The organism is Flavobacterium soyae (assembly GCF_021245985.1).
GTDB classification, from domain to species: domain Bacteria; phylum Bacteroidota; class Bacteroidia; order Flavobacteriales; family Flavobacteriaceae; genus Flavobacterium; species Flavobacterium soyae.
Genome location: NZ_JAJQXA010000013.1, coordinates 1 through 57671 on the forward strand (window position 1 = coordinate 1; position 57671 = coordinate 57671).

The window sequence follows — 57671 nt, forward strand, 5'->3', positions numbered from 1 at the left end:
AATCTTTAAAGACTACTTTTGAAGCTATACACACACCGCAATTTAATCAAATTGCAAGAATTAGGAAAGCGAAAGCTTTCCTTTTTTTATGCCACAAAAAAAGCTGCCTCACTTTTGAGACAGCCTCGTAGTTTTTGTTAATCGGGAATTTAGCGGATAGCCCAGCCCGGAGGGACACGCCCAAATTCTAATTATTTAATTTTTTGAGATTTTTTTTTTGAAACACATAGAAACATAGATTTTTTAGCTTTTGAAAAAGGTTGTAAAAAGAAACTAGTTTCTCACACATAGCTCTCAAAGTTTGTCATTCCGAGGAACGAGGAATCGCACTAGAAACTCTATAAAGAATGTCGACAATCTTTGTCGAATACCGAGTGCGATTCCTCGTTCCTCGGAATGACAAGATTGTGTGGCTATGTTTTTTTAAACAAGTGAAACGCCTTTATCGATAAAGAAAAATCTATGTTTCTATGTGTTTAGAATATTATTTTAATTTAGAAATCGCCTGATTAATGAAATCAAGTTCTGAAGCTGATAAATCGAAATCCATTGTTTTGGCGTTTGAAATGGCTTGTTCTGCGTTTCTTGCTCCGGCTAAAACAATTGTAATTCCTTTTTGTAAAGTTGTCCAGCGTAAAACCAATTGTGAAATCGAAATGTGTTTTGCGTTTGCCAGAGAACTTAATTCTTCGACCAATGTTTTTACTTTTTGAAGATCAAATTGACCGAAATAGCCATTTCTATGATCGTTATCTTTTAATTTGCTGTCGGTAAAATATTTTCCGGTTAGTAAACCTCTTTCCATTGGGCTGTAAGCAATGATTCCGATATTTTCCTGAATCGTAAGCGGGACTAAATCAGTTTGAATGGCCTGATTCAGCATACTAAAGGGAACTTGATTTGAAGCCAATTGAATTGTTTTTTGTGCTTCTTTTATTTGTTCTGCATTGTAATTACTAACTCCGGCTGCTCTAATTTTTCCTTGCTGAATAAGAATTTCTAAAGCCTCCATAGTTTCCTGAATTGGAGTAGTGGAGTCAGGCCAGTGAATTTGCAATAAGTCAATATAATCTGTTTGAAGGCGTTTTAAGCTTTCTTCAACTTCTTTGATAATGTTGTTTTTTGAAGTGTATTTATAAATTGGTAACTTTTTTCCGTTGTCATCGGCATCAAAAAAGAAATCACCTTTTCCGTAATTGCTTCCATCCCAGACCAAACCAAATTTGGTTAACAATTGTACTTTTGAACGATCTTGAGATTTTAAAGCTTCGCCAATCATTTCTTCGCTTAAGCCAAATCCATAAAAAGGAGCGGTGTCGATTGTGGTTACGCCGTGAGCTATAGAAGCGTGAATAGAGTCGATAGAATCTTTCTTTTCGTTTCCGCCCCACATGTTTCCGCCAATTGCAAATGCACCGTAAGTTATAGTTGATAATTCAAGTTCTGAGCTGCCTAATTTTCTATATTCCATGATATTAAAATTGATGTCTTAAATTTTTTTTGACAAAATTATACCATTTTTTAAAGTGTTAAATTGTATAATTTTGTCTTTTTTAGGTATATTTGCATCTTCAATTAATTCTTTAGATTATGAAAAAAGAAAATTTGTACGAGCCGTTTACGGTTTCCTTTGAAACATTGAATGAATATCCCGATGTTGGAGATCGTCATAATTTCTTTGAATTGGTTTATATTTTAGGCGGAACAGGAAGGCAGTGTATCAACAAGAATATTTTTGAATATGATGCTGGACATATGTTTTTATTGACGCCTGAAGATTGTCATAATTTTACAATTGAAACCGAAACGAAGTTTTTCTTTTTGAGGTTTAATGATATTTATTTGAAGAATTCCAGTCTGCAAAACGAAAATATTCAACGTTTAGAATATATTCTGCAAAATGCCAATCATCAGCCGGGTTGTATCTTGAAAAATGATGCCGATAAATGTTTGGTGAAAGTGATGATTGAGGCTATTTGCCGTGAACATCAGGATAAGGATGTATACAATCAGGAATTGATTCAGCAATTGGTAAATACGCTGATTATTATTGTGGCAAGAAATATTGCGAAATATTTACCGGAGCAGGTAAATGTAGGTTCTGAAGCCAGAGCGATGGATATTCTGCAATATATTCAGACGAACATTTATTATCCCGAGAAGATTAAAGCAGAATCTATAAGTGATTATTTCGGGATTTCGAATACGTACTTAGGACGTTATTTTAAGAAACATGCCAGTGAAACAATGCAGCAATATATCAGCAATTATAAGACGAAATTGATTGAGCATCGTTTACAATTCAGCGATAAGCGTATTAACGAAATTGCGTACGAATTTGGTTTTACGGATGAAAGCCATTTTAATAAATTCTTCAAAAAACAAAGAGGAAACAGTCCTTCGGAATTTAGAAAAACGATTCGGATTAGTGCATAAACACGAATTGTACGAATTTGCACGAATTTTTTTGCCACAGATTTAGAGGATTAAAATGATTTTTTATCTGTGTTATTTAGTTTTAAATCTTGAATCAAAAGCCATTCTGGCTGTGCTTAAGACTTTAATTTTTGATGCGTCTTTATGCTGTGGGTTTATTAAATAATTAAATTCCTGCGGTACAATACTGCTTGGAACTTTTAGAACTGCGGCTTCGTTGTAATCTATAAAGTCGTCGCCTATTGTCTGGGTTATTAAAATAGGTGGTTTAGAATCCCAGTCTTCGGGTAAATCTTCCAGATGCACTTCTTGAATAGTGATTTCGTCCGGGATTTCAATTTCTACATAAAAACGATCAACAGGTAAATCTTCACTTAAATCTAAATGAACTGAAACTTCAAGTGTTGCCAGGGCTCTGCTTTCTGCTGTATATACCATGCGGGTATTAAGGCTGTTCCATCTATAACCTTCAGACATTGATGCACCAATTCTTTTTAAAGTTGCTGCCAGGTATTTTTCTCTTTCAATTCTAAATACTATCATTATGCCAGGTTTCCGAACTCCAATCGATTTAAACTGAATTTTACTTCGTTAATTCCTGTAATTGTATCCAGCATATTTTCAGGTGTATTTCCTCCTATAGATAGATTTGGTTTTTTTAGCCATCGTTGAAATTTCTCCTCTTCATCGTTGAAAACCTCCAAACCGTAATCTATTAATTCATTAATTAAAATTACCAATTCGCTGTCTCTGCTGTCTAAAAGAAGATGCTCACTTTTCTTTTTGTTATAAGTTGTCTGCGGAATTCCAACAATTGTTAAAACTGATTTTACAGGATTGTTTAATCTTCTGCTGATGACTTCAATTGAATCATAGGGAATACCTGATCTTATGACTTCAACACGCTCAAGTTTATTGCTCCAGCTGTATTCTTTACCTCCGGAGTTTAACGTAGATCTCTTAATTGAGATTACTTTTCCTGATGCGTTTTCAATACTTCTTTTAGTATCAAAAGGTTCTGTTTTTTGTTTTATACTTTTCATAAGACAACTTATTTGCTGTAAAGATACAACAATTTTGTTGTTTAATTGTTTAATTGATGAAAAATATGAGCGAAATAGCCCTTCTGAATTCAGAAAAAGGATTCGTATTAATGCGTGATATTGGAACGCAGATGGTACGGATTTAAACGGGTTTATTTTGTTTTTCTACTATTCCCGATAGCTATCGGGATATTTGATTAAAAAGATTTTTAATTTGTGATAATTCGTGGAATTTGTGTTTTAAATAATCTTTTTTATCACACGCAAATTGTGTGTGTGTTTGTTTAATTCCGGATTGTAAATTCCAAGATGATCTAAGCGGTCAATGCGGACTTTTCCACTTGCGTGAATGATGTAATTGTTTTCCATAATGATGCCGACATGAATGATGTTTCCTTCTTCGTTGTCAAAAAAGGCTAAATCTCCTGCTTCACTTTCTTCAATAAAACTTAAAGGTTCTCCGTCAAGTGCCTGCTGCGATGCGTCGCGATGAATTTTGTAGCCGTTTAGTTTGTAAACCATTTGTGTAAAACCAGAACAATCGATTCCGAATGGTGTTTTTCCACCCCATAAATAAGGTGCGTTCAAATACATAAAAGCAGTGCTTATAAGTGCACTTTTTGGTTTTGCACCGCTGGTTTTTGTTCCTTCAAAATCAAAATTTGAAGTGTTGATTTCGCTATTGTTTAGAAAAGTTAAGGAAGCTCCAAGCGGAATGGGCAATAATAAATTATCCGGTGCAGTGATATAATCAATTAAATCAGCATTTAGAATTATGGCTTCTTTGCTTAACTGATTATACTGTTCCTCAGATATTACCTGATATTGTTTCGAATCTACCCAGCCTTCATAATCATCAAACTGAATTTTTATTCGAGCCCATTGATTTTGGCGTTCTAAAATTTTGATGTGTTCGCCAAACAAAAGCTGTGTAACGATTTCACTTCTGTCGCTAGGCTCAGATCGAACGGGTACTATGGCAAGATTGCAGATTCCGAACATTTAGATAATGTATTAGTTGAAAAATTAGGAGTTATTAGAAATTAATAACTCCTAATGAAATATTATTTAAGCTCTTTCGATAACAATTGCTGATGCTCCGCCGCCGCCATTGCAAATTGCTGCAGCTCCGGTTTTAGCGTTGTTTTGTTCTAAAACATTTAGTAAAGTTACAATAATACGAGCTCCTGAACAACCCAGAGGATGTCCTAATGAAACTGCACCGCCATTTACATTTATTTTATTGTTATCAAGATTTAAGATTTTTGAATTGGCTAGGCCAACAACTGAGAACGCTTCATTGAATTCGAAATAATCAACATCGCCAATTGCAATTCCTGCTTTGTTTAAAGCTTTTGGTAAAGCTTTTGCCGGGCTTGTAGTAAACCATTTTGGTTCCTGTGCAGCATCGGCATAACCTTTTATGTAGGCTAAAGGTTTTAGACCTAAAGCATTTGCTTTTTCTTCAGACATTAAAACTAAAGCTGCAGCACCATCGTTGATTGTTGAAGCGTTTGCAGCGGTTACTGTTCCGTCTTTTGTGAAAACAGCGCTTAATGAAGGGATTTTATCCAATTTTACATTGGTATATTCTTCGTCTTTAGAAACGATAACTGGTTCTCCGCGTCTTTGCGGAACTTCAACAGGAACGATTTCATTGTCAAATTTTCCGGAATCCCAGGCTTTTGCGCTTCTTTCATAAGACTGAATAGCAAAATTATCCTGTTCTTCACGGCTGATGTTGTATTCAGCTGCACATAAATCAGCGCAAACTCCCATTGCGTTGTTATCGTAAGCATCTGTCAAACCATCTTTTTGCATTCCGTCTAGCATTGTTGCCGGGCCAAATTTGTTTCCGGCACGCATTTGTACGTAGTGTGGAATCAAGCTCATGCTTTCCATTCCGCCGGCAACTACAATTTCTGCATCGCCGCAAGCGATTGCCTGTGCGCCAAACATTACAGCTTTCATTCCAGAGGCACAGACTTTGTTTACTGTTGTGGCAGCAACTTCGTTTGATAATCCGGCAAAAAGGGCAGCCTGACGGGCCGGAGCTTGTCCAACGCCTGCCTGGATTACATTTCCCATGAAAACTTCATCAACTAATTTTGGGTCTAGGTTAATTTTTGAAAGGGCTCCTTTTATGGCAGCAGCTCCTAATTTTGGTGCGGGTACGGTAGATAACCCTCCCATGAAACTTCCGATAGGTGTTCTAACGGCAGAAACGATAACAACTCTTTTGTTCATTTTCTGTTTAATATTAGTTAATCAAGCAAATTTACTGTTTATTTGAATAAATTCAAATTTTGTATCAATCCGAATGGATTTTAAATTTAAGATGAAATTTTTGTTAATTCTATTTGTTTGATTGTGAAGTGTTTTAAAAAAAAGATTGAAAAAAGATAAAAAAAAGCGCAAAAATAGTTGTGAGTAATATAATGTTGTGTTACATTTGCAACCGCAAAATAGGACACGTTTCCTTGAGCTTGGAGAGGTGCCAGAGCGGTAATGGAGCAGATTGCTAATCTGTCGACGGGTAACCGTCGCCAGGGTTCGAGTCCCTGTCTCTCCGCTTAATTTTTTGCCTCGGGGTGTAGCGTAGCCCGGTTATCGCGCCTGCTTTGGGAGCAGGAGGCCGCAGGTTCGAATCCTGCCACCCCGACTAAAACTTTAAGGGATAAAGTTTAAAAAAAAATGGACGCATAGCTCAGCTGGATAGAGCACCTGCCTTCTAAGCAGGCGGTCGAAGGTTCGAATCCTTCTGCGTTCACGAAAAGCCACTCAATTTGAGTGGCTTTTTTGTTTTATACAATCATCTATCTAGTCAATCGAACTGTTTTTATAATTTGGATTTTTAGAAACTTATTTCGTTTTTTTGATTTTAGAATTGTATTTTTATGTTGAACTTTTCTAAAATCGGAATAAAATAGAATCTCTTATATTAAAATATAAAAGTTTAGGAATTGCCGATGTATTGCATTATGAGAAATTCAATTTAATTTCCATAAGTCATCACTCTACAAAAATTGAAGGTTCTACTTTAACAGAACTAGAAACTCAAATTTTGCTGGATGATGGTCTGACTCCAAAAGGGAAGCCTGTTAATGATACTTTAATGGTTACAGATCATTTTAAGGCACTACATTTTATTGTTGATAAAGCAAGAAACAAAACAGCAGTTACAATAGAGTTAATAAAAGAAATTAATTCTTATGTAATGAAAAGCACAGGAGGCATCTACAGTACTATTTTGGGAGAAATTGATGCAGGTAAGAGAATGTTTCGAAAAGGAAATGTTACAGCAGGGATTTCTTATTTTCCAAATTATGACAAGGTAGAAAGACTAACTAATGAATTAGTTTTGTCTATCAATTCCCGAATGAATAATGATTTATCAATAGATGAAAAATTGAATTTATCTTTTGATGCGCATTTTAATCTAGTAAGCATTCATCCATTTTATGATGGAAATGGAAGAACTTCTCGATTGATTATGAATTACATTCAGGCTTTTTATGACCTTCCTTTAGCAATTGTAAATAGTGAAGATAAACAAGAATACATTCAGGCTTTGATTGATACAAGAGAAAAAGAGAATATTGAAATTTTTAGAAACTTCATGAAAAATCAATATGAGCAATATCTTTTAAATGAAATAAAAAAAATCGAAGACAGCTTTTCGTCAAAATCAAATAAGGGATTTAGTTTTCTTTTTTAAAATGAATTTATAGAATATAATAATCGGGACAGTCGAAGGTTCGAATCCTTCTGCGTTTACATAAAGCTGCTCAAATCGAGTGGCTTTTTTGTTTTGTATATTTATTTAAAAGTGCTTTTTTGTATAAAAGTTTGTAAATAGTTTTAATAATTAAATAAAAAAGTCCCACCGAAGCAGGACTAAAGATTTTCATCTACGGCATATAGCCTTATTGTGATAAGATTAAAGATTAGAAATTTTAATCAGTCACAAATATATAGAAAAAATATTCTGGTTAGAAAAAGGAAAACCGTAATTGTCTTAATTTTTTTTATAGTAAATTCCATGCAGATTAAATTTTAATAACGATGGCAAAAATTTTAGGATTAGATTTAGGAACAAATAGTATTGGATGGGCAATTGTTGATGATGAAAAAAAAACAATTGTTGATTCGGGAGTTAGGATATTTCCTGAAGGTGTTGTTGCAAAAACAATTGGACAAGGAGATAGAGAAGAAAGTAAGAATGCAAAAAGAAGAAATAGCAGGCAGCTAAGAAAGCAATTTTACAGAAAGAGATTAAGAAAAATAAAGCTACTAAGGACTTTAATATCGTTTGATATGTGTCCGTTGACAAATGAAGCACTTGATGTTTGGAGTAAATGGGACAAACAAGAGAAAAAAGAGGGTAGAATTGCTCCCGAAATTCATTTGCCTCAAAACCACCCCTATCATTTATGGTTAAAACAAAATCCTTATGAATTAAGAGATAAAGCAATACAAAATGATTTAACACTTTTTGAGTTTGGAAGAGTTTTGTACCATTTAATTCAACGAAGAGGTTTTTTAAGTAATCGTAAGGGAAAAGACGATGGAGCAATATATAAAGGAAAAGAAAATATTATAGGAATCTCACAAACTCAAAAAGAACTTGAAAATTCAACACTTGGCAAATATCTATTTGAGATTCTTCCTAAGGAAGGGGAACCTTATAAATTAATTACAGATGAAGAAGGAAACGAGTTAAGGGTAAGAGCACGTTATACCTTAAGAGACATGTATGTTGCAGAATTTGAAGACATTTGGAATAGACAAGAAAACCATTTAGGACTGGATAAGAAAAAAGTAATCAAGAATAAAAATATTTTTCTTAATGGAGACATAGAAAAAAATAATAGAAATAAAAGAAAGCTAGAATATCTAATTAAATCAAAAGGAATTGAAAATGTTGCCATTAGTTTATTAGAGAATAATACAGATAATATTTCAAGTAAAAAATATCTAGTAAAAGTATCTTCTGAAATTTCTCTTAAAGAGCTTTTAGCCGGTAATATTGAAAATGACGAGGATGGAAATTTAAAATTTAGAAGTCAAGATAGTATTTTGTTTTGGCAACGGCCTCTAAAATCACAAAAAAGATTGTTGTCAAAATGTCGCTTTGAATCTGACTTGAAAGACTACAATGGTAAATATTTGCAAAAGGGAAAAACACCATGCCATTTATCACATCCATTAAATGAGGAATTTAGAGCTTACCAATTTATTAATAATATTGAATACGGAAAGAAACAAAGATTGGAAGAAAGTCAACGGCTTCAGGTTTTGGATTTAATAAATTCAAAAGAGAGTAATTTTAATTTCACTGAAATAAAGAAAAAACTGAAGTTAGAATATGAAAAATTTAATTATTCTGATGATCAGAAAGTTCCGGGTAATTACACTATTAAAAGTTTAAATTCAATTTTTTCAGAATCAGTATTAAGAAAGGAGCATGTTAATTCTGTAAATGGTAAAGAAGTTGTTGAATATGGATTTGAAAAAATTTGGCACTGTTTTCATTATTTTGAAGATAATGATTTACTAGTAAAGAAGCTTTCTATTGATTTTGCTTTAGATGAAATAAATATAAATAAAGTTTCTAAAATTAATTTAAAAGAAGGTTATTCCAATGTATCATTAAAAGCTATAAAAAATATTTTACCTTATTTAAAACAGGGTAAAAGGTTTAGTGACGCTGTAATTCTTGGAGGTGTAAGGAATGCCTTTGGTCATAAATGGGAAATTTATAAGAATGATCATCAGCAATTAGAGAAAGATATTATTTCTATATTGAAACTTAAATACAACAAGGAGGGAGATGCAATTGAGAAAATAAAAGAGTACCTGATTGAAAATAAATACGGTTTTGTTGAAAATGATAAAAGATTTAGAAAACTTTATCATCATAGTCAAGAAATTGAAAAGGTTGAGAAAAAGGATAGAATTGGAGAAATTGAAAATTTAAGAAACCCAATAGTTCAGCAAGGCGTTAATGAAGTAAAGAGGTTAGTTAATGAATTATTAAAAATACATCAGACATTTGACCAGATAAGAGTGGAGCTAGGACGAGATTTAAAAAATAATAAAACAAAAAGACAGGAATTAGGCTATAAAATTGCTGATAATACCAAAAAAAATGATGAAGCTAAGCAACTTCTAACAGAATTTGGATTAAAACACAGTAGGGAAAATATTCAAAAAGTTTTATTGTATAAAGAAATGCAGGAACGTGGTACAATTGCAGTTTGTCCTTATACTAATAAAACAATCAATATTTCCGATGTTTTAGGAAGAGAAAATAAAATTCAGATTGAGCATATTATCCCGAGAAGTGTTTCCCTCGATGACAGTTTTGCGAACAAAACACTTTGCGATGCAAAATTTAATGGATTGAAAGGAGAAAGGACGCCGTATGATTTTTATCAATTAAACAAGGATTCTAATTTGTGGGGCGGTGCTAAAACTTGGGAAGAAATTGAGTACCGTGTGTTTAAATTACTGCCTTACACGAAAGCAAAGAAATTTACCTCTAAAACAAAATTTGAGAAGAGTGATTTTATTGAAAGACAATTAAATGACACAAGGTACATCAGTAAAAAAACAAATGAAATACTTTCACAAGTTTGTGATGATGTTCGTGTAATGCCAGGTGGGTTAACAGCTGAGCTCAGAAAACTTTGGGGATTGAACAATATTTTACAACCTACATTTACAGTTGATATTCCAGATTTGTACATTACTGAAAATAAACATATACCACATTATGTTGTTCTGAATGCAGATAGTAAGCCAGTAGTTTTCCAGAGAATTTACAACTCAAAACCAGAATTAGAAAATGATGAAACTGCATTATTCGGAAATGTGGATAAAGGAATTTTCAAACCTAGTGTCAAATATGTCAATTTTCAGATGGAAACTCCAGAACTCAAAAATGGCGAATATTGGGCAAAGTTAAAAATATCAGAACCAAAAGATGTTGTTAGAGTTTTTAGAGATAAACCAGAAGCATCAGAAGAAGAAATTGTATTAAAAGGCAAAGTTGAAAAAGAAAAGTTTAAAAATGAAGGCTTGGGCTTAATAAACGCTTCGGGAAAAGATAATGGTACTTATTGGGCTAAACTCTCCATCTTGAAAAAGAAATTTGAAGCACCTAATAAAGAAGACCAGCCTAAAAAGAATGGAAAACAATTATTGCTTTTTGGAGAAGTAAAAGAAGGTATTTTCTCATCTTATATTTATCAGTGTGAAACCACGGAATTAGATGGTAAATATTGGCTGTTAATTGATGTTGATTTTGAAAAAGTTAATTTTGAAAGAGCAGTCAACGAAAGACCTATTCTCAATGATTATCAAATATTAATTGAAGGGACTACAAACGATGATGGTATTTTTGTCTCGGAAATGGACAACCAGCATCAGTTTGAAATGAAGGAGGGAAAAGGAAGGTATTGGGTATTGTTTGATATACTTTCTGAAGTCAAAGATTTTTATGATGTTAAGAACGAGGCTCCAAAACTTGAAGATGGGCAAACTTTGGTAGAAGGAACAGTATGGGTTGATAAGTATACAGGCGAAATTAAGTTTGATCCAAAAAAAAATAGAGAAGATCATAGGCATCATGCACTTGACGCTTTAGTTATTGCTTTAACGAAGGAAAGATATTTTCAGGAATTAAGTAAATACAATGCTTCTGTTGAAAATAAAAAAAGAGGTAATGAATACGAAAAAGAACAATTGGATTTTCCAGAACCTTGGAATGGATTTCATACTGATGCAATGAATGCAATTAATAAAATATTGATTTCTCATAAACAGAACAGAAACATACTTGTAGAAGTTAGAAAAAAGGTTATTAAGGACGGAAAGAGTTATTTGAGTGTTGGTCAAGCTGTACGGGGACAATTACATATGGAAAACTTTTATGGAAAGATAACCCCACCAAGTGGGAAGGAAGGGTATCATATTCGCAAATCTATAGAGAGTCTTGTGACAGATAAACAACTTAATAAAATTGTAGATCTAAAAATCCGTGAGATTATTATTAAAGCTAGAAAAGCAGAAGTTCAACTCTATAAGGAAATTGAGAAATTGACTAAACAAATAAAAACAGCAAAAACTGATTTTGAAGAAGAGCAATTAAAAAAGGAGATTGATGTTTTAAAAAATAAGATAAATAATTTATATACTTTACCTAATAAAAATGGAGAAAGAGTTCCAATTAAGAAAGTACGGGTTTCAGAGGAAATGGGAAATGCACAACAATTAAAGCCCTCCATCAAACAATTTGTAAATCCAAGGAATAATCATCATGTTATTATATATAAGAATGAAAACAATGAAGTAAAGGATGGAATAACTAATTTTTGGAATGTAGTTGAAAGAAAAAAGCAAAATGATGAAATATATAAGTTGCCTGAATCAACATTTGCAGAGCCATATCCAAAGGAAATGTTATTAACTTTTCAAGAAAATGATATGTTTATATTAGGGCTTACCAATGATGAATACAGAGATAATATTGGAAATGAATCATTTTTGAGTAAACATTTATATAGAGTTCAAAAAATATCTGAAGGAGATTTTTCATTTAGGCACCATTTAGCTTCTACTGTATTACATAAAGAACAAGAAGTTAGAATTGCAAGTATGAAAAAATTTCAAGAAGTAAATCCAATCAAAGTTACAGTTTCTATTTTTGGAAAAATTGAGGATAAATAAAAAATTAATTAAGTTCTTTGACACTTTTAATCTTAAACCTCTCAAACCACAACGGAAAATCGTTCCGATTTTCTACAATGGATTTTCCGTTGTGGTTTGATTAAAGATTAGAAAACACGATATTAAAAATTCTAAGTATAAATGCATAAGGTTAGTTGTGGTTTGATTAAAGATTAGAAAACACGATATTGATAACCCTTATCTCCATCCAAGTTACCTAGTTGTGGTTTGATTAAAGATTAGAAAACACGATATTGTGCGTCGTGTAAACGGCTCTCGTCTACTTGTTGTGGTTTGATTAAAGATTAGAAAACACGATATTTTTAATTCATTTTCAAGCCTTACAGTTCCTGTTGTGGTTTGATTAAAGATTAGAAAACACGATATTCGCGTGCGAGAGTAGAGAATTATTATTACTGTTGTGGTTTGATTAAAGATTAGAAAACACGATATTATGAACAATTGAAAGAAATGCCTATTAACGGTTGTGGTTTGATTAAAGATTAGAAAACACGATATTCTTATAAATTTTATTATAGTAAGGTTTCTGGTTGTGGTTTGATTAAAGATTAGAAAACACGATATTTCTAAACGTTGTTTTTGTAATTGAAATTCAGTTGTGGTTTGATTAAAGATTAGAAAACACGATATTTAAAGGGCAGATGTTAACAGATTGGTTCGAGTTGTGGTTTGATTAAAGATTAGAAAACACGATATTCTGTATGTAAAGACAATGCATGACAAAGCTGTTGTGGTTTGATTAAAGATTAGAAAACACGATATTGTAGTAAACTCAACATCTTTGAGATATGGTGTTGTGGTTTGATTAAAGATTAGAAAACACGATATTATTTTAAATGTTCAAATAAATAATGTTGCTGTTGTGGTTTGATTAAAGATTAGAAAACACGATATTTGGGTTGTTGTTGCTAGATATTGCATTGATGTTGTGGTTTGATTAAAGATTAGAAAACACGATATTAGTTCTAGTTGATTATTCGAGATATTACCAGTTGTGGTTTGATTAAAGATTAGAAAACACGATATTATTCGAAGACGCGTTTCTTGAATGTAAACGGTTGTGGTTTGATTAAAGATTAGAAAACACGATATTCGTAGAAAGCTTGGTATTTAGACTCGTCTGTTGTGGTTTGATTAAAGATTAGAAAACACGATATTTCTGAGTTGCGCAAAAATGATTTTACAAATGTTGTGGTTTGATTAAAGATTAGAAAACACGATATTTTTTGATACATTTCCTGTTGGTGTATCATTGTTGTGGTTTGATTAAAGATTAGAAAACACGATATTTTTGGAAACCAATCACCGTAAATTAAATTTGTTGTGGTTTGATTAAAGATTAGAAAACACGATATTGAATGATGCAAGAAATGCAAACATAGCATTGTTGTGGTTTGATTAAAGATTAGAAAACACGATATTAGTCGGCTTGTTTCCTTCTGATATATAATGGTTTAGATTCGAATATCGCTTAAAAAAATGTCTCTTTTATGGTTTGATAACCCATAATTGAGGCATTTTTTCTATTGCAGGGTTTAGTGAATAAGGTTTTAGTCTATGAGACTTATTGAAGATTATAAAGGAATATTAAAATAATTCTAATTGCGTAGGTTGAGGTGCAGAAGGTAAGGCTGCTTTTCCCCAAAAATTCAAAATATTACCAAATTGTTTATCAGTTATTCGAAGTACACTTACTTTTCCTAAAGGTGGTAATAGTTTGTGGATTCTCTTTTCATGAACATCAGCGCTTTCGCTGCTTGCGCAGTGGCGTACATAAACAGAATATTGCATCATTGAAAATCCATCTTTTAATAAATTGTTTCTAAATCCAGATGCATTTCGTCTGTCTTTTTTTGTTTCTGTGGGTAGATCAAAAAAAACAAACAGCCACATTATTCGATATCCGTTAAGCTCCATAATGCAGGATATTTAATTTTTTTTCGATTTCCTGTAAAACATTGTTGAAGGGAACTGGCAGTCTTTTGTAAAGCGACCATTAAAGGACTTTTCTCATCTTTAAAATAAACTGTTCTGGTTAATATTTGTAACAACTCTGCCTTAATAACAGTGTTTAATTCTTGTTCATCAAAACGCTGCATGATATCAAAGACTTTTTCATCAACGATAGGACGAAAAGGTTCCATAATATCGTCGGCAAGGGCAAAAGCATTGTATTTACTTTTGTGATGGATTCCTAATGTATTCAGTAGCCCGCTTCCAGAAAGAGCTCTTGCAGTTGCGGCTCTTAAAATGGCATAACCATAATTCAAGAAATTATTAGGATAGTCACCATATCGTTCTCGTTTTATTCCATCAAATTCTAAATTTGGCTGAGGGAAATATTTCCAGTATTGCTGTGCAGCAACTCCTTCCATATTAGATGAATCTCCGCTTAATACTTTGCTGGCCAGAAATACAAAACTATTTTTTGAATTAGTTATTTTTTCGAGTAATTGGCCTTGGTTTTTAATTTTTTCAATTATAGTTTGCTGCCATAACTGCTTTTTTAACGGTATAGAAGCATCAATTTGATTTTTGAATATTTCCTGTTGAATATGATGACTATTAAGATTTAAAAGCATTCCGTTAGGGAGGTGATTCTTTCCGCAGATAATAATAGAAGTATTGTTATCAACAAGTAAATTCATAGCAGGAATACTGAGGTAGATTTCGTTATGATCAAGTATAAGAAAGCCAATATCCTCAATTGGGATAGCACTCTCTTTCATTTCTGATTTTAGTACTAATTGATTATTTTTTGCAGTTATCGAAAACTTGTTTTCAATTAAAATAGATTTTTTTAGCATAAAAATTTAATTTGAAATTATAAATAATCGTTTCCTCTGCCTAAACATGCATTGTTTAAATTATTTGTATAAAGTTCGACTTTAAAGAAATGTTGTTTTTACGGTTTTCCATAATTTACAATTTTAGTTTCAATATTAATAGAACAAAACCTGGCGATAAAGAAGAAAAATTCGCCTTAGTAACTTTAGCAGTAATTGAAAAAAAGGAACGAAAGTTAAGTGATATGAAAGAAAACTTACTGTAATTAAACAAAATTGAATAGGCAAATAAAATAAAAAACACAGTTTTAAATTACATATTGATTGATTTCTTAGATTTGTATAACAGATCCAAAAACTTTTTTATCATGCCGGTAATTGAACAATCAGAATATAATTTTCCTTCTATTATTCATCGCAACAGGCATATATCTACTATTTATGCTGCTTTGTTTAAAAGGTTTGAAGTTCCAGGATACACAAGAGAAAAACTTGAGTTGAGTGACGGAGATTTTATCAATATTGATTTTATTATAAACGATACTAAAAAAGCAGTAATTCTATGCCATGGTTTAGAAGGTGATTCCCGAAGAACGTACAATAATAGCTGTGCGGCTTATTTTCAGCAGAAAGGTTTTTCAGTTTTCGCATGGAATAACCGTACCTGTGGTGGAGAAATGAACCGACTGCCGAGACTTTATCATCACGGAGCGGTTGATGATCTGGATGAGGTGGTTCAGTTTGTTTTACAAAAAGGATTCGAAGATGTTTATTTGATTGGATATTCAATGGGAGGTGTTCAGCTCCTGAATTATTTTGGCTGGACAAAAATTGATAAACGTATAAAGGCGGGAGTCTCTATCTCTGCGCCAACGCATATTGCAACAAGTGCAGCTATACTCAAACAAGGGTTTAACAGAGTCTATTTAAAGAACTTTACTATTGATATTAAGAAAAAGCTGAAATACAAAGCGGCACAGTTTCCTGATTTTATAAACCGTGATCAGATTGATAAAATTTCTTCATTTGATGAAGTCGATCAGTATTTTACAGCACCGCTGCATGGTTTTGCGAGTAGAGATGATTATTATCAACGTGTTTCTCCGGAATTTTCCCTTAAAAATATTACCACTCCGGTTTTAATTATTAATTCTCTTGATGACCCTTTTTTAGGTGAAAGATGTTATCCCAGAGCTATTGCCCAAGAGAGTGAATATGTATATCTGGAAACCCCAAAGTATGGAGGACACTGTGCTTTTCCGCTGCGTAATTCAACGTATTCCTATGCAGAGAAAAGGGCATATAAGTTTTTTAAATCCTGTACATCTGCAGAGATTACTAAAGCTGAATATTAAATGGGTTAAGAAAAAAACTTTTCTTAGCAGGTTAATAATTTTTTCTTTGGGTCATCTCCAGTAAAATTTCCATACTATCGGGAATAATATACAATACCTGATTGCCAGAAGTTGATGGAAGTCCTTCAAAAGCTACTGCGGCCAAATAATGTTCAGCAAAATCGAAACTATATACCTGCCAGTTTTGAGTGTTTTTTACCAGCTTAAAATCTAAATTATGCTGTCCTTCTATACAAGGAATATATTTAAAATCTTCATCAATTCCTTTTCCTAATGCTTTTACAAAGGCTTCTTTGCGTGTCCATAAAGTATAAAAAGCGTTTTTTTTATCATCAGCATTCTGAATTACTAACCTCTCGTGATCGTCAAAGATATCCGGGAAAAGGTCAGTAAATTTAAAATCGTTAGATAAATATTCAATATCCAGTCCTACCTTTTTACGTGAAAACGCAATAGCTGCATAGTCTTCAGAATGTGAGATATTGAAATGGAGCCACGGGTGTGAAGCCAAATATGGTTTTTTATTAAAATCATAATCAAGATAAATATTTTTTATATCTGATTTAGTGTAAGCCCCTAAAAGAAGTTTTAAAATCGACCTGTATATAATGAATCGGTTTCGGTCTATTTCCTTATAATAGCGTTTTGCTTTTTTTAGTTCAGGAGAATTTAGAAACTGTGATAAATTAGCTTTAAAGTCAATGAAATTAGGCAGATAAATAGAGTAAATGATTATATCGCCAGTATCTAAAGAATATTCTTTACCAGAAACTAATGTAACGCCCTTTATGTCCGAAAAAGAAATAAAGAGCCTAGATGTTTTCATTTTTTTCATCTAAGATGTCTTGAAGTAGCCTCGCTAAAACTATATCATTTGGCGGCGCTACAATGTCTAAGTGATTACCGGAGATATTATGAATTGTTACGCCTCCCAACGCAGCCTTTTTCCAGCCAAGGTGCGTAGGGTCAAGTCTGTAATTAATGTCATCTTTTGATCGAAATAAATCTACTTTAAAGTTTTGCGGTTTAAGGTGATAACGATCAACAATTTTTTTAACCATACGATCAGCTTCTATAAATTCTTTGAGTGCTAGTGCTTCTTGTTCAGTCATTGTGTCTTTCTTACCAAAATGTCTTTTCAGTATATATTCTTTTTTTCTATTAATACGCATTTTAAAAGCCTTCCAGCTCAATAGCATTTCTTTTAAAAAATCTAGTCTTCTATGTGTAACATCAAAGTATCTAACGAGTTGTTTTCGTCTGTAATTTCCATAATAATAAGAAGAGTCAACATAAGAGTCGAGTAATGCTGTTAAGCTTACTTTTTTTCCTTGTTCCTTTAATTGACGGGTCATTTCGAAGGCCACAATACCGCCGAAAGAAAAACCTGCTAAAGCGTAAGGCCCTTTTGGGTTTACTTTTATAATTGCATCTATATAATGAGCGGCCATAGCTTCAATTGACTCATACCATCTGTCAAAACCTTTAGGTTTAATACCCTGAATTGCATAAATAGGCTGATCTTCATCAAAGTGTTTACTCAGATTAATAAAATTTAAAACATTGAGTCCTGCTCCGTGAATGATAAAAAGCGGTACTTTGTTTCCGTTAGGGCTTATTGGAACTAAACAATCTGAATAAATTTCGGTACCTGTATTTAACAGTTTTGCAAATTTCTCGACAGTTGAATATTTAAATAATGCTGATAGGGGTATTCGTTTACCAGTGTATTTCTCTATTTCAACCATTACCTTTACTCCCTTTATCGAATGCCCGCCCATTTCAAAGAAATCACTAAAAATATCGATATTCTCTATATCCAGGCTTTCTTTCCAAATAGCGGCCACAATATTTTCTTCTTCTGTTCGGGGAGCAGTGTATTGAAGTATTTTGTTTGCTTTATATTGTGATAATGCTTTACGATCGATCTTGCCGTTAAGTGTTGTTGGTATTTTCTCCAATAAATTAAAATCATGTGGGATTAACTGTACCGGTAAGCGTGCAGCCAAAGTTTCGCGCCATAAAGGGATTTGATTTTTGGCACTTTCTATACTGGAATCAGGTACAATATGGGCTACAAGAAAGTTTTCATTAGCTAATACAACAGCATATTTTATGCCGTCAAGCTGCAGCAGCGCTTGTTCTACCTCGCCAGGTTCAATACGGTGTCCTCTAATTTTAACCTGTTGGTCCAGACGTCCTAAACATTCTATTTCATTGCTTGGAAGTAATTTTCCTAAATCGCCGGTACGATAAATTATGTCATCTTTACGAGCAGAAAAACTATTTTTAATAAATTTTTCAGATGTAAGCTCAGGTCTGTTCCAATACCCTTTTGCAAGACCATCACCGCCAATGGCAATTTCACCTATTTTTCCTGGTGCCATAAGCTGTCCTTGTTCATCAATGATATAAAGTTGTGTATTTGCAATAGGTTTACCAATAGTTATTAATGTATCGTCAGCTTTTACCTGTTTTACAGCTGAATAAATGGTGGTTTCCGTTGGTCCGTAGACATTCCACACCGTATTACACTTACTAGTAAGCGCTTTTGCAAGATCTGCAGGCATTGCCTCGCCGCCGCATAGTGCCTTAAGCGGTAATGGTTCATCCCAGCCAGAATCCAGAAGCATTGACCAGGTTGTGGGAGTGGCTTGCAGAAAACTGATGTTTCCCTTTTTTACCAGCTCAAGCAAGAGTCGTCCGTCTCTGGCAGTTTCATGATCAGCAAGTATTAATGCAGCACCTTTAATGAGTGGTAAATATAGCTCCAGACCGGCAATGTCAAAAGAAATAGTAGTGATCGACAGCAATCTGTCATTTTCGTTAATACCGGGTTCTAAAGTCATACTGCAAAGTAAGTTAACCAGATTTTTATGAGTAATGGGAACACCTTTTGGATTACCTGTTGATCCAGATGTATAGAGTATATACGCTGCATTATCCGGCTTCACAGTAACAGGAAGAGGCGATGCATCATATTGGTTTAATGATTCCATGGCATCTTCTATAAAAAGGATATGCGGCCATGATGGTAAGGAGGTAAATAATGTTTTACTGGTCAATAAAACTTTCGATCCGGAATTGGTAAGCATAAATTCTAAGCGACCTTTAGGATATTCAGGATCCAGCGGAAGGTAAGCCGCACCACACTGCATTATGGCTAACAAAGTATAAAGCAGTTCCGGGCTGCGGGAAACAGAAACAGCAATAAAATCTCCGGACTGAATGCCTTGCGCTTTTAAATAATGGGCTAATTGATTTACTTTTTGGTGTAACTCGAGATAAGTAGTTTTAGATTCATGAAATTCCAGGGCTATGTTGTTTGGTGTAAGTTCTGCTTGTTTTTTAAGTAATTCTGTTAAGGCCACATCTGGATAGGGCATTTCAGTATTATTTAGAGCATCATAATCAGCTAAATAATGACTTCCGATTATGTCTGACAGCGGATTATCTGCACCATTTATTAGTTTATTCATAATATCTTCAAATGTATGCATCATTTTGTTTATGGTCTCTTGTTTGAACAGGGTAGTATTATATGACCATTGAAATATGGGACCATTTTTAGTTCTAAAAATATGAAGCTGAATTTCAAAGGTTGCGTATTCTCTGGGGTTAATTTTAAATTCATGAGAAAGGCCTGCAAATGAAAACTCACTTTCTATATCCCGATTCATATCAACAGTTAATACAACTGGCACCAAAGGAATTCTGGAAGGATCCCTGGTAATGGCCAAGCTTTTAAGAAGATGGCCAAAACTTACCTGCTGATATTCGTATGCATCAAATAGCTGTGAATTTCTTTGTTTCAGGTATTCTAAAAAAGTGATATCAGAACTAATTTTACTGCGTAAAGGAAGCAGGTTAGCACAATCTCCAACCAATTGTCTCATATCATATAATGTATTTCCCGAAGAAGGAAATCCTACTACTAAATCGTTTTGACCTGTAATTTTGCATAAAAAGACTTCAAATGCAGCGAGCAAAGTGGTAACTAAGCTGCAGCCGGCACTTAATCCTATATTTTTTAATGCGTTTGTGATGGTATTATCCAATGGAAAATCCAGACGATTACTATTATAGGTTCGTAAAGAAGGCCTTACCTGATCTAGAGGTAATTCAATTGTGGGAGATGATTCTTTATAAACACTAAGCCAAAAATTTTCCAGCTGTTTATATTCATTACTTTCCATAAACGAATTAACTTTTTCGGCATATTCGCTAAAACGTTCCGGATCTGGAAGGGTTGGTTTTTTATTTTCAACGAAGGCAGAATAAAGCATGCCAAGTTCTTCTAATATAACATCAATACTAAGTCCGTCTCCAACAATATGATGAATTGTCAGGGTCATTAAATATTCAAATTCATCAATTTTAATCAAATTAACTTTGAATAATGGGCCGTTAACAAGGTTAAAAAGAGCATTTACTTCTTCTTTAACTAATGTTTTTACAGCAAGTTCTTTTTCAGCTGTTTTTAGGCCAGAAAAGTTATTATGCGAAACTTCAAAATTAACATCGCTGTAAATACACATATAGCGTCCGTCCGGACTAAACGCAGCTCTCAAGCATTCATGACGATGTACTAAGGTCTTTACTGCCTGTTCAAAAGTGTCTATTATCAAGTTGCCTTTAAATTTAATAGAAACAGACAGGTTGTATGCTTTATTAGCATCACTGCCTCCAAAAATGCAATCTGACCATATTTCCTGCTGTGAATTTGTGGTATGAATTACTCTTTCAATTTCAGGTAAAAATGGATTAAATTGAATTTCAGTTTCAGTTTTTATTTCAGATTTATTTTTCATTGTTATCATAATTCTATTTTTAAATGTAATTGCACAGTTCTTAAATTGACAATTTGAATTATTAATTATGTTTATCTGGTTCTAATAACCTCGTTTTAGTAAATTTTCCTTTTTGACCAGAATCTTCAATAAACCATGCCGGATTTCCGTTTTCATCCCGTCCTAGTTTACTGCCCGGAACAGGAGGTTCATCTGCCATTATGGTATATTTTTTTTCTGCAGCATTGGTTTCAAATAACTGGCTGCCATTGATTTTTGAAATATCAAAAGCTTTTTCTTTTTTGTGAGCACCATTAACTCCGTTTGTCTCGACCCGATTTTCAGGATTAAATTTAAGGGCATCGAAATGTTTTACTTTTAAATTGACGTATGAAGTATTTCCGTTTACAGAAGAATTTTGAAAATTTTGTAATTGGTCAACTTTTTGGCTCAAAAGCTGAATTTGCTGAACAATTTGTTCTAATGAGGCTTGATTTTGAGTTGATGATAATGGTATCTCATTTGTTAAAACAGGGGGATCAATAGTTTGGTTAGAAACAATTTCATTCTCTTTAGTCTCAATAGAATTCTCTTCAGGAAGATTTAAATCTATATAATCTGCTAAAAGTGATGGAGTAGGAAAGCCTTCATTGAGTTGTCTGAAAGTAATAGGTAAATCAAATTCTTTTTTTAGCCTTCCTGATAATTGGGTCAGCGATAAGGAATCTAAACCTAGTTCCAGGAAAGTATTTGAAGCCGAATCAGGATCATAAGTTATGCCCGATGCTTCTTTTATAATTTCTGAAATCCTAACAAGTACAGAATCCTTTCTTGATTCTTTAGTTTTAATACTATTTTCCGTTTCTATTGAAGCTGCGGATGTATTTGAAACGACAGGTATATCAGAAATTATATTTTTTTGAACTACCGTTGTTTGAACAGTATTTAATGGCTCAATCCAGCAGGGTTTTCGATCAAAAACATAACCCGGTAACTCGATTTTTTGTCTTTGCTGTTCTTTGTAGAAAGAACTCCAATTTGGGGTTATGCCTTTAGCCCATAATTCACCTACGGTATTTAATAAAGTCGAATATTCATTGTCCTGCTCTTCTTTAGGAAAATTTATGCTGGAAAAAGCGGGTATGACTTTACCGGCAGCCTGCTGGCGAGCCAGAGTAATCAGGGTTTGACCGGGACCTACTTCTAACAATATATAATCTTCTAATTCAAATGCAGTATCCATAGCATCTGCAAATCGTACTGTGTTTTTTAAATGGTTAACCCAATAGGTTGGACTTGTGGCTTCAGTGTCTGTAAGCCAGGTTCCCGTTGCTGTTGAAATAATAGGCAGTCTGGGAATACTTAGTTTTATTTTTTCTATTTCATTTTTGAAAGAATCTAAAATTGGCTCCATCATAAAAGAGTGAAAGGCATGACTTGTAAGAAGCAGTTTGTTTGGAATGTCTTGTGCATCAAGTTCCTGATTAAATAGTGCAATATCTTCTTTCGTTCCGGAAGCCACACAAAATTGACTTGAATTTATTGCCGCAACCGAAAGTGTATCAGGAATGAGTTCATATAATTTTTCTACTGGTACACGTACCGCCAACATTGATCCGCCGGGCAGCTCGCTTATTAATCGGCCTCTAACTGCAACGATATGCAAGGCATCTTTTAAACTTATAATTCCGGCTAAATGTGCAGCCGCAAATTCACCAATACTATGACCGCAGAGAAAAGTTGGTTTTATTCCCCAGCTCATCCATAACTGAGACAATGCATATTCTGTAACAAATAAACTTGGCTGGGTTAGACGTGTATCTTTTAAGCGTGCTTCGGCCTCAGTTGAATTGGTTTCCGGATAAAGTATTTCGCGAATATCTAATTTTAAATCTTCCATTAACAATTCTGCACATTTGTCTACTGCCTCACGATATACTTTTTCGTTATCATAAAGTGTTTTTCCCATTTGCAGGTACTGAGCTCCTTGTCCCGGAAATAGAAATCCCATTTCACTTGGAATACTTTTTAAGATTGAGGATTTAGTGTTTTTTGCTTTTAAAGAAATTAATTTTTCAACAGCATCATCTGTAGAATTCGTTACTAAAAAACTTCGGTGATTAAAATCATCTCTCGTAATATTCAATGAATAAGCAATGTCTGCTAAAGGGATATTTCTTGATTTATCAATAAAATGCCCCAGTGCATTTTCGTAACCTAACAAGCTGTTTTGGCTTTTTGCAGACCACATTAATAGCTGCAGCGGCCGTCCGGCCGAAGATGGTAAAGGTTCTGCTGTATATTCTTCAACGATTGCATGAACATTTGTACTTCCAATTCCAAAAGAACTCACGCCGGCTCTTCTTATACTGTCAGTTTCCCATTCAATTAATTTATTATTGATGTAAAAAGGACTGTTTGCAAAATCTATATTTGGATTTGGTTCATGAAAATTAACCATAGGCGGTATCTGCTTATGGCGCATGGCTAATAATACTTTAATTAAACCTGCAACTCCGGCAGCCGCCGTGGTATGTCCCATATTGCTTTTTATAGAACCTAATGCGCAATAATTGTTTTTTTCCTGCTTGCCATAAGCTATTTTAAGTCCTTCTATTTCTATTGGATCTCCTACGGGAGTTGCAGTTCCGTGCGCTTCCATGTAGCTGATTGCAGAGGGCGATATCTGGGCATCATTAAAGGCACTAATTATGGCTCCGGCCTGACCTCTTGGACTTGGAGCCATAAAACTGCCTTTGTCTCCTCCGTCATTATTTACGCCAACTCCTTTAATTACGCCGTATATTATATCTCCATCTTTCTCAGCTTCTTCCAGTCTTTTTAGTAAAACAACTCCGGCACCGTCACTAAAAACAGTACCTTTTCCAGAAGCGTCAAAAGATCTTGTAGATCCATCAGGGCTTTTGATAAATCCGTCATCATAAAGATGGCCGCTATTTATAGGACAAGTTACGCTGGAACCTCCTGCAAGCGCAATATCGCACATGCCAGTTCTTATAGCTTTTACGGCTTCGGCTACAGCTAATAAAGAAGTTGAACAGGCAGAATGTATGCTAACCGAAGGACCTTTTAAATTTAAATGATAAGAAGTACGCGGAGCAATAAAATCTTTTCCGTTTACGGTGTAGATTTGTAATTCGCCAACTGAACTTTTCAGCTCTTTGTTGTTGAATATATTGTTCTCATAATAGGTATTGATTTCGCTTCCAGAATATACAGCTACGCTTCCTTTATAATGTTTAGGAAGATGTCCTGCTTGTTCTAATGCTTCAAATGAAATTTCTAAAAACACGCGTATTTGAGGATCCATGGCGGCTGCAAGCTGTGGATTTAATCCAAAGAAATGAGCGTCAAATGTTTTAGCCGAAGGCAAAATTCCTCTGGCACCTATATAAAATGGGTCTTTACGAAGACTTTCGGGTAAACTTGGATCTAATTCTTCTTTGGTAAATAATGAGATTGTTTCTTTTCCCTCTTTTAGATTTTCCCATAATTCCTCTATGGTATCAGAACCGGGAAATCTTCCGGCCATACCAATCACTGCAATATCTCCAGAAGTGGTTTGATTATCCGTTTTTTTAAATGCAAACGAATCTTCTTTATTATTGTTTTCATTATTGTTTTCTTCTAAAGTATCAGCAAGTTCCCTAATGGTGGGATGAATATAGATTTTTGAAACAGATACATCCAGCGATAATCGCTGTCTCATTAAAGAAGTTACTTTTTGTGCCAGTACAGAATTGCCGCCCATGTCAAAAAAATCATCATCGATACCTATACTTGCTATTTGTAATTCTTCACTCCAAATCTTTACAATATCTTTTTCTAATTGGGTATTTGGTTTTTTGAACGGTGGTGCAGAATCCGGTCTGCTGTGTTCAGGAACAGGCAGGTTTTTTTTATCAATTTTTCCATTTGGCGTAATTGGAAATTCGTCTACCCAAATGTATTTAGAAGGTAATAATATTTCGGGTAAAATTTTTGAAAGTGCTTCATGTATTGGTTTTTCATCTTGTAATTGTGCGCCAGATTTTAAATAAGCCACCAGTTTATCTTCGTTACCAAAATACTTACTTACGATTACGGCTGATTGTTTTATTTCAGGAATACTATTTAAGGCAGCTTCTATTTCGCCTAATTCAATACGATGCCCCCTTATTTTTACTTGGTGGTCTATACGGCCTAAGCATTGAAACTCCCCATTTGGCAATAGTTTTCCTAAGTCTCCGGTGCGATAAAGAACTGAGCCGGGTTCAGTAGAAAACGGATTGGAAATGAATTTTTCAGCGGTAAGTTCCGGGCGGTTCCAATAGCCTTGAGCAACTCCATCGCCGCCTATAACAATTTCTCCAATTGTTCCGGGTGCTGTGGCTTTTCCTTCTTCATCTAATAAATAAATTTGTGTATTTGCAATTGGAAACCCGATAGTTATTAGTTCATCATCTGCATTAATTTGTTTTATAGCCGACCAAATAGTTGTTTCTGTCGGGCCATACATATTCCAAAGTGAATCACATTTTGAAATTAGCTGGCGTGCCAGATTTAACGGCATAGCTTCTCCGCCGCATAATGCTTTTAGGGCCAGCGGAGTTTCCCACCCCGAATCAAGAAGTAATTGCCATGTAGTAGGCGTAGCCTGTAATATTGTGATTCCTTTTTTTTGTAAAAGATTAAGTAAAAGCTGACCGTCACGAGTAGTTTCATAATCAGCAAAAAATACAGCCGCACCTTTAATCAATGGAAGAAATAATTCGAGACCGGCAATATCAAAAGAAATTGTAGTAATCGATAATAATTTATCTTCGGCATTTATTCCTGGTTCAATTGCCATACTGAACAGGAAGTTTACTAAGTTTTTATGTGTGACAGTTACCCCTTTAGGTTTTCCGGTAGATCCCGAAGTGTAGATTATATACGCTGCAGTAGCGTAAGAAACAGAAACTGCAGTTGGTGTAACAGGATAGTTGTCAATTAAAGACAAAGCGTCTTCGATTAATATAGTTTTTGAGTAATTGGGCAACGAATCGGCAAGTGATTCTGCTGTCAGCAAAAAACTGGCTCCAGAATCTTCGAGCATAAATTGTAAACGTGCTGCCGGAAATTTTGGATCTAATGGTAAGTATGCAGCACCGCATTGTAAAATAGCTAAAAGAGAAGCAATTAAATTGGGAGTCCGTTCCATAGATACGGCAGCAATTTGTCCGGGAGATAAACCCTGAGCCAAAAAGTAATTTGCCAGCTGATTTGTTTTTTTTACTAGCTCCTTATAGCTAACTTGTTCATCTTCAAATTCAAGTGCTATAGAATTAGGAGAGATAGCTGCCTGCTCTGTAAAAATTTCATACAGCGTATTTTGGGGATACGCCATTTTAGTCCAACTTCCCTCGTTGTCTAAATTATTGTTGTTAGCTCTTTTCATTTTAATTTAAGTGGATTAAAATTAGAGTGGAACAAAATAATAGGATTCAATTAATGTGAAACTAAAGAAAAACGCGACTTAAATCCAGGTTTACAGATCATTAAAGAGAAATGACTACATTTCTTATTTACAATTACCTGCTTCGTTAATAAATAAATGAAAGAATTATAAGTAGTTTTTAATCATTGATTTGGCATTTATTGAAATTATATTTATGTCCTAGTAATCAATATGTTAATCAAAAAAAGTAATTTTTTTTTACTAATACTTGCATTTTCTGTATAAAGCTATTATTATCGATGAATTGCATATTTTAAATTATATGAGGCAATTATTTTAAAATCAGCAGGCACTTTTAAATCAATCATGTGTATGCAATTTTCTCTTTGATAATAATGGAGTTTTTTTAGAGATAAATTTACTGCCTAATTTATCTGCCGGGATATGTTTTAAAAGTCAATAATTCCTTATTCAGACCAATTTATCCTTTGTAAGGAAAAACTTTATTTTGGTGATGGTTTGTTATAGAAAAATATTTAGCTTTGTTGTTTGTAAATATCTTGTATTCAGTAAGATAACTGTTAATTTAATGCAGTTTTTTTTATAAGGGCATCTAATAATTATGGATTAAACAAAAAGGATTTAGTGATATAATTTAGTGAAATAAACTACCGTTGTAATTAAGTATCATCTGGTTTATACTGGAATTAAAATATTTAATTTCACAGTTACTGTTTAAATTATATCGTCGGATATTTTTTAAGTAATTTATATTAAGCGATAAATTATTGAAAAACATTTTTTTTGATGTAGGTAAATAGTCATTAAAATACTACATTTTGTGTAGTTTATCGGAAATAAAATTCGTTATATCGATTTTATTTTGCTATTAAATATTTTTGCAGTATAAATTAAAAGCCTTATAGCACTGTGAAGTATTTAAATTTAAAACCCCTTAATCTACTCATAATCATGACTGCGTTTATTCCCTTTAAGGGGATTAGCCAAAGTACGCAGACAAATGATACTATGGAAACTATAATTCCATCCGGGAGTAACGCAACCGGAAGTTCAGGTTCTGTAACGTATTCAATCGGACAAGTATTCTATACCTATATTGGAGTACAAACTGCTTATAATGTAGCCCAGGGAATACAGCAGCAGGAATCAGATGAAACTCTGGGTAATCCGGAAATTGAAGAACCTGAAGCATCAATAGTAGTTTTCCCAAATCCGGCAGCAGATTTTGTTAATGTAAGCATGAAAGGAACTGAGTTTGAAAGCAGCGATCGATCCTATAAACTTTATGACATTCTGGGCAGACTATTAAAGCAAAACAAAATTAATCAAACTGAAACCCAGGTTAGTTTAAATAATCTCAGCCCTTCTCTTTATATACTTGTGGTATATGTAGACAACAAAATTTTGCAATCGTTTAAAATATTAAAAAAATAAAGAAGAACACAATGAAATCTGCGCTTACTATACTATTATTGCTTGTGACTGTTACGTTTAAGTTATATGCACAATCACCAGAAAAAATGAGTTATCAGGCAATTATTCGATCACAGAATAATGATCTGGTTGCAAACTCGCAAATAAGCCTTAGGGTTATTGTACATCAAGGTAGTGCGACAGGAACTACTGTGTACCAGGAAACACATTCTGCAACTACAAATAACAATGGTTTAGTTTCTCTCGAAATAGGAACAGGAAACATTACTACAGGTACTTTTAGTGCAATTGCATGGGAAAAAGGCCCGTATTTTATAGAAACACAAGTTGATGTAACAGGAGGAGCTAACTATAACATTATGGGAACTACACAGCTTTTGAGCGTTCCTTATGCATTGCATGCAAAAACAGCCGAAAGAATAGTTGGTACAACTACTACAACATCAAGAGCGGCAGTCATTCCATTTACTTCTTCCAGAAGCATTACTACAACAGATGTAAATAATACAATAGAGTGTACGACATCATCTACCTTAACCTTAACGTCTAATTTTACGAGTATGTTAACAGGAGATACTATTAATTTAGAAGCTCATAATGGTGCGGTATTAACAATACAGGCATCTTCTGGCGTAACAATAAACTATACTGCAAGCGGAAGCGCTAAGTTTACCAGTGCTGCCGGAAACGTAAGATTTGGATTTCTTAGAAAAACAGGCACAAATTCCTACATTATATCGGGACAATGAAAAAGTTACTATTTTTTTTACTCTTTTCAACAGCAGTTTTTTCACAAAACTATCAATATGCTCTTGAAGAAGCTCCGGTTACCATACCGGAACCACCAACAGGTGTAAATAATCAAATAGAAGAAATTAAATATTTTGAGGCTCATTTATTGCCGCTTGCGCAAAAAGCGACGCTTCAGGCTGCTTTAGATCAATATGGTTCTGTGCGTCTGGAAAAAGGAGATTATTCCGGAGTAGATCTTGTGATGAAAAGTAATCAAAGATTATACGGACATCCAACATTATCTAAAATATCTAATATTAAAATCGCAGCCGGAAGTACAAATGTACACATAGAACAACTTTCATTTGTAGACCGTACCGTAACTTTTGAACCCGGTGCACCTATAACAAATTGCGTCCTTAAAACTTTAAGATACGTTTATATCAATGCAACGGGAGCAAAATTAGATAATAATGAGCTGATCAATATTGGCGGACAGATTAAGTTTGACTGCAGTACATCTGGTTATTTTAGAAATAATAAGATTATAAAACATCAGGCACAGTCAATTTCCAATCAATTAATAATGAAAGGCAATAGCACAACGCCAAGCTATGGAAACGTTAATTTACATTCTAATTATTTAACCCCGGCTGGCGATGCTACAGATATTGACGGATTGCAGTCTGCTATTTTTGTTGGTGTAGACAGTGAAGGATGGAATTTAAATGGATTGGGTACAAAAGCAATGTTTACGGCTAAAAATATGGGTAATTTAAAAATTACCGATTTTGGGGGCGGTAATGCCTATTCTGCCGTTCAAACAGGATCTTACGATATTGATGCTCAAAATGTATTCTTTTTAAATAAATACCTGCGTACGTCAAACGATGTGATATCGGCCCGAACCAATATGTTTTTAATTGATGGAGAAGGAGCATACAAAAGAGGAAGCGGAACTGTAACAGGTTTTGATTTACTGGGAAATTTAGACAAAAGCAATGCTGTAAAATATAACGGAACGGAGCAAACCAGTACCATTACAAATACAGCCGTTACAACTGCTATTAGCAATACTATTTTAGGAACAAAATATACACCTTGGGCAAGAACAGCTTGGGAAACTCTGCCAGACCCGCTTGGTGCGAACTGGAAAACGGAAAGAACCGGAAAAACAGATCAAAGGGCGTATATTCAAAATCTTATTGATACAAAAGGAATTGCAGAACTACCGGAAGGAATATTCTATATAGGCGGTACTTTAAATGTTCATCTTGACGGAAATCATGGTATAATTGGGCAGGGAACCGGAAAAACGGTAATTGTAGGTTTAAAAGATGATTTCCCTTTAATTACATTAGACACAGGAACTGACACTAATTTTGTTCTGGCCTATTTAACATTGCAAGGCGGCAGCACGGGTATATATGCAGGTAAAATAAATGGCGTTGGAATTGGTCAGATTGCGTATGCAAATTTAAGGTTTATTACTTTTAGAGATCAGACTAACGGAATTCACTTGTATCAAATTATGGGGCTTGATAATAACTTTTTTGAGTATTTAGGTTTTGTAAATTGTGCCAGAGGTTTCTTTCAGGAACCGTTATTACCATACGCAGGAGATTATAACACATCGAGTTATGTCGATAAAACCATGTATTACAAAAGTCAGTTTATAAATTGTACTACGGCAATGTCAATGAAGGCAACCCGACCAAATAACTTAAATGCCTGGGTAGATTGCAAGTTCGACAGAGGTCAGACTGCTTTAGACATGGGAGCACAAAATTATCCTGTAATTGCCAATTGTGATTTTAGTAATTATACCGGAGCGAGTGTAATCAACAGTAATTCAATTTCGATATACAGTTCTAATTTTTTTAATAACACATCATCAGCCGCAACTTTAAATGCTATGATTACTTATATTGAAGGATGTAAATTTTCAGACAGTTCTAATATGTTTGCGCCTGTAGTGTACAATTCGACTTTTCATTATATTCTAAATTCAACAATTGCAGGAAATGTAGTAGTAGCAAAACCGTCGAATCTATATTATGATTCTTCTGCTATTTATGTAAACTCTACATTATCAGCAAATCCTACATTAAGTAAATTATTAGTAAATGTAAAAGTAGGCGTGCCGACGGTGATAATTAATACAACACCAACTCCGTATCCGCAGTTATTGGTGACGCAATAAAAAAAACAGAAATAATACAATTAGAGGTTCAGATTAATTTATATCTGAGCCTCTTTTTTTATTCTTCAATTTTAGATTGTCATTTTAAAGGTGATGTTCTGGAATATCTTTTCATATTTTTCCCCCGCTGCCGTACAAATCCTTTCGTGTGGTACGTACAGCATACGTTCAAATGATATTAATTTAAAATTTCTATTCATTTTTAAGATATTAAATACCTCTAGAAAGAAATATTAGATTTAAATTGCATATGACCACACGAAAGGATTCGTGCGGGAGCAGGGGGACTTAAAGGTCTGTCGACTTCTTTTTGAAAACAATTACTTTGGAATCTAACATCTTGTATTTTCATTATTTATAATACTCTTTTACTTCTTCTTTTTTAGCATCAAAAATATACTTCTCTTCATCCCCCCAATACATTTCAAATTCATTATTACTAATCCAGCCTGTTACTTTTAAAAACCTTGGAGCTTTTAACCATTTCATGTAATCTATTTTCTCTAATTCTTCATAATTGGGGTATTCCTTCGATCGAATAATAAAATACTTAATTAATTTTTCTTCATTCATAAAACCTAAACGATAAGTACAGGTGGTAAATTCATTTCGATGCTCTAACCAGCACGTATATTTTTTGTTTTTTGATTTATATATTTTTTCTTTTTTTAAGTAAAAATCATTTTTTTGTATTTTTTTATAAGCTTCAACTATTGGTTCAATAGGTTCTGAGTAAAATGTCACTAGATCCAGAAGTGATTTATAAATTATCTCACAAACTAATTTTATTTTATCATAATCGTTTAAGCTTAACAAAAATTTTTCATCAATTCTAACATACAAATGCTTTAAGTTATATGTTTGACTTTTATCTGATGGAAAAATATAAAAATCTTTATCATAATCAGAAACAGTAAGATGTATTACAATAACATCTATATCTTCCATATAATAATCTCCTATATATTCCCAAAATAAATAGACAATATTGCTAGCAATATTGCTAACAATATTAGAATCCGCTATACTTATCCGTTCAATTTTTTTTCTCATTTACCAAACTCTTTTATTTTATCTTCTAGCCATTTTACTGCTCTATCTACTCTTTCTTCAAAATCGTCTTTCTTTATAAAACAAGGAAGATAATGATGAGAAGGCATTTTTCCCATATTAGCTATTACGTAATTTGCAGTTAAAGACTTTTCTATTATATGAGTCATCTCTTTTGAAACACCCTTAATTACCCAATTATAAAAAAACTTATTTTTCTCAGCATTATTTTCTTTTTCAAATTTAGCACATTGTTTTTCTGGTCGCATATTACAATTTTCATCATAATCTTCTGTGCAGGTCATCCCGTATTTTGCAACTGAAATTTTTCCGTTTGTCGCCACTTTCCAAATTACATAAACTTTACAAGTTCCTCCTGTATCTTCCTTTGGTATTGAGTGAGGAATTGTTATAGGCAAATCTACAGGAATGTCTTTTAAATAGCTATCAGTTATAGGGACAATTGGAGTTGTTGCTGGTAAATCCAAAACGTCTCCCGAAACAGAAGTTACTGTTGATGTAACAACAAAAGTTTCTATAATAATATATGCTAACATAGCAGTACCAGTAATACTGCGAAATATTACAGCCCCTTCAGCACTAAGCCCAGCAGTTTCTCCTAAACTGACTAAAACACTTTTTGATAGTTCTGTGGACGCACCAGTGCCTAAAACTAATGCAAAACCTTCATGACTATTATCTCCTGCTCCATATTTACTTTTGAATTCAGCTGTATCAGTATCCAAATATTCAATTTCGCCATTAAAATAACCAATAAATTTCCATTTATTAGCTTCTTTCTTATATTTTGCTTTAAATGAATAACTCCCTTTTGTAAAAGCTACTAAAGCTCCTTTTGGTACTTTTAAATCTGGATAGCTTTCATTAGGATAAATAGATTCCAAATCTAAATTTGTTGCACCTTTTAATGCAAGTGCTTTTCCTGTAGGAGTTGAGTATATTTTATAATCATCTAAATCTTGGAGAGTAACCTTTCCATCGTTTAAATCTTGACAATTATTTCTATGAAATTCAGCTGCATCATTATAAACTTCGCGTATTTTCTTTTTATTTTCATCATTTTGATTACCACTAATTGCACCACTATTTGATGCAGAGTCAACAAAAATAGGATCTAAATCATCTCTTCGTTTTTGTAAATCCTCAGGAAGATCAGTTGTTTTTGCCAATTCTTTATATTGAGTATTTGCTTCATTTAATTCATCCCATATCTCTTTTTTTTCTTCAACATATTCAGTATCGTTAATAGTACCTTCCGATTTTTGTTTTTCTAAAACTTCATCTTTATCAAGTAAGGTAAGTACCTTATCAACGACATTCTTTGCATCACTATATATATCTTTCCCATTAATTACATTCCCCCAATCTGCATTATAACTAGTTTCAACAACTCCGCTTATCAATTGATAATCTGTATTGACTATAATATTGTTAAATTCAACAGCAATTTTAGTATCAGCCAGATAAGGCACAACGATATAACCTCGTCCTGAATATGGGCTGTTTTCACCTTTTAATTCCAGAATTGTTACCGGAAAATCACCAGCTGTAAAGGTTTCGCTTTGTATTAAATTCGTAAGCGGTTTTTGGTTACTGATATTAAAATTTGGTTTTATGCCGCAATTATAACTTGCAATCGCATTTTCCTTTTTAGGTATTGTAAATGTGTTTGTATTAGAATATGTAAAACTCTGAACACCTTCTGCTTCTGTTGTACAGCTGGAACCAACCCTGAATTCATATATAGTTTCAGGTTCAAGATTGGTTAGTAGAACCTGATTATTAAGACTGTAAGTCGAAAACCATTCAAATGTTTTTTCGGTTGTTTTTCCCCTTTTATTGGTTACTGCAATAGCTTTTTTTCTATATTGAACCTGATATTTAGTATGATCTGGAATTCCCTGCCAAGTTATCTTTACAGTACTTGGACTTACAATTTCTGATAAAGCAAATGTTGGGGGATTACACTTTTGGGTATATTTAAAAGAATAAATTTCGCTGTAACCGTCATTTTTAAAAATAGCATTTTCTGAAAGCCCGGTAGTTGATATTGCTCTTACACGCCACGCATAACGCATCCCCGGAGTCAGGATTGGCATATTTAAATTATATAATAAAGCAGTTCCAAAAAGTGTTTCTTCATATAAAATGGGTGACATTTGAAAAGCAAACTGAGGATCAAGCGAAGGATCTAAAAGCTGTTTTAATTCAAATTTATAGGAAACATTAATGGCATTCATCTGGCGTGGTGTCCAGGTAAACATAATATTCGGGAAGTCGCTTGATGCGATTTGCTCGTTTTTTTGAGGGGTATTTAATAATGGCGGATCATTTAAGATTAGATATAAACTCGCACAGCTCTTTTGTGATATTTTTTGATTTGTGATGTAATCATACATTTCAAAACAAAAATTATACATTCCATCCGGTAAAGGATTTGCATATTGAGCTGCTGTAATTCCCTGCAGGTTTTCAAGTCTGAATAAGGCAGAAATATCAATATTGGTTAAAGTCTGAAATTCACCTCCATTGATAAAAATAGGTTTTTGTCCTGTTATATAATCACTGCTTTGTATATTGATCCCATTTCCTTGTATGTACAATTTTAATCTTACTTGTCGATATGAAATTGTAACATCTGTCGGGTTTATCATTAACTGCATTTTAGTATCCATACTAGTTGCATAGTCGGATATTTTAACGCTGTACGGATTTTTAAAAACGGGAGTTAACTGAACTGGAAATAACTGTGCATTACAATTGAAACTCGAACTAATGAATGTAAAGAGAAACAGAAATTTTTTGATTTTTTTTATCATTTATGAATTGAGTTAGTTGATTGTTTCCTATGAAAAAAGCAATCAACTAACATAAGTTTGCAAAAAATCAAAACGACCCTTAATAAGTTATAAAAGTGATAGGATAAGACATATCAATACTTTGAAAGTGTAAAAAAAAATATTGTTATAAATCTTACATAATCAAGGTTTTAAAGCGGATGTTAATGCTGGTTTGCACAATTTTTTTGAGAATTTTTTTGCTGTAATCACACTAATATGATAGCTGTAAAAGGCTGTAAATTGTATTTTATCGGATTTTAAAATCCGTTGAACAGATTTATTATTATAAACTGAAAACAATATATATTTTTAACCACGATTTAAAAAGAATAATAAATAAAAACGGTCATTTACCTTTATTCTTTGTTAATAATTAAACAGTTATTATAAAATAGTAGTTTTTTTACAAAGTATAATGAAAAACAAATTATCACTCTATTGTATTTTTTAAGGTACAATAGTAATTTCAAAATAAGGATTATTTATATTTTTTTGTTTTATGAAATATAGTGTATACGAAAATATTAGAAAAATAAGAGAATTAAAAAATTTAACCAGAGAGTTTGTAGCAGCAGAACTAAAAATGAGTACCAGTGGTTATGGCAAGATTGAACGAGGTGACGTTGATTTAACAGTATCTAAATTAATTGAAATTTCAAAAGTTTTAGAGGTCTCAATTGAGTTCATATTTAAATTCGATGTTTCGGTTTTTTTCAATGAGACAACCAGATAAAGTATCTGGAAAATAGTAACAAAGCTTAAATAGATAAAATAAATAATTAAAAATTAAGGTTATGGAAAATTACTACTTAAGAATAAAAGAGTATCGGTTGCAAAATAATCATACTCCTGAATATGTAGCTATTCAGATGGAAATAAGTGTAAAAAAATATGAAAAAATTGAAAATGGAATGATTGACCTAAAATTATCAAAGCTGGATAAGCTGGTTAAAATTTTAGGAATCAAAAAAAGTGAAATTTTCAGATTGAGCAATTAATATTTTTTGATAAAGAAGAGTTCGCATATAAGAACTCTGTTTTTTATTTATGTTATTACTTATGTTTTACTTTTAAAACATATCCCAAAGATTCTAAAATTAAAACATAATGCGTTTTTGTAATGTCTTTTATTACGGCATTCTGATCACAAAAAGGCCCGGAATTCAAATGTATTTTATCTCCAATCTGGTACTGCATAACAGATATTTCTTTAGCAGTATCTCCACAATTAAGCCATTCTTTTATCGTTTCGATTTCCTGGTCTTTTACAATTGCGTGTCTTCCTAACCAAAATAAATACCTAACCACGCCCGGAGAATAAAACACCATGTTACGATCTTTTTCCGGTATTTGCACAAAGATGTAATTATTAAATAATGGTACTTCTACCTTTATTTTCCTGTCAGATCTTTGCTGCGTTTTTTTAATCAAAGGGCAGTAACAATTAATGTTATATTTCGTTAATTGTTCTGCTGCCCTTTTTTCCCATTTAGGTTTTGTGTAGACTACGTACCATTTCATAATCTTTAATTTATTTGTTGTAATTGTAAACCGGTTTTTAAAATTAGCTAAACTGTATTGGTATTTATTTTTTCTGAATATTGTCTTTTTGGAGAACAGTTATTTTCTGTTGGATAATAGTCAAAAATTAATCAGTTTGAAGAGATATTTCACCATAAATATTAAATGTAAATTTAATTCCCGAAGATGAAAATTATTTAAGGATTTAATGCTAATTTTTCCTTATTAAGGACATTTAGTTACTAAAAAGTAATTTCTTATCAGCCTCATTATCATAATTTTATCTTAAAATATTGTTGTATTCAGATTGAAATTATTGATTTGAGTTTCAGGTTTTTTATCCTGCACTTTAAATCTTTTAAAAACAGTCAAAAGCCACAATTTATTTAGTTTTTATATCAATTTATTTTTTCTTTTTTGAGTAGTAAAATGTAACTATTCACGGGGAACCCTTTTTTAAAATTTTAAAAAAGTGCCCAAACCCTAATAAATTGGTTCATACTATTTTTCACAGATCAATACTACATTAATAAACTGATTATTTAATTTAAAACATTACAAAAATGAAAATTGGAATAACCTTTAGTGCTTTTGATTTGTTACATGCGGGGCACGTAAAAATGCTTGAAGAAGCTAAACAAAATTGTGATTATTTAATTGTTGGTTTACAGACTGATCCAACATTAAACCGCCCGACAAAAAATAAACCAACACAAACTGTTGTTGAACGTTATATACAGTTAAAAGCGTGCAAGTTTGTTGATGAAATAGTTCCTTATGCAACAGAACAGGATTTAGAAGATATTTTGAAATCTTTTACTATTGATGTGCGCATTTTAGGGGATGAATATAAAGAGAAAGATTTTACCGGAAGAACTTATTGTGAAGAAAAAGGAATCGAGTTGTATTTTAATACCAGAGACCATCGTTTTTCGAGTACTAATCTTCGTCACGAAGTATATCAAAAAGAAATTTTAATACATTCTAATGGCAATTAGTACTACTATTACTCATGTAGTTTTAACCGGCGGAATTGGCAGCAGATTATGGCCTCTTTCCAGAAAAACACTTCCAAAACAATATCTTGAACTTTTTGACGGACAATCACTTTTTGAAAAAACAGTGGCTCGTAACGAAAATGTTTCAACAAAAATGATAGTAGTTGGAAATATTGAAAACTACAAAATGACGAATGCAATTATGTCAAAACTAAATAAGCATTTTACTCATATTGTAGAAGCCGTCCCCCGTAATACAGCCGCAGCAATTGCCTTTGCCGCATTTGCATCAAAACCAGACGACATTTTATTGATAACCCCCTCAGACCATATTATTGAAGGCAGCGATTTATACAATAATGCTTTATGGCATGCCATTGTATTAGCCAATCAGGATTATTTAGTAACCTTTGGCATAGAACCTGCTAAACCAGAAACGGGTTACGGTTATATCGAATTTGAGGATGAAAATGTAATTGCATTTCACGAAAAACCTGATTTTGAAACGGCGGTAAAGTATCTTAAAAAGAAAAATTATTTCTGGAACAGCGGACTTTTTTGTTTTAAAGCAGGAAAGTTTTTGGCGGAAATCGAAAAACAAGAACCCGAAGTTTTTAAAGCTTCAAAAATAGCCTGGGAAAACAATAATAATGGCTTTTTAAACTATGAATTGTCACTTAATATTCCTGCTATAAGTATCGATTATGCAGTTATGGAACGAAGTAAAGACATTAAAGTCGTTCCCGCTCATTTTGATTGGTCAGATCTTGGTTCTTTCGAATCGGTTTATGATTATTTGGTTCAAAAAGGGCATCCAATCGATGCCAATAGAAATATTGTTATAGGAACTTCATTGCACACCACATTTATAGGCGTTAAAAATTGCATTTTGATTTATACCGCCGATGCTTTGATGGTTTTGCAAAAAGAAAATTCTCAGGAAGTAAAACAAGTTTACCAGCAATTAGAATCGATTGCTTCACCGCTGCTGTAAAATAAAATTTACACTATGATCAATAAAAATTCCATAATATATATTGCCGGACATAATGGAATGGTGGGAAGCGCCATTTGGAGAACCCTGACAGCAAAAGGCTACACTAATCTTGTTGGAGTCTCAAGCAAAGAATTGGATTTAAGAAAACAGAAAGCCGTTCGGGATTTTATCAGAAAAACAAAACCCGATGTAATTATAGATGCTGCTGCAAAAGTGGGAGGGATTAAGGCGAATAATGATTTTCCGTACGATTTTTTAATGGAAAACATGCTGATTCAAAACAACCTCATTAACGAAGCGCACCGTTTAGCAGTAGATAAATTCATTTTTTTAGGAAGTTCCTGCATTTATCCAAAATTAGCACCACAGCCGTTAAAAGAAGAATATTTGCTCACAGCTCCTTTAGAACCAACTAATGAATGGTACGCTTTGGCAAAAATTACCGGAGTAAAATTGTGCGAAGCCATCCGCAGACAATTTCAAAAGGATTTTGTGAGCTTGATGCCAACCAATTTATACGGTACACATGACAATTTTGATTTAAAAAGTTCTCACGTTCTGCCCGCCATGATTCGTAAGTTTCACGAAGCCAAAGAAAATAATAATGCTGTAGTAACACTTTGGGGAACAGGAACACCCATGCGCGAATTTCTATTTGTAGATGATATGGCAGAAGCAGTAGTTTTTGCTCTCGAAAACGAACTTCCGGAACACCTGTACAATATTGGAACTGGAAAAGACTTAACAATTAAGGAACTTGCCGCAGCCGTACAAAAAATTGTAGGCCATACCGGCGATATTCTCTGGGATGATACCAAACCCGACGGCACACCACGAAAATTAATGGATGTTTCTAAAATGCACAGCATTGGCTGGAAACACCAAACTGAACTCGAAGAAGGAATACAAAAAACCTACTCTTGGTTTTTAGAAAACATTGAAAATTTCAAACAAAAGGTTTACTGATCTTTTGCCCTTCAAATTACCCCGAACCCCTTTATCGTTACGACTTTATAAAATTTGCGACTTTGCAGCATAATGCCTTTGTGCCTTACAATTAGATTATGAATCCATTGAAAAAAACAGCCCTAATCACAGGAGTTACAGGACAAGACGGAGCCTATTTAAGTGAATTTTTATTAGAAAAAGGCTATATCGTACACGGATTAAAAAGACGTACCTCTTTATTTAATACAGACCGAATTGATCATTTATACCAGGATCCTTATGTGGAAAACAGGAATTTTATTCTGCATTACGGCGACATGACAGACAGTACCAATTTAACCCGTATTATTCAGGAAATCCAGCCGGATGAAATCTATAATCTGGCTGCGATGAGCCATGTAGCTGTTTCATTTGAAACTCCGGAATATACAGGAAATGCAGATGGTTTAGGAACCTTACGACTTCTGGACGCTGTTCGTTTGCTGGGGTTAGAAAAAAAGACACGAATTTATCAGGCATCAACATCCGAATTGTACGGTAAAGTACAGGAAGTTCCGCAATCTGAAACAACGGCATTTTATCCGCGTTCGCCTTATGCAGTAGCCAAAATGTACGCGTACTGGATTACGGTAAATTACAGAGAAGCTTATGGAATGTATGCCTGCAATGGTATTTTGTTTAATCACGAATCGCCCATTCGCGGAGAAACTTTTGTAACACGCAAAATTACCAGAGCAACCGCAAGAATAGCCTTAGGACTGCAGGATAAATTATACTTAGGAAATCTGGACGCACAGCGCGATTGGGGACATGCAAAAGATTATGTAAAAATGATGTGGATGATTTTGCAGGCTGATGAACCCGAAGATTGGGTAATTGCTACAGGAAAAACAACTACAGTTCGTGAGTTTGTTCGAATGAGTTTTGCCGAAGTTGGTATTGAATTAGAATTTAAAGGAAAAGGCATAAGAGAAAAAGGAATTGTAAAGTATTGCAGTAACCCAGATTATCAAATTCCGCTTGGTACAGAAGTGTTAGCTGTCGATGCTAACTATTTTAGACCAACAGAAGTAGATTTATTGGTAGGTGATCCCACAAAAGCCAGAACTAAACTCGGCTGGAAATGTAAATATGATTTACCCGCATTGGTAAAAGAAATGATGCAGTCTGATTTAAAATTGATGGAGAAAGAACAGCATTTAAAAGAATACGGTTATACGATCTTAAATTATTTCGAATAACGAATACGGCAGATTAATTTAAACACATAGAAACATAGATTTTAGGAGTTTTAAAAAGGCGTTTCACTTGCATTAACAAACATAGACAGCACAATCTTGTCATTCCGAGGAACGAGGAATCGCACTAGAGAATCGACAAAGGTTGGCGACTTGCTGTTGCGGAGTTACTTGTGTGATTCCTCGTTTCTCGGAATGACAAAAAGTGAGAACTATGTGTTAGAAACTAGTTTTTTTGTAGTCTTTCTAAAGATTCTGAAAAACTATGTCTCTATGTGTTAAAAAAAAAAAAACACTTCCCAAAAAAACGAACTAAATGAAAATCAAAAATATTTGCTGCTTAGGGGCCGGTTACGTTGGAGGGCCCACAATGTCTGTTATAGCATTGAAATGTCCCGAAATTAAAGTAACAGTTATAGATTTAAATACAGATCGCATTTTGGCATGGAACGAAGAAAATTTAGATAAACTTCCTGTTTACGAACCCGGACTTGCAGATGTAGTTCGTGAAGCAAGAGGACGTAATTTGTTTTTTTCAACCGATGTTGATGCCGCAATTGATGCCGCAGATATGATTTTTATAGCCGTAAACACGCCCACAAAAACATACGGTGAAGGCAAGGGAATGGCAGCCGATTTAAAATTTGTAGAATTATGTGCCAGACAAATAGCCAGAATAGCCAAAAATGATAAAATTATAGTCGAAAAATCAACGCTTCCCGTTCGAACAGCTCAAACTTTGCAGACTATTTTAGATCATACCGGCAACGGTGTTAAATTTGAAGTACTTTCTAATCCCGAGTTTTTGGCCGAAGGAACTGCTATCGAAGATTTATTTAATGCCGATAGAGTTTTAATTGGAGGAAATCAAACCGAAAGCGGTCAAAAAGCCATTCAGGCTCTGGTTGATATTTATGCACACTGGCTTTCGCCGAAACAAATTTTAACCACAAATGTTTGGTCTTCAGAATTATCAAAATTAACCGCCAATGCATTTTTAGCACAAAGAATTTCGTCAATTAATGCATTATCTGCTTTGTGCGAAGCGACAGAAGCCGATGTTGATGAGGTGGCAGCAGCCATAGGAACTGACAGCCGAATTGGGTCTAAGTTTCTGAAAGCTTCGGTAGGATTCGGAGGATCTTGTTTTCAAAAAGATATTTTAAACCTAGTGTATTTGTGCCGCTATTTTAATCTGCCGGAAGCAGCCAATTATTGGGAGCAGATTATTATTCTAAATGATTACCAAAAATACCGTTTTGCTAAAAATATTATCTGCTCTCTTTTTAATACCGTAAGTGGAAAAAAGATAACTTTTTTAGGCTGGGCTTTCAAAAAAGATACCAATGATACCAGAGAATCTGCAGCGATTTATGTAGCAGAGCATTTGATCGAAGACGGAGCAGAAATTCATGTATATGATCCCAAAGTTTCTGAAGAAAAAATTAAAGCCGATATGCTTTGTCTATGGGAATTGAAAGGACTTTCTGAAGAGAAAATCAAATCAAAACTGAATCAGATTTCTGTTTACAAAACAGCCATTGATGCGCTCAATCAGGCTCATGCAGCTGCGATATTAACAGAATGGGATGAATTTAAAACCTACGATTGGGAAAGTATTTACAACAATATGTACAAACCCGCTTTTTTATTTGACGGCCGTAATATTCTGGATTTTAAAAAATTAGCAGCAATAGGTTTTCAGGTGAAAGGAATTGGAAAAAATAGTTCTTTTAGTGATAAATTAAAACTAGTAAATGAATTGGTCATTAGATAAAATAAAACAGCACCAGCATTTCGATAAAAGTTTAAATTTCATAAAGTTAGTTTCGATTGTAGGGAGTACAGAGGTAATATTAAAAATAACCGGATTTGCGTCTGGCATATTGATTGTCAGAATGCTGCCAGTTCAGGAATACGCTTTATACACGCTCGCCAATACCATGTTAGGCACTTTAGTCATGTTTACAGATTCTGGTATTTCAAACGGAGTCATGGCGCTGAGCGGCAAAGTATGGAAAAATCCTCAAAAGCTGGGGGAAGTTTTGGCGACGGGTTTAGATTTAAGAAAGAAATTTGCATTTATAGCTTTAACAGTTTCTACACCCATAATCATTTATTTATTATTAAAAAACAATGCAGGCTGGTTATCGGCAGTTTTAATTTTTCTATCATTAATTCCAGCTTTTTATGCGGCTTTATCAGATTCTTTATTAGAAATTACACCCAAATTACATCAGGATATTTCGAGCCTGCAAAAAAATCAATTACGAGTTGGTTTTGGACGATTGGTTTTAATCGTTTTAACGATATTTATTTTCCCCTGGACTTTCGTCCTTATTTTGGCTTCCGGAATTCCGCAGATGTATGGTAATTCTAAACTCAAAATAATCAATAAAAAGTTTGTCGACAGTAACCAAAAACCAGATCCTGTAATTCGCAAAGAAATATTAAGAATCGTAACCCGCATCCTGCCCAATATTATATTTTATGCACTATCAGGACAAATCGTAATTTGGATATTATCTGTTTTTGGCAATTCTACTGATTTGGCAAGTATAGGAGCTTTGGGCAGGTTTGCGGCACTCATGGCTTTTTTTACCACTATATCAGGTACCTTATTTTTACCTCGTTTTTCAAGATTAACAAATAACAAAGAAACTCTTTTAAGATATTTTTTATTTTTTCAGTTAATCCTTTTTTTGGCAGCAGGCTTTATTATGCTCATTGTATTTCTGTTTCCTGCTCCAATGTTATGGCTTTTAGGAGCTTCTTACAGTTCATTATCGTCTGAACTTTTTTTGATTATGTTATCAAACTGCATCGGATTAATTGCTGCAATGAGTGGTAATTTGATAGGCAGCAGAGGACATTTTTTAAACCCAGTATTTGTAATTGCGCTCAGTTTAGGAACCGTCATACCAGCTTATTTTATTTGGGATTTAACAAAGCTTCGAGGCATTTTGTACTACAGTATTTTCAACCAGTGTCTTTCATTAATAGTAAATTATATATTTAGTTTTTTAGTAATAATTAGAGCAAAAAAACATGAATAAATTACCAGGTCAAGGCGGACTTACTAAAAAAATAACCATAGCAAAAGGAAAAGTAAACCGTAAAAAGTTTGCCAGACAAGTAGCAATAGGATTATACCATTTGGTAAACCAAGTCAGTAAAAAAAAAACTATCGAAATGGAGGTCGCCAGTTTCTCCTCATTCAATGATTTTCACGAGCAGGTTTTGTCTGTTTTATCTTTTATTCGCTACGTAGGAAAACCAATTAAATGGACCCTATATTCAGACGGCACACATACTCAGGCACAAATAAATCAACTCGAAAGCAATTTTGATTTCCTAAAAGTAGCCGAAGGACTCGACTGGAACGAAATACAATCCTTAAAAGGTTTATGTAAAGCAGAATTAGAACCTTATGAAAACTATTTAATCGATTATGCTAAAAAATATCCATTAGGCAAAAAACTGTTTTACTATTTAAATCATCCAATCGAAAAACCAACACTATTCATAGACTCAGATATTTTGTTTTATGAACACGCCAATGTTTTAAAACTAATACTAACAGAAAAACCCAAAGCAAACGGCTGGTATATGCCAGATGTAAGCTGGGGATGTTTAGACAGCCGTTACAAAGCCCTAAACTCAGAACAAATATATCAGGTAAACTCCGGTTTTATTTTTGCCAATGAAGCTTTTAAGAACATAAAAGAATCTTTAGACTTTTTTAAAACCTATAATTTCACCTACGAATATTTTAGCGAGCAAACCGTTTATCACCATTTGCTAAAAAATAATTCCTATATGCCTTTAACACCTAAAACCTTCATTTTAGATTCAGGCGATCAATTTGATTTTTCGTATTTATTCAGTCCAAAACAAATGGCCGTTCGGCATTATACAGGGCCGGTTCGCCATAAAATGTGGCAGAAAAATTATAAATGGCATTTAAGCTTATAAACCAATATAGATGAAAAAAGGTATTGTTTTAGTGGCCAATTTAAAAAGTCAGTGGTACAGCGAAAACCTAATTTATTCCATTAGAAAAAGCGGCTGTACATTACCAATTCGGCTAATTCATTTTGGAGGAGAAAAAGTAAATTCTCAATATATCTTAAATGAAGTTGAATTTTTAACCGTAGAAGATTTTCCGGAAGAAGCCAGAAGTTTTATAAAAAACCTGAGAAGCGTTTTAACAGAATGCCCAATGGGGTTTTTATACCGTTTTTTAGCATTCTTTTCAGATTGGGACGAATTTATTTATACCGATAATGATATCGTGGCGCTAATGAATTGGGAACGTTTGTTTGAATTTGCAAACGGACATGATTTAGTTCACGCCGATACAGAATACACAACCTGCGGCATACACAATTATCTGCAGCCCGAAAAAATAAAAGAAAACTTTGGGAAAGACAGTTTAAATTCAGCCATTACAGCCGGACACATACTGGTAAGAAAAAGTTCAAAAATGATTGCAGATATGAACACTGCTGTAGAATGGTTCAGACAAAATCCTGAAATTCCCAAAAAACACGACCAGTCCTTATTGCATATCGCCTCATTACTTGGAGAATGGAAATTACTCAATTTATGCAAACCTCCATATAATTGGCTCAGTTCCTGGTCTGGAGATTATACCAATAGTTTAGATTTAATTCATGCCATTCAAGGCGGGTACAAACAAAACACAGACTCATACAAAATTTGGTATTCTCAATTGTCTGAAGAATCTAAAATAGTTGTGAATAAACAATCTTCATTTCCGGCTTTAAATGTACCCATTAGTCATTTACACTATTCTGGCAGAGGCCGTCTGGGAGCAGAACCGATAGACGAATTAATGTATTCCAGCCAGACTGATAAAGAGCGAATGATGAGTTTATACAAAGTACAAAGCTCTGATTTATTTTACATTACCTATATCAGGAACCAATCGAAACGGGTAACAAGAAGACTTAAACGCATATTAAATTTATAATACTATATGAATGCAGCAGTATGCACTATTTTCGAGGGGCACTACCATTTTGGTGTAGCTGCACTTTCTAATTCACTATATCAAAACGGATTTAGAGGCGATATTTATGTGGGTTATCGAGGCAGATTGCCCAATTGGGTTTTAAGAGGTGAAAAGGAAACAATTGGTAAATGGAAAGAAGCCATTATATTAACTCCGATACAGGACATAAAACTAATTTTTCTGCCAATAGTGACCAACTATAATATGGCAAACTACAAACCAGATTTTATGCTTGAACTCTGGGAAGGCCCCGCAAAAGAAGCAGACGCAATGTTTTATTTTGACCCCGATATTGTGATAAACGATTCATGGACCTGCTACGAACAATGGATAAACTGCGGTGTTGCACTTTGCGAAGATGTTAATTCACCTTTGCAGGAATTTCATCCCCGGCGGCAAGGCTGGAAAAACTATTACAAACACTACCATATCGATTTAAACTTTAAAAATGCCATTTATGTAAATGCCGGTTTTGTAGGACTTCTTAAAAAAAACAGTTCTTTTTTAAATTTATGGGTTCAAATGCAGGAACTTATGGGACCTGCAATTGGAGGTTTAGAGAATTCTATTTTTTTGAATCAATCCTATAATTCAACGGTTTTAAAAAGAGAAGGATTCCAGATTTTTGATAAACCGGATCAGGATGCTTTAAATGTAGCGATTGAAGTTTATAATGACCCTGTAAGTTATATTGGAAAAGAAGGAATGGGTTTTTCTGAAGGTGATTCAACAATGTCACACGGAATGGGAAGTCCAAAACCCTGGAAAGCACACCATTTATTAAGAGCCGCTCAGGGAAAAATCCCTAGAAATTTAGATGTTATTTATTGGAAATATTGTAGTGAACCCATATTGGCACATTCTAAATGGGAAATTACACGAAAATTAATAGGTATTAAAGTAGCCAAAGTTATTGGAAGATTCTATAAAGTGTAAATTTTTTTAAAACGGATAAAAAATTATGATTCCAAAAACAATTCATATTTGCTGGTTTAGTGGTGAAGATTATACGCCATTTATAAAAGAATGTATGGCTACCTGGAAAATTCACCTGCCTGAATTTGAATTACGAATATGGAATAAAGATAGTTTTGATTTTGATTCGATTCCTTTTGTAAAAGAAGCTTTTCAGGCAAAGAAATGGGCTTTTGCAGCAGATTACGTTCGTCTATACGCTTTATATACCGAAGGCGGTTTGTATTTAGATTCAGATGTTAAAATACTAAAACCATTTAAGGAAACCTGGTTTGATTATGATTTTTTCAGCGCTCACGAAATACATCCGGGTTTGTTTGAAGATGCTGGCGGACTTAAACAGTTAAACGCTTCTTATTTACCTGTAAACGGCGAAACTATTACAGGATTTGCGGTTCAGGGAGCAATTTTTGCATCGGTACCAAATCATCCGTATGTTAAAGATTGTTTAGAACAATATAAAAACCTGCAGTTATTTGGTGAGGATGGAACTATGAATTTAAAAAAAGTGATAATAGGTTCTGTAATAACTCCGGTTGCCGAAAAATATGGTTATACATATCAAAATAAAGAACAAGTTTTAAGAGAAAATATGCTGATTCTTCCGGCGAATATTCTCGTAGGGAATTCTATTTATTTAGACAGAAGATCCTACGCAATCCATTTAATAAACGGAAGCTGGCGCGGAAAAAAAGGCATTGAAAAGTTCCTGCATTTAGTCCGGAATCATTACCCCAGATTATTTCCAGTCGTCAATTTTATTGATAAAAGTGTTAAAAAAACGTATCGAACATCAAAATACCTGAAAACAATTATAACAAAAAACACATCCATTTTGTACTGAAATTGTACCAGTTTGATTAACGAAAAACGAAAAAACCTCCCATATAAAATTCAATAATTAAATCTCGAAATGGAAATACTCTTCATTTGCGGCTCTGCAGAAATTGGCAGCGATGGTGTAGGCGATTATACCCGCCGCTTATGTGGTAAACTTATAAAATCCGGTCATGAAGCACAGATTTTATCTTTATGCGATCACGAAGCTGTTTCTTTTATAAGCGAAACTCAGGTTGTAGAAGAAACTCCTGTAATCGTGCATAGAATCCCGGTTGCTGCACCAAACAAACAGCGTTTAATTTGGCTGCAAAGTATTTTAAAAGATTTTGAACCCGACTGGATTTCACTGCAATACGTTCCTTACAGCTTCAACCCAAAAGGACTGCCTTTCTGGCTGCCTTCATATTTAAAAAAAATTAGAGGAAATCATAAATGGCATATTATGTTTCATGAATTATGGCTTGGAATTGATATCGAGTCTTCCATTAAACACAAATGCATTGGAAAATTACAGCAGGTAATCGCCAAAAAAATTGTTCAAAATACAAAAACACATTCTATAAATACCCAAAATAAACTGTATCAGTTCTTTCTTCAATCCCATAATATCAAGGCAGAAGTTTTGCCCATTTGCGGTAATATACCGTTAACAGCGGAGAAAAAAGAACCAATAGAATTTGCTCAGTTTGTGTTGTTTGGCACCATTCATAACGGAGCCCCTTTTGAAGATTTTATTAAAGATTTAAGCAATAATTCAGATAAGTTTGAGAAACCTATAAAATTTGTTTTCATCGGTAAAAACGGTCCGGAATTAATTAATTATACTGCCATATTAGACAATTATAATATTACTTATGAAATTCTTGGCGTACAATCTGAAAAAGTAATATCACAGGTTTTGAGAGACAGCGATTTTGGAATATCAACAACTCCGTATTTCCAAACAGAAAAAAGCGGTGTTTTTGCAGCGTACAAAGAACATCAGATCAATACGATTTGTGTTTCAAGAAATTGGACTCCAGCAAAAGGACAGTATGAGATTCCGCAGATTATTAAATACGAGAAAAATAATCTGAATATAACGCCGCAAAACGTTGAGGTTTCTGATTTAAATAATATAGCAGTGCAGTTTATTAATTCAATTTCTGCAGTATGAAATTATTGGTTTCACATCCAACTTTAAACGCAAATTCAAAAAATCTCGTAACAGGTTTATTGAAAGAACAGCAGCTTTTTAAACTGTTTACTTCAATTGCTATATTTCCCGGACAGTTATTGTTTAAGCTTGGAAATAATCCGAAACTAAAAGATTTAAAAAGAAGAAGTTTAGACGAAACCTGGCAGCCATACACACGATCAAGACCCTTTTTTGAATTCGGACGTTTACTAACCTCAAAATTCAAATTAGATTTTTTAATAACACACGAAAAAGGCTTTTTCTGTATTGACAAAGTCTATCAAAAACATGATAAATGGGTTGCTGATAATTTAGCCGAATTAAAAAAAGAAGACCTTTTAGGAGTTTATGCATATGAAGATGGAGCTTTATCTACTTTCAAAAAAGCAAAACAATTAGGGCTTTATTGTATTTATGATTTACCAATTGGGTATTGGAAAAGTGCCAGATTATTAATGCAGAAAGAATTTGACATTAACCCGGCTTGGTCAGATACGCTGCTTGGTTTCAATGATTCACTAGGGAAACTGAGCAAAAAAGATGAAGAATTAGCTTTGGCAGATGTAATTTTCGTCGCCAGCAGTTTTACCAAAAAAACATTAGAAAACTATAAAGGAAACCTGCCCGAAATAAAAGTAATTCCATACGGTTTTCCGACAGTTACCAGAAAAAAATACTACGAGCCTCTTTTGGATCGAAAACTAAAAATTTTATTCATAGGAGGTTTATCGCAGCGAAAAGGAATATCCTATTTATTTGATGCAGTCGAAAAAATGCAGGATAAAGTAGAACTGACAATTGTAGGACATAAAGCAGTATCCAATTGCGAAGCATTAAATCAGGCTTTAGAAAAACACAACTGGATTCCATCATTATCTCACGATGAGGTTTTAGAGTGTATGTACGAACATGACATATTTGTTTTTCCTTCTCTTTTTGAAGGTTTTGGTTTGGTAATTACCGAAGCCATGTCGCAGGGAATTCCGGTTATTACAACCAATCGTACCGCAGGCCCGGATTTAATAGAACACGGAAAAGACGGATGGATTGTTCCCGCCGGATCTTCAAAAGCCATAAAAGAAGTCATTACTCAAATACTTGAAAAACCGGAAATATTGGAACAATTTGGGCTTGCGGCTCAAAACAAAGCGCAAACCAGACCTTGGTCAGTTTATGGAAAAGAAATGGCCGATGCCCTTTCTTCATTAAAGATTTTGTAAACAATTAGAAAAGATGGAAACAGCAAAAGTACAAGATTTAGAACAATCATATAAATCCTTAAAAATTGCTATCTGGCTGTATTTTTTACTTTGGATTTTTGAAGGTGCTCTTCGTAAATGGATTTTGCCAAGTCTGGCCACACCGCTTTTAATTGTGCGTGACCCAATTGCTATTTTTATTATTATAAGAGCTTTTTATCTCAATGTGAAATTTATAAATGGCTATGTAGTTTTAAGCTCCATTTTTACATTATTGGGTTTAGCGATTACGCTTACTTTCGGACACGGAAATCTTTTCGTTGGTCTTTATGGAGCAAGGATTATGCTCATTCATTTTCCGTTGATTTTTATAATCGGAGCCATTTTTAAGAAAGAAGATATTCTTAAAACAGGACGGGTAATGCTGGCAGTCAATATTTTAATGACCCTGATTATTTATCTTCAATTTACAAGTCCGCAGACGGCATATATTAATACGGGTTTAGGCGGAGAAGGAAGTGCTGGTTTTGATGGTGCAATGGGGTATTTTAGACCATCGGGAACATTTTCGTTTACAACAGGATTATCTGCCTTCTACATTTTGGTTTCTGTATTTGTATTTTATTTCTGGCTGTCAAAAGAAGCCTGTTCCAAAATCCTGCTTATCTCCAGCACTATCGCCTTAATAATAGCTTTGCCTTTAACCGTGAGCAGAACAGCGGTGTTAGGCGTTTTATTAGTTGGTTTTTTTGCTTTTGCAGGATCTGCAACCAGTGTAAAATCATTAATACGGTTAATTTCTACTGTTTTAGTCATTCTGGTTTTATTTATTGTTTTACAAAGAACTACATCAATTTTTAATCTGGGGACACAGGTTTTTATGAGCCGTGTAGATACGGCAAAAGGACAGGAAGGAGGATCTATTGTGATGCGAACCATAAACGGATTTACAGAACCTATTACGACATTATTAAAAGCGCCTTTATTTGAAGGAAACTTAGGAATGGGAACCAATGCAGGTGCGCAGCTGCTGACAGGACAGAGAAAATTTTTAGTTTCAGAAGGCGAATTAAATCGTGTGGGCGGCGAGCAGGGTCTTATTTTAGGAGGCGGCCTTGTCGTTTTGAGATTGGTTTTAGCGTTTGGACTTTTTTACAGTTCTATAAAATTACCGGGAAACTATAAACTGCTGCCCCTGACATTCTGCGGAACTGCGTTGTTTTTAATCACCCAAGGACAATGGGCTCAGCCAAGTATGCTGGGCTGTGCCGTGATTGCTGCAGGGTTATTGCTGGCTGGTATAAACATCAATTTGAAAACAGAGTGATGAAAATAGTACTTTTTACGCATCCTTCGTTTTTAGGTCATCAAAGTATGCCGCGCTATGCCAATATGCTGCTGAACGGAATGAAAGAAAGAGGACATGAAGTAGCTGTATGGAGTCCTAAAGCCCGATTTTATAAGCTGCCTTTAATGAAATCTTTTAAAAAATGGCTGGGTTATATCGATCAGTATTTTGTATTTCCAATTGAGGTAAAATTAAAATTGCGAAATTCCTCAAAAGATACCCTTTTTGTATTTGCAGATCAGGCTCTTGGTCCGTGGGTACCGCTGGTAAAAAACAGAAAACACGTAGTGCACTGCCATGATTTTTTAGCTTTAAAATCGGCATTAGGAATGATACCGGAAAACCCAACATCATTTACAGGCAGGCTGTATCAAATTTATATAAGAAGAGGATTTTCAAAAGGAAAAAATTTTATTTCCATTTCAAAAAAAACGCGTCAGGATTTACACAAACTGCATTTGGGAGAAATTGCTAATTCTAAAGTATGTTATAACGGTTTAAACCGCCCTTTTTTTTCCCTGCCAAGAGAATCTTCTCGGGACTTATTAGAAACAAAGTTCAATATACTTTTATCTCAGGGTTATATTATGCATATTGGCGGAAACCAATATTACAAAAACCGACAAGGCGTACTGGAAATTTATGAAACCTGGAGAAACTTATACAATACAAAAATACCCTTGGTTTTGATTGGTGAAGAACCGTCAGAAGAATTGACTATTCTGCACAAGAAATCACCATTCAAAGATGATATTCATTTTATCACGAATCTATCAGATGAACATGTCAATAATGCTTATTCCGGAGCAATTTGTTTATTGTTTCCGTCTCTGGACGAAGGTTTTGGCTGGCCCATTATTGAGGCAATGGCTTCAGGATGTCCGGTGATTACGACCAATAAAGCTCCGATGAATGAAGTAGGCGGAATGGCTGCTTTTTATATCGATAAAAAACCAGCAGATGCATCACATTGGCAGCAATGGAAAGAGGATGGAGCAAAAACAATAGAAAAAGTATTGAAATTATCCAGACCTCAGCAAACAGAAACGATTGAAAGATCTTTTACCCAGTCGCAAAAATTTACTACAGAGTATTTTCTTGATGCTGTTGAAGTTATTTACAAAGAAATTAATCAAATTGTATGAAAGTAATCCATTTTATTGCAGGAATTGATAAGGGAGGAGGAGGAACTACAGAATATATGAGATTATTAAGTACGGCATTAAAAACCCATATGGAAATAATTGTGGCAACAAAAAAAACTTCTCACCCAATAAATATCCCGGGTGTTAGAATTAAATTTTTTGAAACAGGTATTCTGAGATGGTTTTCTATGCTCGAAGAGTTTCGAACCTTTTTACTTGCCGAAAAACCAGATATAGTTCATATAAATGGTATTTGGAGCCCTCAAAACTGGGGTTTTCAAAAGATAGCTCAGGAAGTGGGAATTAAAGTAATACTGTCCCCACACGGAATGTTAGAACCCTGGATTATGGCTCACAACTCCTGGAAGAAAAGATTAGGGTTGTTTTTGTATCAAAAAAAAGCCATTCAAAGAGCCTCATTTTTACATACAACTGCTGAAATGGAAGCACTGAATATTCAGTATTTAGGATTTAAACCACCTATTTCCATAATTCCGAATGGTATTGATTTAAACGATGTTAAAGGAATTAAAGAGCATTATGGAACAAAAAAAATGGTGTTTATATCCCGAATTCATCCTAAAAAAGGCATTGAATTACTGCTTGAAGCCTGGCGCCATTGTAATACTAACGGATGGCAGCTTGAAATTGCAGGACATGGCGATGAAAATTATATAGCACACTTAAGTAAAAGTGCCAAAGATCTAAAAAATGTAAATTTTGTAGGAGCAAAATATGGTAATGATAAATGGGATTTTTTACGATCTGCAGATGTAATGGTACTGCCAACCCATAGCGAAAATTTTGGGATTGTAGTAGCAGAAGCCCTGGCATTAGGAGTTCCTGTAATAACAACACAGGATACACCCTGGGAAGATTTAGAAATACATGAATGTGGATGGTGGATAAACTTATCTGTTTCAAATCTCGAAAAAATCATTACGCAGGTACTTAATACCGCTGCCGATGAATTACAAAATATGGGCAGAAAAGGAAGAAAACTTGTAGCAGAAAAATATGAAATTAAAGCTGTTGCAAATCAAATGAACGACTTGTATAAAAAAATACTTAATTGATACTATTTTGGATTTAGCTGCTTATAGTCATTCTTTTAGTTTAAAAAACAAAATTTCAAGATTGATCTGGAATTTTGCACGGTTAATTTTATTTCGCCCGTTTGCTTCCCGGTTATTTAAAACATGGAGAGTTTTGGTGCTAAAATGTTTCGGTGCAAAAATAGAATGGTCAGCGCATGTTTATGCCTCAGTAAAAGTATGGGCTCCATGGAATTTAGAGCTTGGCAAAAATTCCAGCCTGGGGCCTAAAGTCGATTGTTATAATCAGGGAAAAATAAGCATTGGGGATAATACGGTAATATCGCAAAAAGCGTATTTATGTGCCTCTACCCACGATTATACTAAAAAAGATTTTCCTCTAATATTAAAACCAATCACAATAGGAAACGGAGTATGGATTGCTGCTGATGCTTTTATTGCACCCGGCGTATCTGTAGAAAATTATTCTGTTGTTGCAGCACGTGCAGTGGTTATTAAAGATGTTGAGGAAAATTCTATAGTAGGAGGAAACCCTTCCAAATTAATAAAATTTAGAAGTTTTGAATAAAATTCCAATTTCCGTAATCGTTTCTGTTAAAAACGAAGCTAAAAATTTACCATTTTGTCTGGATAAATTAAAGCGATTCTCTCAAATAATTGTTGTTGATTCAGGCAGTACTGATGATACTGCAATTATTGCATCGGCTATGGGAGCCGAAGTACTGCAGTTTCAATGGAACGGTAAGTTTCCAAAAAAACGCAACTGGGCGCTGCAAAATGCAAACCTTCTCAACGAATGGATTTTGTTTCTGGATGCCGATGAATTTGTTACCGATGAATTTGTTACCGAAATAGAGCATAAAATTCAGGATCCCGCTTATAACGGTTTCACGATACGTTTTGAAAACTATTTTATGGGAAGAAAACTCAAATACGGATATGGTTTTCAAAAGTCGGCACTTTTTAAAAAATCAAAAGGGGCTTACGAAAAAATAGAGGAAGATTTGTGGAGTCATTTAGATATGGAAGTACATGAACACCCGGTTATAGAAGGTAAAGTAGGCATTATCAAAGCAAAGGTTGTTCATAAAGATTTTAAAAATTTAGAGCATTATATAGACAAACACAATGCTTATTCTACCTGGGAAGCCCAAAGATATTTACAGCTGAAAAAATCTAAGAACACACTTTTATCCTTAAATCAAAAAATTAAATACGGTCTTCTTAATACAGGATTACTTCCTGTCGTTTACTTTTTGGGAGCCTACTTTTTAAAACTTGGTTTTTTAGATGGAAAAGAAGGATTTTATCTGGCACGTTTTAAGTCACATTACTTTTTTCAAATTCAAACTAAAATTGATTTAATCAAAAATAAATAGAATTAACATGAAAAGAATATTGATAACGGGAGGAGCCGGATTTGTAGGCTCACATTTGTGCAAAAGATTACTGAATGAAGGAAACGAGGTAATTTGTCTCGATAATTACTTTCCAGGAACTAAATCTAATATTATTGATTTAATCGATAATCCGTATTTTGAAATGGTAAGACACGACATAACAGAATCTTATTATGCTGAGGTAGACGAGATTTACAACTTGGCCTGCCCGGCATCTCCGGTGCATTACCAGTACAATCCAATAAAGACCATAAAAACTTCTGTTATGGGAGCAATTAATGTACTGGGATTAGCAAAACGCGTCAGAGCCAAAGTCCTTCAGGCCAGTACAAGTGAAGTATATGGCGATCCTTTGGTACATCCTCAAACGGAAAGTTATTGGGGACACGTAAACCCAATAGGCATTCGCTCTTGTTATGATGAAGGAAAACGCTGCGCCGAGACTTTATTTATGGATTATCACAACCAGAATAAAGTTGCCATTAAAATCGTCCGAATATTTAATACCTATGGCCCAAACATGAATCCGTCAGATGGGAGAGTTGTTTCTAATTTTATTGTACAAGCACTGCAGGAAAAAGATATTACCATTTTTGGAGACGGTTTGCAAACCCGTTCTTTTCAATATGTTGATGATTTAGTCGAAGGCATGATTAGGATGATGGGTACAGATCGTGATTTTTTAGGGCCGGTAAATTTAGGGAACCCCAATGAGTTTACAATGCTCGAACTTGCTCAGGCAATTATTGAATTAACTGGTTCAAAATCTAAAATTATTCATCTCGGTTTACCGCAGGATGATCCCAAACAAAGACAGCCGGATATTTCTCTGGCTCACAAAAAACTTAATGGCTGGGAACCCAAAATACAACTGCGGGAAGGTTTGGTTGCTACTATTAACTATTTTGACGAACTATTGCTAAATCAAAAGAGGGTTTCTTTTTATAAAGTAGAATAATTTATCTATAGAGTTTTCTTTTTTTTAATTTCCTTATTAAGGAAATAAAACAGGCTTTTTTAAGCTAAAACTTTGATTTTTAATGGTTTTAACGACAATTGAGGCGGTTCATCGAGAACTTTTTTTAGTAGAAATCTTTTGTTTTAGTTTTATATGGGAATTATGTGAAATTTTTATCTTAAAAATATAATTATTTATGAGAATTACCATAATTACAGTGTGTTACAATCGCAAAGCCACGATAGAAAAAGCAATTCAAAGTGTGCTGGCGCAAAATTACCATGACATAGAATACATCATTATCGATGGCAGTTCTACAGATGGAACACAGGAAATTATTGAGTCTTATCGAGATAGGATATCCAAGTACATTTCTGAACCGGATAAAGGCATGTACGATGCTATTAACAAAGGGCTTCAATTGGCAACGGGAGATGTTATTGGTTTAATGCATTCTGATGATGAATTTTTTGACAAAAAGGCTATAACAAGAATTGCAGCCCGTTTTGATTATGAGCCCAATATAGATGGGGTTTATGGTGATGGAATTTATGTTTCAAATGATAAAGAGGAACGTTTGGTCCGCGATAGAATAGGAGGTGTTTTTAGTCTTAAAAGAGTTAAAAAAGGCTGGCTGCCTTTGCATCCTACTGTTTATTTAAAGAAAGCTGTAATTGATAAACATGGTCTGTACAACCTTGATTTTAAAATAGCATCTGATACTGAATTTTTGCTCCGCTATTTATACAAACATAAAATAAACATGAGTTATATCGATGCCTATATCGTTAAAATGAGAATGGGAGGTATGAGTACCAGTTTAAAACGCGCCTTTGAAGTTTTATACGAAGATTATAAAATTTATAAGTTTTACGGTTTAGCCGCAATATTGGTTGTCTTTCTTAAAAAAAGTATCGCTTTGAGACAGTATATAGTTCATTAATAAAGAGGATAAATATTGATTCATCAGTATTTTTTTTTGAGGAGAGAGAGAACATAACTTAAAAGTGAGTTTTATTTCAATAGAATTTAGAGTAATTAAAAAATACTAAAAACATACTACGATGAACATGAAGAAAATTTTACTTCCGATAATTTTATTGCTTTTATTGATGTTTCAGTCTTGTACCACAAAGAAAGAAATGCTGTATTTACAAGATCTGGACAGCTATGCAAATTCGAATTTAAATTATGTGTCAACAAAAATACAGCCCAACGATATTTTAAAAATTGACATAGGAGATATCAACCCTCTGGTAGCGGCGCCATTTAATATTAGTGCTGGAACTACCGGCGGACAAACATCAGTAGAAATGATGAAATTAACGGGGTATTTGGTTACTCCTCAGGGAAATATCACCATGCCTATTTTAAACGAAATTAAAGTTGGAGGCCTGACACCGGCCAATGCAGAGCTCAAAATAAAAGAGCGTTTGATTAGTGAAGGCTATTTAGTAAATCCTACCGTGCAGGTGCGGGTACTCAATAATAAATTTACCATTTTGGGAGAAGTAAATTCTCCCGGTGTAATACCTTTTAGTGAAGAATCTATCAGCCTGCTCGATGCAATAGGACTGGCAAAAGACTTAACCTATTCAGCAGTTCGAAAAGATATAAAATTGATTAGAGAAGTAGATGGAAAACGTTTAGTTTATCATGTTGACCTGACTACAGCTTCCTGGATGTCTAACCCAAATTTTCGAATCAGGCAGAACGATGTTATTGTTGTAGAACCCAATAAACTAAAAGCAAACAGCGGTGGTTTAATTAAAGATCCAATACAAGTATTGGGTATAACAGCTTCTCTTTTAGCAGTCGTTTTACTTATTGCACAATGACAAAGTAAAAAAGAGCAGTTCAAATTATGCTTATTATTATAAATACTGTTGTATAATTAATTGAATAATTATGGATTTTAAAAAAGAATTT

At 33.9% G+C, this 57671-nt stretch carries 43 protein-coding genes, 3 tRNA genes and 1 CRISPR repeat array (1 of these 47 running past the window's edge); of the genes, 33 read left to right on the forward strand and 13 right to left on the reverse strand.

Annotated features, from left to right (window positions below; translation table 11 throughout):
- Positions 1–484: 484 nt before the first annotated feature.
- Positions 485–1471 carry an aldo/keto reductase gene (locus LUU93_RS16155; RefSeq protein WP_232682212.1) on the reverse strand — a complete coding sequence of 329 codons (987 nt, stop codon included), beginning with the start codon at positions 1469–1471 and terminating at the stop codon, positions 485–487.
- 119 nt (positions 1472–1590) lie between these two features.
- Between LUU93_RS16155 and LUU93_RS16160 the strand changes: the two genes are divergently transcribed.
- Positions 1591–2436 (forward strand): AraC family transcriptional regulator, encoded by an 846-nt coding sequence (locus tag LUU93_RS16160; protein ID WP_232682213.1) that lies wholly within the window; start codon positions 1591–1593, stop codon positions 2434–2436.
- A gap of 72 nt (positions 2437–2508) precedes the next feature.
- Here the strand turns inward: LUU93_RS16160 and LUU93_RS16165 are convergent, their stop codons facing one another.
- From LUU93_RS16165 to LUU93_RS16180, 4 genes are all read right to left on the reverse strand, one after another.
- Complete coding sequence (locus tag LUU93_RS16165; protein WP_232682214.1) at positions 2509–2979, reverse strand: RES family NAD+ phosphorylase; 471 nt, start codon at positions 2977–2979, stop codon at positions 2509–2511.
- Positions 2979–3479: an Xre family toxin-antitoxin system antitoxin gene (locus tag LUU93_RS16170; protein ID WP_232682215.1), complete on the reverse strand. Its 501-nt coding sequence runs from the start codon at positions 3477–3479 to the stop codon at positions 2979–2981. The genes LUU93_RS16165 and LUU93_RS16170 overlap by 1 nt, the downstream gene beginning before the upstream one ends.
- A gap of 240 nt (positions 3480–3719) precedes the next feature.
- Positions 3720–4481 carry a C40 family peptidase gene (locus LUU93_RS16175; protein WP_232682216.1) on the reverse strand — a complete coding sequence of 254 codons (762 nt, stop codon included), beginning with the start codon at positions 4479–4481 and terminating at the stop codon, positions 3720–3722.
- A 66-nt stretch (positions 4482–4547) separates the two neighbouring features.
- The gene (locus LUU93_RS16180; protein WP_232682217.1) at positions 4548–5726 is read right to left on the reverse strand and encodes an acetyl-CoA C-acyltransferase; all 1179 of its coding nucleotides are present in this window, start codon (positions 5724–5726) and stop codon (positions 4548–4550) included.
- Between the two features lie 241 nt (positions 5727–5967).
- Here LUU93_RS16180 and LUU93_RS16185 point away from each other — a divergent pair.
- From LUU93_RS16185 to cas9, 5 genes are all read left to right on the forward strand, one after another.
- Positions 5968–6051: transfer RNA gene (locus LUU93_RS16185), tRNA-Ser, on the forward strand.
- A 15-nt stretch (positions 6052–6066) separates the two neighbouring features.
- Positions 6067–6141, forward strand: a tRNA-Pro gene (locus tag LUU93_RS16190).
- Positions 6142–6175: 34 nt separating this feature from the next.
- A tRNA-Arg gene (locus LUU93_RS16195) sits at positions 6176–6249 on the forward strand.
- Positions 6250–6453: 204 nt separating this feature from the next.
- Entirely contained in the window at positions 6454–7197 is a 744-nt protein-coding gene (locus tag LUU93_RS16200) for a Fic family protein (RefSeq protein ID WP_232682218.1), read from the forward strand.
- A gap of 347 nt (positions 7198–7544) precedes the next feature.
- Positions 7545–12212 (forward strand): type II CRISPR RNA-guided endonuclease Cas9, encoded by a 4668-nt coding sequence (gene cas9 / locus LUU93_RS16205; RefSeq protein ID WP_232682219.1) that lies wholly within the window; start codon positions 7545–7547, stop codon positions 12210–12212.
- Positions 12213–12300: 88 nt separating this feature from the next.
- Positions 12301–13655: direct repeats of the CRISPR family, unit length 36 nt; unit sequence GTTGTGGTTTGATTAAAGATTAGAAAACACGATATT.
- 165 nt (positions 13656–13820) lie between these two features.
- Here the strand turns inward: cas9 and cas2 are convergent.
- On the reverse strand, positions 13821–14150 hold the full coding sequence (gene cas2 / locus LUU93_RS16210) for a CRISPR-associated endonuclease Cas2 (protein WP_073485070.1): 330 nt from the start codon (positions 14148–14150) through the stop codon (positions 13821–13823).
- Positions 14126–15040 carry a type II CRISPR-associated endonuclease Cas1 gene (gene cas1, locus LUU93_RS16215; RefSeq protein WP_232682220.1) on the reverse strand — a complete coding sequence of 305 codons (915 nt, stop codon included), beginning with the start codon at positions 15038–15040 and terminating at the stop codon, positions 14126–14128. Before cas1 ends, cas2 begins: the two co-directional genes overlap by 25 nt.
- A 347-nt stretch (positions 15041–15387) precedes the next feature.
- On the opposite strand from cas1, the gene LUU93_RS16220 reads away from it, so the two are divergent.
- Positions 15388–16374, forward strand: coding sequence for a YheT family hydrolase (locus LUU93_RS16220; RefSeq protein WP_232682221.1), 987 nt, complete (start codon positions 15388–15390; stop codon positions 16372–16374).
- A gap of 31 nt (positions 16375–16405) precedes the next feature.
- Here LUU93_RS16220 and LUU93_RS16225 read toward each other — a convergent pair whose 3' ends face one another.
- Genes LUU93_RS16225 through LUU93_RS16235 form a run of 3 tightly spaced genes read right to left on the reverse strand, consistent with a single transcriptional unit; the run spans position 16406 to position 26604 of the window.
- Positions 16406–17200 (reverse strand): 4'-phosphopantetheinyl transferase family protein, encoded by a 795-nt coding sequence (locus LUU93_RS16225; RefSeq protein ID WP_232682222.1) that lies wholly within the window; start codon positions 17198–17200, stop codon positions 16406–16408.
- Positions 17187–21194 carry a non-ribosomal peptide synthetase gene (locus tag LUU93_RS16230; protein ID WP_232682223.1) on the reverse strand — a complete coding sequence of 1336 codons (4008 nt, stop codon included), beginning with the start codon at positions 21192–21194 and terminating at the stop codon, positions 17187–17189. Before LUU93_RS16230 ends, LUU93_RS16225 begins: the two co-directional genes overlap by 14 nt.
- Before the next feature lie 52 nt (positions 21195–21246).
- Positions 21247–26604 carry a polyketide synthase gene (locus LUU93_RS16235; RefSeq protein WP_232682224.1) on the reverse strand — a complete coding sequence of 1786 codons (5358 nt, stop codon included), beginning with the start codon at positions 26602–26604 and terminating at the stop codon, positions 21247–21249.
- A 972-nt stretch (positions 26605–27576) separates the two neighbouring features.
- Here LUU93_RS16235 and LUU93_RS16240 point away from each other — a divergent pair.
- The 3 genes from LUU93_RS16240 to LUU93_RS16250 are packed head-to-tail and all read left to right on the forward strand — an operon-like array spanning position 27577 to position 30994.
- Positions 27577–28059, forward strand: coding sequence for a T9SS type A sorting domain-containing protein (locus LUU93_RS16240; RefSeq protein ID WP_232682225.1), 483 nt, complete (start codon positions 27577–27579; stop codon positions 28057–28059).
- Between the two features lie 11 nt (positions 28060–28070).
- Positions 28071–28808 carry a DUF8740 domain-containing protein gene (locus LUU93_RS16245; protein WP_232682226.1) on the forward strand — a complete coding sequence of 246 codons (738 nt, stop codon included), beginning with the start codon at positions 28071–28073 and terminating at the stop codon, positions 28806–28808.
- Positions 28805–30994, forward strand: a complete 2190-nt coding sequence (locus tag LUU93_RS16250; RefSeq protein ID WP_232682227.1) for a hypothetical protein — start codon at positions 28805–28807, stop codon at positions 30992–30994. Before LUU93_RS16245 ends, LUU93_RS16250 begins: the two co-directional genes overlap by 4 nt.
- A gap of 351 nt (positions 30995–31345) precedes the next feature.
- On the opposite strand, the gene LUU93_RS16255 is transcribed toward LUU93_RS16250, so the two are convergent.
- Both LUU93_RS16255 and LUU93_RS16260 read right to left on the reverse strand, forming a co-directional pair.
- The gene (locus tag LUU93_RS16255; RefSeq protein ID WP_232682228.1) at positions 31346–32047 is read right to left on the reverse strand and encodes a hypothetical protein; all 702 of its coding nucleotides are present in this window, start codon (positions 32045–32047) and stop codon (positions 31346–31348) included.
- Positions 32044–34884, reverse strand: a complete 2841-nt coding sequence (locus tag LUU93_RS16260; protein ID WP_232682229.1) for a fibronectin type III domain-containing protein — start codon at positions 34882–34884, stop codon at positions 32044–32046. Before LUU93_RS16260 ends, LUU93_RS16255 begins: the two co-directional genes overlap by 4 nt.
- Positions 34885–35404: 520 nt before the next feature.
- On the opposite strand from LUU93_RS16260, the gene LUU93_RS16265 reads away from it, so the two are divergent.
- Together LUU93_RS16265 and LUU93_RS16270 are read left to right on the forward strand one after the other, a co-directional pair.
- Complete coding sequence (locus LUU93_RS16265) at positions 35405–35638, forward strand: helix-turn-helix transcriptional regulator (RefSeq protein WP_232682230.1); 234 nt, start codon at positions 35405–35407, stop codon at positions 35636–35638.
- 61 nt (positions 35639–35699) lie between these two features.
- Positions 35700–35903 (forward strand): helix-turn-helix domain-containing protein, encoded by a 204-nt coding sequence (locus LUU93_RS16270; RefSeq protein ID WP_053470230.1) that lies wholly within the window; start codon positions 35700–35702, stop codon positions 35901–35903.
- A 55-nt stretch (positions 35904–35958) separates the two neighbouring features.
- Here LUU93_RS16270 and LUU93_RS16275 read toward each other — a convergent pair whose 3' ends face one another.
- Positions 35959–36426 carry a UpxY family transcription antiterminator gene (locus LUU93_RS16275; protein WP_053470229.1) on the reverse strand — a complete coding sequence of 156 codons (468 nt, stop codon included), beginning with the start codon at positions 36424–36426 and terminating at the stop codon, positions 35959–35961.
- A 563-nt stretch (positions 36427–36989) separates the two neighbouring features.
- Here LUU93_RS16275 and LUU93_RS16280 point away from each other — a divergent pair.
- From LUU93_RS16280 to LUU93_RS16380, 21 genes are all read left to right on the forward strand, one after another.
- Positions 36990–37424, forward strand: coding sequence for an adenylyltransferase/cytidyltransferase family protein (locus LUU93_RS16280; RefSeq protein ID WP_232682231.1), 435 nt, complete (start codon positions 36990–36992; stop codon positions 37422–37424).
- Positions 37414–38418 carry a mannose-1-phosphate guanylyltransferase gene (locus LUU93_RS16285; protein WP_232682232.1) on the forward strand — a complete coding sequence of 335 codons (1005 nt, stop codon included), beginning with the start codon at positions 37414–37416 and terminating at the stop codon, positions 38416–38418. Before LUU93_RS16280 ends, LUU93_RS16285 begins: the two co-directional genes overlap by 11 nt.
- Before the next feature lie 18 nt (positions 38419–38436).
- Positions 38437–39387 carry a GDP-L-fucose synthase family protein gene (locus LUU93_RS16290; protein WP_311202636.1) on the forward strand — a complete coding sequence of 317 codons (951 nt, stop codon included), beginning with the start codon at positions 38437–38439 and terminating at the stop codon, positions 39385–39387.
- A 98-nt stretch (positions 39388–39485) separates the two neighbouring features.
- Entirely contained in the window at positions 39486–40610 is a 1125-nt protein-coding gene (gene gmd / locus LUU93_RS16295) for a GDP-mannose 4,6-dehydratase (protein ID WP_232682234.1), read from the forward strand.
- Positions 40611–40923: 313 nt separating this feature from the next.
- A complete protein-coding gene (locus tag LUU93_RS16300; RefSeq protein WP_232682235.1) occupies positions 40924–42384 on the forward strand; it encodes a nucleotide sugar dehydrogenase in 1461 nt (486 codons plus the stop codon).
- Complete coding sequence (locus LUU93_RS16305) at positions 42365–43663, forward strand: lipopolysaccharide biosynthesis protein (protein ID WP_232682236.1); 1299 nt, start codon at positions 42365–42367, stop codon at positions 43661–43663. Before LUU93_RS16300 ends, LUU93_RS16305 begins: the two co-directional genes overlap by 20 nt.
- Entirely contained in the window at positions 43656–44582 is a 927-nt protein-coding gene (locus tag LUU93_RS16310) for a hypothetical protein (protein WP_232682237.1), read from the forward strand. The genes LUU93_RS16305 and LUU93_RS16310 overlap by 8 nt, the downstream gene beginning before the upstream one ends.
- Positions 44583–44592: 10 nt before the next feature.
- Positions 44593–45603: an alpha-mannosyltransferase gene (locus tag LUU93_RS16315; protein WP_232682238.1), complete on the forward strand. Its 1011-nt coding sequence runs from the start codon at positions 44593–44595 to the stop codon at positions 45601–45603.
- A gap of 6 nt (positions 45604–45609) precedes the next feature.
- Entirely contained in the window at positions 45610–46581 is a 972-nt protein-coding gene (locus tag LUU93_RS16320; protein ID WP_232682239.1) for a hypothetical protein, read from the forward strand.
- Positions 46582–46606: 25 nt separating this feature from the next.
- Positions 46607–47464 (forward strand): glycosyltransferase family 32 protein, encoded by an 858-nt coding sequence (locus LUU93_RS16325; RefSeq protein ID WP_232682240.1) that lies wholly within the window; start codon positions 46607–46609, stop codon positions 47462–47464.
- A 69-nt stretch (positions 47465–47533) separates the two neighbouring features.
- The gene (locus tag LUU93_RS16330; RefSeq protein ID WP_232682241.1) at positions 47534–48616 is read left to right on the forward strand and encodes a glycosyltransferase family protein; all 1083 of its coding nucleotides are present in this window, start codon (positions 47534–47536) and stop codon (positions 48614–48616) included.
- A complete protein-coding gene (locus tag LUU93_RS16335) occupies positions 48613–49857 on the forward strand; it encodes a glycosyltransferase family 4 protein (RefSeq protein ID WP_232682242.1) in 1245 nt (414 codons plus the stop codon). Before LUU93_RS16330 ends, LUU93_RS16335 begins: the two co-directional genes overlap by 4 nt.
- 13 nt (positions 49858–49870) lie before the next feature.
- Positions 49871–51163 (forward strand): hypothetical protein, encoded by a 1293-nt coding sequence (locus LUU93_RS16340; protein WP_232682243.1) that lies wholly within the window; start codon positions 49871–49873, stop codon positions 51161–51163.
- Positions 51163–52329, forward strand: coding sequence for a glycosyltransferase family 4 protein (locus LUU93_RS16345; protein ID WP_232682244.1), 1167 nt, complete (start codon positions 51163–51165; stop codon positions 52327–52329). Before LUU93_RS16340 ends, LUU93_RS16345 begins: the two co-directional genes overlap by 1 nt.
- Positions 52326–53405 carry a glycosyltransferase gene (locus LUU93_RS16350; RefSeq protein ID WP_232682245.1) on the forward strand — a complete coding sequence of 360 codons (1080 nt, stop codon included), beginning with the start codon at positions 52326–52328 and terminating at the stop codon, positions 53403–53405. The genes LUU93_RS16345 and LUU93_RS16350 overlap by 4 nt, the downstream gene beginning before the upstream one ends.
- 136 nt (positions 53406–53541) lie before the next feature.
- Positions 53542–53952 (forward strand): putative colanic acid biosynthesis acetyltransferase, encoded by a 411-nt coding sequence (locus LUU93_RS16355; protein ID WP_232682246.1) that lies wholly within the window; start codon positions 53542–53544, stop codon positions 53950–53952.
- Positions 53945–54763, forward strand: coding sequence for a glycosyltransferase family 2 protein (locus LUU93_RS16360; RefSeq protein ID WP_232682247.1), 819 nt, complete (start codon positions 53945–53947; stop codon positions 54761–54763). Before LUU93_RS16355 ends, LUU93_RS16360 begins: the two co-directional genes overlap by 8 nt.
- A gap of 7 nt (positions 54764–54770) precedes the next feature.
- Positions 54771–55742, forward strand: coding sequence for a UDP-glucuronic acid decarboxylase family protein (locus LUU93_RS16365; RefSeq protein WP_232682248.1), 972 nt, complete (start codon positions 54771–54773; stop codon positions 55740–55742).
- 196 nt (positions 55743–55938) lie between these two features.
- On the forward strand, positions 55939–56685 hold the full coding sequence (locus LUU93_RS16370; RefSeq protein WP_232682249.1) for a glycosyltransferase family 2 protein: 747 nt from the start codon (positions 55939–55941) through the stop codon (positions 56683–56685).
- A 121-nt stretch (positions 56686–56806) separates the two neighbouring features.
- Positions 56807–57580: a polysaccharide biosynthesis/export family protein gene (locus LUU93_RS16375; protein WP_232682250.1), complete on the forward strand. Its 774-nt coding sequence runs from the start codon at positions 56807–56809 to the stop codon at positions 57578–57580.
- Between the two features lie 70 nt (positions 57581–57650).
- Positions 57651–57671 carry the 5' portion of a polysaccharide biosynthesis tyrosine autokinase gene (locus LUU93_RS16380; RefSeq protein ID WP_232682251.1) on the forward strand. It continues 2319 nt past the right edge of the window, so only the first 21 of its 2340 coding nucleotides appear in the window; its start codon is at positions 57651–57653; its stop codon lies beyond the right edge, outside the window.

What these genes read in the sequence shown, in the direction of transcription:
- LUU93_RS16155 (WP_232682212.1), bottom strand. Translation starts at nt 1,471, where the DNA reads ATGGAATATAGAAAATTAGGCAGCTCAGAACTTGAATTATCAACTATA.
- LUU93_RS16160 (WP_232682213.1), top strand. Translation starts at nt 1,591, where the DNA reads ATGAAAAAAGAAAATTTGTACGAGCCGTTTACGGTTTCCTTTGAAACA.
- LUU93_RS16165 (WP_232682214.1), bottom strand. Translation starts at nt 2,979, where the DNA reads ATGATAGTATTTAGAATTGAAAGAGAAAAATACCTGGCAGCAACTTTA.
- LUU93_RS16170 (WP_232682215.1), bottom strand. Translation starts at nt 3,479, where the DNA reads ATGAAAAGTATAAAACAAAAAACAGAACCTTTTGATACTAAAAGAAGT.
- LUU93_RS16175 (WP_232682216.1), bottom strand. Translation starts at nt 4,481, where the DNA reads ATGTTCGGAATCTGCAATCTTGCCATAGTACCCGTTCGATCTGAGCCT.
- LUU93_RS16180 (WP_232682217.1), bottom strand. Translation starts at nt 5,726, where the DNA reads ATGAACAAAAGAGTTGTTATCGTTTCTGCCGTTAGAACACCTATCGGA.
- cas9 (WP_232682219.1), top strand. Translation starts at nt 7,545, where the DNA reads ATGGCAAAAATTTTAGGATTAGATTTAGGAACAAATAGTATTGGATGG.
- cas2 (WP_073485070.1), bottom strand. Translation starts at nt 14,150, where the DNA reads ATGGAGCTTAACGGATATCGAATAATGTGGCTGTTTGTTTTTTTTGAT.
- cas1 (WP_232682220.1), bottom strand. Translation starts at nt 15,040, where the DNA reads ATGCTAAAAAAATCTATTTTAATTGAAAACAAGTTTTCGATAACTGCA.
- LUU93_RS16220 (WP_232682221.1), top strand. Translation starts at nt 15,388, where the DNA reads ATGCCGGTAATTGAACAATCAGAATATAATTTTCCTTCTATTATTCAT.
- LUU93_RS16225 (WP_232682222.1), bottom strand. Translation starts at nt 17,200, where the DNA reads ATGAAAACATCTAGGCTCTTTATTTCTTTTTCGGACATAAAGGGCGTT.
- LUU93_RS16230 (WP_232682223.1), bottom strand. Translation starts at nt 21,194, where the DNA reads ATGATAACAATGAAAAATAAATCTGAAATAAAAACTGAAACTGAAATT.
- LUU93_RS16235 (WP_232682224.1), bottom strand. Translation starts at nt 26,604, where the DNA reads ATGAAAAGAGCTAACAACAATAATTTAGACAACGAGGGAAGTTGGACT.
- LUU93_RS16240 (WP_232682225.1), top strand. Translation starts at nt 27,577, where the DNA reads ATGACTGCGTTTATTCCCTTTAAGGGGATTAGCCAAAGTACGCAGACA.
- LUU93_RS16245 (WP_232682226.1), top strand. Translation starts at nt 28,071, where the DNA reads ATGAAATCTGCGCTTACTATACTATTATTGCTTGTGACTGTTACGTTT.
- LUU93_RS16250 (WP_232682227.1), top strand. Translation starts at nt 28,805, where the DNA reads ATGAAAAAGTTACTATTTTTTTTACTCTTTTCAACAGCAGTTTTTTCA.
- LUU93_RS16255 (WP_232682228.1), bottom strand. Translation starts at nt 32,047, where the DNA reads ATGAGAAAAAAAATTGAACGGATAAGTATAGCGGATTCTAATATTGTT.
- LUU93_RS16260 (WP_232682229.1), bottom strand. Translation starts at nt 34,884, where the DNA reads ATGATAAAAAAAATCAAAAAATTTCTGTTTCTCTTTACATTCATTAGT.
- LUU93_RS16265 (WP_232682230.1), top strand. Translation starts at nt 35,405, where the DNA reads ATGAAATATAGTGTATACGAAAATATTAGAAAAATAAGAGAATTAAAA.
- LUU93_RS16270 (WP_053470230.1), top strand. Translation starts at nt 35,700, where the DNA reads ATGGAAAATTACTACTTAAGAATAAAAGAGTATCGGTTGCAAAATAAT.
- LUU93_RS16275 (WP_053470229.1), bottom strand. Translation starts at nt 36,426, where the DNA reads ATGAAATGGTACGTAGTCTACACAAAACCTAAATGGGAAAAAAGGGCA.
- LUU93_RS16280 (WP_232682231.1), top strand. Translation starts at nt 36,990, where the DNA reads ATGAAAATTGGAATAACCTTTAGTGCTTTTGATTTGTTACATGCGGGG.
- LUU93_RS16285 (WP_232682232.1), top strand. Translation starts at nt 37,414, where the DNA reads ATGGCAATTAGTACTACTATTACTCATGTAGTTTTAACCGGCGGAATT.
- gmd (WP_232682234.1), top strand. Translation starts at nt 39,486, where the DNA reads ATGAATCCATTGAAAAAAACAGCCCTAATCACAGGAGTTACAGGACAA.
- LUU93_RS16300 (WP_232682235.1), top strand. Translation starts at nt 40,924, where the DNA reads ATGAAAATCAAAAATATTTGCTGCTTAGGGGCCGGTTACGTTGGAGGG.
- LUU93_RS16305 (WP_232682236.1), top strand. Translation starts at nt 42,365, where the DNA reads ATGAATTGGTCATTAGATAAAATAAAACAGCACCAGCATTTCGATAAA.
- LUU93_RS16310 (WP_232682237.1), top strand. Translation starts at nt 43,656, where the DNA reads ATGAATAAATTACCAGGTCAAGGCGGACTTACTAAAAAAATAACCATA.
- LUU93_RS16315 (WP_232682238.1), top strand. Translation starts at nt 44,593, where the DNA reads ATGAAAAAAGGTATTGTTTTAGTGGCCAATTTAAAAAGTCAGTGGTAC.
- LUU93_RS16320 (WP_232682239.1), top strand. Translation starts at nt 45,610, where the DNA reads ATGAATGCAGCAGTATGCACTATTTTCGAGGGGCACTACCATTTTGGT.
- LUU93_RS16325 (WP_232682240.1), top strand. Translation starts at nt 46,607, where the DNA reads ATGATTCCAAAAACAATTCATATTTGCTGGTTTAGTGGTGAAGATTAT.
- LUU93_RS16330 (WP_232682241.1), top strand. Translation starts at nt 47,534, where the DNA reads ATGGAAATACTCTTCATTTGCGGCTCTGCAGAAATTGGCAGCGATGGT.
- LUU93_RS16335 (WP_232682242.1), top strand. Translation starts at nt 48,613, where the DNA reads ATGAAATTATTGGTTTCACATCCAACTTTAAACGCAAATTCAAAAAAT.
- LUU93_RS16340 (WP_232682243.1), top strand. Translation starts at nt 49,871, where the DNA reads ATGGAAACAGCAAAAGTACAAGATTTAGAACAATCATATAAATCCTTA.
- LUU93_RS16345 (WP_232682244.1), top strand. Translation starts at nt 51,163, where the DNA reads ATGAAAATAGTACTTTTTACGCATCCTTCGTTTTTAGGTCATCAAAGT.
- LUU93_RS16350 (WP_232682245.1), top strand. Translation starts at nt 52,326, where the DNA reads ATGAAAGTAATCCATTTTATTGCAGGAATTGATAAGGGAGGAGGAGGA.
- LUU93_RS16365 (WP_232682248.1), top strand. Translation starts at nt 54,771, where the DNA reads ATGAAAAGAATATTGATAACGGGAGGAGCCGGATTTGTAGGCTCACAT.
- LUU93_RS16370 (WP_232682249.1), top strand. Translation starts at nt 55,939, where the DNA reads ATGAGAATTACCATAATTACAGTGTGTTACAATCGCAAAGCCACGATA.
- LUU93_RS16375 (WP_232682250.1), top strand. Translation starts at nt 56,807, where the DNA reads ATGAACATGAAGAAAATTTTACTTCCGATAATTTTATTGCTTTTATTG.